Origin of the sequence: Streptomyces sp. NBC_00005 (genome assembly GCF_045160215.1) — a bacterium.
GTDB lineage: Bacteria > Actinomycetota > Actinomycetes > Streptomycetales > Streptomycetaceae > Streptomyces.
On record NZ_CP108316.1, the window covers coordinates 6377671 to 6434431 of the forward strand.

The window sequence follows — 56761 nt, forward strand, 5'->3', positions numbered from 1 at the left end:
CCTGGACGTGAAGGCCGACAGCCTGGAGCACGCCCTCCAGCTCGCGGTCGAGGCCCGCGACGCCCGCCGCCCGCTCTCCATCGGTCTGCTGGGCAACGCCGCCGAGCTGCTCCCGCGCATGCTCGCCGAGGGCGCCCCCATCGACATCGTCACCGACCAGACCTCGGCCCACGACCCGCTGGCGTACCTGCCGCTGGGCGTCGACTTCGACGACATGGCGTCCGCCGCGGACAAGGACCCGGCCGGCTTCACCACGCGGGCCCGTGAGTCCATGGCCAAGCACGTCGAGGCGATGGTCGGCTTCATGGACGCCGGCGCGGAGGTCTTCGACTACGGCAACTCGATCCGTGGCGAGGCCCAACTCGCCGGGTACGAGCGGGCGTTCGCCTTCCCGGGCTTCGTCCCCGCCTACATCCGCCCGCTGTTCTGCGAGGGCAAGGGCCCCTTCCGCTGGGCCGCCCTGTCGGGTGAGGCGTCCGACATCGCCAAGACCGACAAGGCGATCCTGGACCTCTTCCCGGAGAACGAGTCCCTCGCCCGCTGGATCAAGATGGCGGGGGAGCGGGTCCACTTCCAGGGCCTGCCCGCCCGTATCTGCTGGCTCGGCTACGGCGAGCGGGACAAGGCCGGCGAGCGCTTCAACGACATGGTGGCCTCCGGCGAACTGGCGGCCCCGCTCGCCATCGGCCGCGACCACCTCGACTGCGGTTCCGTGGCGTCCCCGTACCGCGAGACCGAGGCCATGCTCGACGGCTCCGACGCGATCGCCGACTGGCCGCTGCTGAACGCCATGGTCAACGTGGCCTCGGGTGCGTCCTGGGTCTCCATCCACCATGGCGGTGGCGTGGGCATGGGGCGGTCGATCCACGCGGGCCAGGTCTCCGTCGCCGACGGCACCAAGCTCGCCGGAGAGAAGATCCGCCGGGTGCTCACCAACGACCCCGGCATGGGCGTCATCCGGCACGTGGACGCGGGCTACGACATCGCGGAGTCGGTTGCCGACGAGCGGGGTGTGCGGGTTCCGATGCGCGAGGGTGGCGACGCGTGACCCTTCCGGGACATGAGCGGGGCGGCAACCGTCCGGTGAGGGCCGAGGCCCCGTCGCCGGGCGCGGGTCCGGCTGTGCCCACCCTCCCCCACTCTCCACTTCGTTCGAGCGGGGGGACCCCCATCGCCATGCAGAACGACTGCCCACAGCCTGGGGCGGCTGCGGCTACCGGCGGGTCACAGGGTGTCTCGGTTGGTGGCTCCTTCCACTCCATGTGGCGCGAGCTGCGGCCCATCGGGCGGCACCCCGACTCCCGTGGGTACCGGCGGTTCGCCTGGACCGGGGCCGACACCGAGTGCCGGGCCTGGTTCAAGGAGCAGGCCGAGGCTCGGGGGCTGGTCCATGAGGTCGACCGGAACGGGAACCAGTGGGCCTGGCTCGGGGATCCGGACGCCCAGGACGCCGTCGTCACGGGGTCGCATCTGGACTCCGTGCCCGACGGGGGTGCCTTCGACGGGCCCCTTGGGGTCGTGTCCTCCTTCGCCGCCCTTGATGAACTGCGCGGCAGGGGAGTGCAGTTCACCAAGCCCCTCGCCATCGTCAACTTCGGCGACGAGGAGGGCGCCCGGTTCGGGCTGGCCTGTGTCGGGTCGCGGCTCACCGCCGGGCAGCTCACCGTCGAGCAGGCGCACCGCCTGACCGACGGGGACGGGATCAGCCTTCCGCGGGCCATGGAGGCTGCCGGGTACGACCCCGACGGCATCGGCGCGGACCCCGAACGGCTGGCCCGCGTCGGCGCCTTCGTCGAGCTGCACGTCGAGCAGGGGCGGGCGCTGGACCTGTCCGGCGACCGCGTCGGCATCGCCAGTGCCATCTGGCCGCACGGCCGCTGGCGGTTCGACTTCCGGGGCGAGGCCAACCACGCCGGCACGACCCGTCTCGTCGACCGGCGCGACCCCATGCTGTCGTACGCCGAGACCGTGCTCGCCGCCCGGCGGGAGGCCGAACTCGCCGGTGCCGTCGCTACCTTCGGCAAGATCGCCGTCGAGCCGAACGGCGTCAACGCGATCCCCTCCCTGGTCCGCGGCTGGCTCGACTCACGGGCGGAGGACCAGGAGCGCCTCGACCGCGTGGTCGGCGGCGTCGAGAAGGCCGCCCGGGAGTATGCGGCGGCCCACGGCATCGACCTCGACGTCGTCCGCGAGTCCTTCACGCCCGTCGTCGAGTTCGACCACGCCCTGCGGGACGAACTGGCCCGCATCCTGGGCAAGGACACGGAGCTGAACGTTCCCGTCCTGGGTACCGGTGCCGGACACGACGCCGGGATCCTCTCCGGGAGCATCCCGACCGCCATGCTGTTCGTGCGCAACCCCACGGGTGTCTCGCACTCCCCGGCGGAGTTCGCCGCCGAGGACGACTGCGTGGCCGGGGTCCTCGCACTCGCCGACGTACTGGAAGGGCTGGCCTGCACGTGACGCACTCCCGCACGCGGACGTACTGGCTCGAGCACGCCTGGCTCGACACCCACGTCGAGCCGGGCGTCGCCGTCGAGGTCGCGGACGGCCGCATCACCGCCGTCCGCACGGACACCGACACCCCGCCCCCCGGCGCCGAGATCCTGCGCGGACTGACGCTCCCGGGCCTGGCCAACGCCCACTCGCACGCCTTCCACCGCGCCCTGCGCGGCACCGTCCAGGTCGGCTCCGGCACCTTCTGGACCTGGCGCGAGGTCATGTACTCGTTCGCCGACAAGCTGACCCCCCAGACGTACCACGCGCTCGCCCGCGCGGTGTACGCCGAGATGGCCCTCGCGGGCGTCACCTCCGTCGGCGAGTTCCACTACGTCCACCACGCACCCGGCGGCACCCCCTACGCCGACCCCAACGCGATGGGCGAGGCCCTCATCGCGGCCGCCGCCGACGCCGGCATCCGCATCACCCTCCTCGACACCGCCTACCTCTCCTCCGCCATCCTGAACAAGCACCTTGGTGAGGCCCCCAACACCCACCAGCTGCGCTTCTCCGACGGGAGCGCGGAGGCCTGGGCCGAACGCTGTTCAGTTCTCAAGGAACGGGATCACGCGCGGATCGGGTCGGCGATCCACTCCGTACGGGCCGTGCCCGCGGGCCAGTTGGCGACCGTGGCGCGGTGGGCCGAGGAGCGGCGGGCCCCGCTGCATGTGCACCTGTCCGAGCAGACCGCCGAGAACGACGCCTGCCAGGCCGCCCACGGGTGCACGCCGACCCGGCTCCTCGCCGACCACGGCGTCCTCGGGCCCCGCACCACCGGCGTCCACAACACGCACCTCACGGACGAGGACATCGCGCTCATCGGCGGCTCAGGCACCGGCACCTGCATGTGCCCGACGACCGAACGCGACCTCGCCGACGGCATCGGACCCGCCGTCGCCCTGCAGAAGGCGGGCTCCCCGCTCTCCCTGGGCTCCGACAGCCACGCCGTCATCGACCTGCTCGAAGAGGCACGCGCGATGGAGCTGAACGAGCGCCTGCGCACCCGCACCCGCGGCCACTGGACCGCCGCCGCCCTGCTGCGCGCCGCATCCGCCGACGGTCACGCGGCCCTCGGCTGGGACGAGGCGGGCACGATCGAACCGGGTGCCCTCGCCGACCTCACGACGATCGCGCTCGACTCGGTCAGGACAGCGGGCCCGCTGCCCAGGCTCGGCGCCGAGACCGCCGTATTCGCCGCGACGGCAGCGGACGTACGGCACACGATCGTGGGTGGGCGGCACGTCGTACGCGACGGGGCGCACGCGCTCGTACCGGATGTGCCGCAGGCCCTCGCCGCGGCCGTCGAAGCCCTGCGTTCATAAAGACCCCGGAACCCGCCGACCCCGCCGCCCCACGCCCCCGCGAGGACACGATGAGCAGCAGCACCGTCATCACCAACATCGCCACGCTGGTCACCAACGACCCCTCCCTCGGATGGGGGTCCCCCCGCTCGAGCAAATTCGAGAGTGGGGGAGGCTCCCCCCTCGGACTGATCCAGGACGCGGCGCTCGTCATCGACGGCGACCGCATCGCGTGGACCGGTGAATCAAGCAAAGCACCCGCCACTGACAACCGGGTCGACGCCGGTGGCCGGGCGGTCATCCCGGGCTTCGTCGACTCGCACTCCCACCTGGTCTTCGCGGGCGACCGGACCCAGGAGTTCAACGCCCGTATGTCCGGGCGGTCGTACACCGCGGGCGGCATCCGCACCACCGTCGCCGCCACCCGCGCCGCGTCCGACGAGGACCTCGAGCGCAACCTCACGCGCTACCTCGCCGAGGCCCTCCGCCAGGGCACCACCACCTTCGAGACCAAGTCCGGCTACGGCCTCACCACCGAAGACGAATCCCGCGCCCTGCGCATCGCCGCCGCGCACACCGACGAGGTCACCTACCTCGGCGCCCACATCGTGTCGCCCGACTACGCCGACGACCCGGCCGGCTACGTCGCCCTCGTCACCGGCGAGATGCTCGACGCCTGTGCGCCGTACGCCCGTTGGATCGACGTCTTCTGCGAGAAGGGCGCCTTCGACGGCGACCAGGCCCGCGCGATCCTCACCGCGGGCAAGGCCAAGGGCCTGCACCCGCGCATCCACGCCAACCAGCTCTCCTACGGCCCCGGCGTCCAGTTGGCGGTCGAGCTCGACGCGGCCAGCGCCGACCACTGCACCCACCTCACCGACGCGGACGTGGAAGCCCTCGCGAACGGCAACACGGTCGCCACCCTGCTGCCCGGCGCCGAGTTCTCCACCCGCGCCGAATGGCCGGACGCCCGCCGCCTCCTCGACGCCGGTGTCACGGTCGCCCTCTCCACCGACTGCAACCCGGGCTCGTCCTTCACCTCGTCCGTCCCCTTCTGTATCGCGCTCGCGGTGCGGGACATGGGGATGACCCCGGACGAGGCGGTGTGGTCGGCGACGGCGGGCGGGGCCCGGGCCCTGCGCCGGGAGGACATCGGCCGCCTCAGCCCCGGCGCGTACGCCGACCTCGTCACCCTCGACGCCCCGAGCCACGTCCACCTGGCCTACCGTCCGGGCGTGCCGCTGGTCACCGGCGTGTGGCGCCGAGGCGTACAAGAGGTCTGAGACGGACGACAGGTCTGAGACGGACGACAGGTCTGAGGCGCACAAGAGGCCTGGTCAGGAAGCCTGAGCAGATTCCAGATTCCAGATTCCTGATCAGGAAGTCCGCTCAGGAGGCACCGGCCCGCCACCGCTGCATCCCACCCCCGCTCAGCGGCCGCAGCGACACCCTGTCGCCGTCGAACGGGGTCAGCGCGGTCTCGATGGCGATCGCCGGGCGGATCACGCCGTCGGTGTCCACGGTGAAGCTCAGGTTCTGGCCGTGGTCGCCGTCGACCGAGCCGCAGTCCCAGATGCCCACGCCCTTGTCCACGTCGCCGCGGCTGTCCAGGCAGAAGTCCGGGTCGGCGGAGGACTGCACCACCCCGCGCGCGGAGTCGACGCGCCAGCGCTGGGTGCGGGACGAGGAGCAGGGCGCCGTCACGACGTCCGTGCCGTTCTCCAGGTCGCCGTCGCGGATGTCCAGGCAGAAGCCCGTGCCGACGTTCACGACCTGGGCATACGTGCCGTTCGGGGCGTGGGTCGGGGCGTGGGAGGGGCTCGGGGACTTCGAGGCCGGCTTGGAGGGGGAGGAACTCTTCGTCGGGGACGGCGACTTGGCGGTCGCCGAGGGGGACGGGCTGGTCGAGACCGTCGCCGTGACCGTCACCTCCGGCGCGGTCGTCGGCGTACCGACCGCGCCCGCCGCCTGCTGGGACGCCGAGGACGGTGAACCGCCGCCCTGCGCCAGCAGGAAGACCAGCAGCGGGGCGAGGGCCACGCCCAGCGCGACCGTGGCGATCAGGAAGCGCCGGGACGGCGGCCAACCCGTGGTGTCCACAAGGGGCTTGGGGCGGCGGGGTGCCTCGCTCGTGACGTAGGCGGTGCCCGCCCACGGAAGCAGGCCCTCGGTGAGCGCCGTGCGCGGGGAGTCGCGCAGGGCCGACAGTTCCTCGTGGGCCGCGGTGCAGTGCGTGCAGTGCGCCATGTGGGAATACAGGTCGGTGCTGTTCCTGGGGCTGTCCGGCCGTACCGACTCCTCGATCAGCCGGCGGAAGTCGCCGCACTGCGGATCGTCCGAGGCGGCGAGGCGGGTGCGCAGACAGGCCTGGCCGAGCTGCTGGAGTGCCGAGTCCGTCCCGTAGGCCACGTCCTCGGGGGTGACGCCGAGGAACTCCGCCGTCGCGGCGACGGGTTGCTGCTCCACGATCCGGTACCAGACGAGGCCCTGCGTACGGGACGGGAGCGTCTGGAACGCGGCCAGCATGGGCGGTACGGGGCCGCCGGGGCCCGCCGTGTTGAGCACCAGCAGCAGCCCGGCGTCGAGGCCGCCGGCCCGCTCGTCCGTGGCCCAGGAGGCGGCCAACCTCCCGGTCAGCAGCAGGAGTTGGAGCCGCCAGGGCACCCCGGGGTCGATACCCCGGGCCGTTTCCCGGGCCGCCAGCGTGAACGCCTGCGCCGCCAGCTGCCCGGCCGCCGCCTCACCCGCGGTGCACAGGCGGGCGTACGCGAGCACCGCCGGGCGGTGGCGTGCGCGCAGCTCCTGCAGGCCCTGGAACGCGCTCGCTGTGTCGGAGCGCAGCAGCTCGGTCAGCCGCGCGTCGGACACGCTCGTACTGTCGGACCCGCCCGCACTGGCACCGCTCCCGGTCTCGACGCCTTTGTCGGTCCCGTCGGCCCGAGCCATGAACCCGCCTCCTTGCACCCAACAAACCCGCCGGCGCCTTCACGTACCGGCGGGTATGGGGGCCCATAGTGGTGGACGGGAACCTCTGGGGAAAGGGTTTCTGTGGGTAACCCTTGAGGAAACCGGGGAAACCTACTCCTCGACAGTCAGCCCCTTGCGCAGTCGCACCAGCGTCCGCGACAGCAGCCGTGACACGTGCATCTGCGAGATCCCCAGCTCGTCGCCTATCTCCGACTGGGTCATGCCGGCGACGAAGCGCAGGGAGAGGATCTTCCGGTCCCGGGACGGGAGTTCGGCGATCAGCGGCTTCAACGACTCGACGTACTCGATGCCTTCGAGCCCGTGGTCCTCGTACCCGATCCGGTCCGCGAGCGCGCCCTCGGCGTCGTCCTCCTCGGGCTGGGCGTCCAGCGAGGAGGCGGTGTACGCGTTCGACGCCGCCATGCCCTCGACGACCTCGTCCTTGGTGAGGTCGAGGCGCTCCGCGAGCTCCGCCACGGTCGGCGCCCGGTCCAGCTTCTGGGCCAGCTCGTCACCGGCCTTGGCCAGGTCGAGCCGGAGCTCCTGCAGCCTGCGCGGTACGCGCACGGACCACGAGGTGTCGCGGAAGAAGCGCTTGATCTCACCGACGATGGTCGGCATCGCGAAGGTGGGGAACTCGACGCCCCGGGCGAGCTCGAACCGGTCGATCGCCTTGATCAGGCCGATCGTGCCGACCTGGATGATGTCCTCCATCGGCTCGCTGCGGGAGCGGAAGCGGGAGGCGGCGAACTTGACCAGGGCGAGGTTGAGTTCGACGAGAGTGTTACGGACGTAGGAGTACTCGTGCGTGCCTTCCTCGAGGGACTCCAGCCGTTCGAAGAGTGTCTTGGACAGCGCACGCGCGTCCACCGGTCCCACTTCGTCGAACGGAGGGATCTCAGGAAGTCCTGCGAGCCCGGCAAGCGCGTCTGGGTCGCTGCTCTCGATGCTCTCGATGGGATCCAGATGTTCCGGAGGGGGTGTCGACGTCGCCTCCTGGGTATGCGATGCGTCGAGCCGGGGTGACATGATGTCCTCCATCGTTCTCGGCATATGGCTGCCGAAGCCATTGGGTGCACTGCGGTGTGCGGCGCCTCCAAAGCCGGCCGTGTCGGTTACGTATCTCTACTAGCCCTACCCGCTTTCCCGCGCCCACCGCAAGTGTGTTCTGTTGGGATATGTCCGTTTACTGGCGGTTGTTCGGGTGTCGGAGAGTGTGAGGAAGGCGTAGTGTTCGAGGGCGTGAGTCAGCAGCCACGACGTCGGGAGAAAGACGGCATGGACCGCGGGACGGTCGGCAGCGCACAGTCTGGCCGGCTACTGGTGGAGGTCAGGGAAGAGGGCTCCAGCGCCGTCGTGACGCCGGTGGGTGAGTTGGATCACCACACCGCCGATCTGTTGCGTGAGCCACTCGACGAATGCCTCGCCAAAGGATTCAACCGGCTGGTCGTGGACTGCTCACGGCTGGAGTTCTGCGACTCCACCGGACTCAATGTGCTGCTCGGCGCGCGCCTCAAGGCGGAGGCCGCGGGGGGCGGGGTGCACCTCGCGGGGATGCAGCCCGTGGTGGCGCGCGTCTTCGAGATCACCGGGGCGGATGCGGTCTTCACCGTCCATGACACGCTCGACGCGGCCCTGGCCGACGAGACCGGCTGAGCCGGCCGCCGAATCGAGCCTGTGTGCAGCCCCAGTCCCCCCTGTGTGACCGGCACTTTCCGGGCGTCCCGGGTTCCGTGCCGAATAAGGGGGTGTTCTGCCGGTTCGGTCGGGCAGGAGACATCCTGAACAAGTCGGCAGCACAGCGACGGATCCACCGTCTGTCTACGTACTGACTCTTGAATCGTGAACTGGTGAATCGGTGAGGTGAAGCGCTGATGAGCACCACCCGGCCTTACTCGCCGGGCGACCGCGGCCCGGAGCCCAGTGGCGCTTCCGGGGCGTCCGAGGGTGACGCGGCCCCGTCGTCGGCCGCGTCCTCGTCGTCCGGGGGCGGTGGCCAGGTCCGCAGGCTGAACTTCGACGGCGAGAGCGGCGTCGTGCCCCTCGCGCGCGACTTCGCTCGCCAGGCGTTGTACGCCTGGGGCTGGCTGCCCGCCGCCACGGCCGACCAGCGGGCCGCCGCCGAGGACGTGCTGCTCGTCGTCTCCGAGCTGGTCACCAACGCCTGTCTGCACGCCGAGGGCCCGGACGAGCTGTGGATCTCCTGCGACAACAAGGTGATCCGCGTCGAGGTCTCCGACCGCGGCACCGGCCAGCCGTCCCCCCGCACCCCGCACCGCGCGGGCCGCCCCGGCGGTCACGGCATGTTCATCGTGCAGCGGCTGTGCCTGGACTGGGGTGTCGTACGGACGCCGGGGCAGACGGGCAAGACCGTGTGGGCGGAGCTCGGCGCACCGGCGTAATTCGCTTTGCCGGCCGGGTGCGGCTGTCTCTCGTCGTCCGCAACGCGCTGACGGAGACAAGTAGCCCCGGGTTTCCGCGAGCCGAGAGAGCCGCCACCTGCTGTGAAGGCGGCCTCGCGGTCCCGGTGCGAATCCACTCCCGAGTGCGGGGAGGAAATGCCCCGCCGGCCGGCCCCCGTCATCGGGCCGGAACGAGACCGTCGTACGGCCCCGCACATGTCGTACGGCGGTGAAGGCGTGGTGGCACCGCGAGCACCCTCTCGCCCACGCCCCGAGGGACCACCCCGGGGCGGTGTGTGCCGCTCCGGACGACCGGACGGAGCGCGCATCATGCTCGACGTCACCCTCATCCGACAGCAGCCCGACCAGGTCCGCCTCTTCCAGTTCACGCGCCCCGAGGACTCGGAGGCCGCCCAGCTCGAACTGCTCGCCCGTGCGGAGGAGTTGGTCGCCGGCCTCGGCCTGCACCACCGGATCACCAAGCTGGCGGCCGAGGACACCAGCCCCGCCCAGGCCAAGACGTACGACGTGGAGGTCTGGCTGCCCAGCCTCGGCGGCTACACCGAGGTCAGCTCGGTGTCGAACGCCCGCGCCTACCAGGCCCGGCGCGGCGGCATCCTCCCCACTCTCGGCTTCGCTCGAGCGGGGGGACCCCCATCGCCCGACGGGCGGCGGCAAGTCGGCGTACGTGCACACCCTCAACGCCTCGGGCCTCGCCACCAGCCGCCTGCTGCCCGCGATCCGGGAGCAGCACCAGCGGGCCGACGGCACGGTGGCCGTGCCGGAGGTGCTGCGGCGGTGGGGCGTGCCCGACGTCCTGCGGCCGAGCTAGCTCGGGTTACCCAGGGTCACCCGGGGGCCACTCCCTCCACTCGAACCCCCTTGCGTGCGCGCCGGATCCCCACAACTCCGGCGCGCACCGTCTCTTCCCTCCTCAAGACCCCGGGCGTACCTTGACGGCCAAATCTGATGTGCCGTCAGGAACCAGAAGCAGCAACTCGATGCAGGAACTCGATGCGGAAACTCGCGTCGGGAACTCGAAGAGGGAGCGGAACCGTGTCGTACCGGAAACGAACCGCCGCGCTCGCGTCCGCCGCGGCCCTGGCCGGCTCGGCGGTGCTGCTCGCCGCCCCCGCAGCCGAGGCCACGGTCGTCGACGTCAACTACCAGTGCAAGACGCCGATCGGGAACAAGAGCGCCGTCTCGCCCATCGACATCAAGGGCGTCAAGAGCGGCAGCGGCTACAAGCTCACCATGTCCTGGCAGAAGGGCGTCTCGTCCAGCCCGGTCGAGCTGGGCAAGGGCGCGATGAAGCCGAGCGCCACCATCAAGCTGGGCGGCGCCGACAGCGGCACCGTGGCCGTCTCCGGGCCCGCCAACCAGGCCGCCATTCCGGCCAACACCCCCATCAAGATCAATGACTTGACGGGCACGTACACGCCGAAGAAGACCGGCAAGGTCACCTTCACGCCGGGCATCCTCACCATCAAGGCGCTCGGCACGACCACCACGTGCACGCCCTCCAACAGTCCCGGGCCCGCGCTGACCCTCGACGTGACGGCCGCGAGCGGCGGCTCCTCCGGCGGGACCAGCCAGAGCGGCAGCGAGTCGGGCTCCTCGCTCCCGCAGACCGGCCCCGCCGACTCCGCGATCGCCCTCGGCACCCTCGGCGGCACGGTGCTGCTCGCCGGAGCGGCGGGCGCGCTGTGGATCACGCGGCGGAACCAGACGGTCCGCCGCTGATGGGCAACTCGTAGCGCTGGAGCCGCCGATGCCGTCCACCGCCCGCGTCCTGTTCGTCTCCGTCCTGCCCTTTCTGGCCTTCCTGCTCCTGACGGCCGCCGCACCGGCCGCGTCGGCCGCCGGCGGCTGGTCGCTCGCGCCCTCCGGCGGGGGACGGACCTCCTTCTACGCCGAGGGCGCGCCCGGGGCGGTCCTGCAGGACACGGTGTCCGTGATCAACCGGAGCGGGCGGGCGGTCACGGTACGGCTGAGCGGCACCGGCGTCCCGGTCGCCTTCGCCGACAGCCGGGTCCGGGTGCCCGCGCGCACCCGCGCCGACGTCCCCTTCACGGTGAGCGCACGCGACGACCGTGCGGGCTCGGTCGTCGCCCGCGACCAGGACGGCCACAGGGCGGCGGTCCCGGTCCGTCTGCGGGTGGGCGGACCGGCACTGTCCGCACTGACCGTCGAGCACGTGGCCGTGCGCGGCGACCGCATCACGTACGACCTGGTCAACCGCGGTACCACGGCCCTCGTACCGAGCCTCGCCGTGCACGCCGACGGCGTCTTCGGCCCGGTCCTCGACCGAGCCTCGCGCACTCTGCCCGTCCGCCTCCCGCCCGGCCACCGCGTCACGCTCACCGAGCCCTGGCCCGACCGCCCCGCCCTGGACTCGGTCGACGTCCGGCTGACCGTGACGGCGGCGGGCGGCGCACACGACTCGGCCGGGGCGTCCGCACGGTTCGTGCCGTGGGGTGCGGTGACGGGGGTCGTGGGTGCGGCGGCAGGGGCCGCGATGCTTCTCGTACGTCGTCGCAGGCGCCGTACGACCGACGGCGAGGTGCTCGAACCCCCGCGTACGGAAGTCGAGTTGACGGGAGCGGTGACGTGAACGGCAAGGTGCGGATCCCGGCGTTGCTGGCGGTGCTCGCGCTGCTTCTGCTGCCGCTGACGACGGGCACGGCGACGGCGGACGGGCCGACCGTGAATCTCTCCAAGTCCCAGGCCGGGACCGGTGGTTCGATCACCGTCAGTGGCAGCGGCTGGCGGTCGCACGCGCTGCTGATGATGCTGATCTGCGGGCAGTCCGTGCCCTCGCGGGGCGTGATCGGCGGCACCAACTCCTGTGCCAACGCGGACGGAAGGGCCGTCACCACCGACGCCAAGGGTGCCTTCAGCAAGAAACTGCCGGTCTCCGAGCCGCCGGTGCCGTGCCCGTGCGTGGTGCACGTGGCGACCGTCGAGGGCGCGAAGGCGCAGGCCGACGCGATCTTCCAGGTGGCCGGGCACGCGGTCGAACCGCTGCCCGCAGAAGCGTCCGGCGGACGGCTCTCGGTCCTCACCGACACCCGGCTCGACGGGTCGAGCGGACTGCTCACCTGGTTCGGGGCGCCGCCCTCGCGCACCCTGGTCTTCACCGTCGGCAACGTAGGCACCGGCGCGATCAAGAACCCGGTCTTCCAGGTCGGCACCTCCCACGGCGTGTTCGCCCCGCAGTGGGAGGACCAGCAGTGGCGCGGCACCATCGGCCCCGGCAAGAAGGCGCAGATCAAGCTCCCCGTCGAGCTCACGGCGGGCGCGCACGGCGACTACACCGTCTCCTTCAAGTACGGCGGGAAGGTCCTCGCCGAGCAGCCCTGGGGCGTGGGCCGCCCGTGGGGCGTGACCCTGTTCTGGATCCTGGTCTGCCTGGTCGTGCCCGCCGCGCTGTTCCGCGCCGGGATGGCCGTCGTGGACCGGGTACGGCCGCGGCGCGCCGGCGGCCTGCGGCACCGCGGGCTGGGCATGCCCGAACTCGCCCTGCACCTGCCGAAGTTCAGCACCCGGGCGGAAGAAGCGCCCGCCTCCACCACGACCCTGCCGTGGTTCACCCCGGACTCCGATCCGGGCACGGCCGATCGGCTCTCCGCACCGCACGACGACAGCCCGACGAGTCCTACGACTCCCACCAGAAAGGGACCCACGTGAGCGAGCGAAGGAGAGTCACACCGGCCGGCGTGCCTCGGGTACGGAGAGCGGGTGCGGCGACCGTCGCGCTGGTGCTCGGCGGGGCGGGCGCCCTGCTGGGCCTGACCGCCGGGACCGCGCAGGCCGCGGAGGTGTCGTTCGCGACGCACTGCGTGCCGCCCGCGGGCATCGATCCCGTCGACGGCACCACGAAGGTCGAGATCACCGCGCCGGCCACGGCGAAGGTGGGCGACACGGTGGACGTCGTATGGAAGTTCGCCCAGGCCGCCTCCAAGAACCCGGACATCATCGACCTGCCGGCCAACTCGGTCCAGCCGTCCGGCACCCTCAAGGCGGCCGGCGCGCAGACCGCCGCCATCGCGATGCAGGGGACCCGGGAGAACCCGGCCATCCCCAAGGGCGCCGACATGGTGCTGTCCGACATGAAGGGCACCCTGAAGCTGACGACGCCGGGCGAGGTGACGCTGACGCCGGACGCGTACACCGTCAACGCCATGTCGACGGACACCAAGTGCACGCCGACGGAGACGGTGCAGAAGGCGGCGACGATCGAGGTGGCGGCGGGGGACGGAAGCTCGTCGAGCACCACTCCCGACCCGACGGACTCGGCCTCGCAGTCGGCGTCACCCTCGGCCTCGGCCTCCGACACGGCGAGCGCGTCGGCTTCCGCCAGTGACGGCACCGGCAGTGACCAGACCGACTTCACCGGCAAGGAGGTCGACATCCCCTACACCTGCCAGTCGCCCATCGGCGAGAAGAAGGCGACCTCGCCCATCCAGATCAACGCCAAGAAGGACGGCGGGAGTTTCGACCTCACCGTGCAGTTCAAGAAGTCGGTGATGGACAGCCCGGCCGACATCCCCAAGGACTCGGTCAAGCCGTCGATGGAGGTCGTCCTGGGCGGTGCGGACAAGGGCACGGTCCATGTGGAGGGACCGACCAACTCCGAGGCCATCAAGTCGGGCGACCCGATCGAGATCCCGGACCTGACCGGCACCTACAAGCCGGGCGCGGACGGCAGTTCGACCCTCTCCCCGGGCGTCCTGACGATCAACGCCCTGGGCACGACGACCACGTGCACGCCGGACAAGTCCGAGGTCTCCCTGACCCTGGACACGACCGAGCAGGCTAGCGGCGCGTCGGGCGGCTCGTCCACGTCCGGCGGTTCCTCGTCCTCGTCGTCGAGCGGCGGCCTGGCGGAGACGGGTTCGGACGACCACGGCGCACTGAAGGCACTGGGCCTGGTCGCCGGCACGGCGGTTCTGCTGGGCGCGGCGGTGTTCACGTTCATGCCGGGACGGCGACGGATGCGTTGACGTACGCACAGGGAAGGGCCGCCGCACCGGCACGGTGCGGCGGCCCTTCCCTGTGCATGACGCTACGTCAGTGAACGTCACCCATCAGCGACTTCACCTTCCGCCGGTACATCCACACCGCGAACCCGGCGAGAGCCGCGAGGGCCGCTTCGCCGAAGACGGCGGGGGTGCCGCCCAGGTCGACGCCGGCGATCGCCGGATTGGACAGCAGGCTGGTGATCGAGTCGCCCGCGGTGACCGCGAGGAACCACACGCCCATCATCTGGCTGGCGTACTTGGCCGGAGCCATCTTCGTCGTCACCGACAGGCCGACCGGCGACAGGCACAGCTCACCCACGGTCTGGATGAAGTAGATGCCCACCAGCCACATCGGGCTGACCGCGGTGCCGTTCGCCGCCATGCCGAGCGGGATGAGGAAGAAGAAGAACGAGACGCCGATCAGGACCAGGCCCATCGAGAACTTCACGATGGTGCTGGGCTCCTTGCCCTGGCGGTTCAGCCACACCCAGACGAAGGCGAAGACCGGGGCCAGCGCCATGATGAACAGCGGGTTCAGCGACTGGTACCAGGAGGTCGGGAAGTCGAAGCCGAGCAGCGAGGTCGCCGCCTTGCCCTCGCCGAACGCCTGGACGGTGGACGCGCCCTGGTCGTAGATCATCCAGAACACGGCGGCCGCGACGAAGAACCAGATGTAGCCGGTCATCCTCGACTGCTCGGCGGTGCTGAGCTCCTTGTCCCGCTTGATGCGCAGCAGCACACCCGCCGGGACGACCAGACCGATGACGGTGAGCGGGATCATCGCCCAGTTCAGGGTGAAGTGGCCGGTGTACCCGACGACGCCGTAGAAGACGGTCGCGGCGATCAGCCAGAGCAGACCCTTGCGCAGCCAGGCCGCGCGCTCCTCGGTCGCCAGCGGCTTGGGGACGACGCTGCTGCGCGGGCTCAGGTTGCGGGTGCCGAGCAGGAACGCGGCCAGACCGATCGCCATGCCGACCGCGGCCATGCCGAAGCCGAGGTGCCAGCTGACCTTCTGACCGACGGTGCCGATGGCCAGCGGGGCGAAGAAGGCACCCGCGTTGATGCCCATGTAGAAGATCGTGAAGCCGCCGTCGCGGCGCGGGTCGTCCGGGCCGTCGTACAGGTGGCCCACCATCGTCGAGATGTTGGCCTTGAGCAGACCGGAACCGGCCGCGACCAGCGCGAGGCCCGCGAAGAACGGGGCCTGACCACCGGGCAGCGCCAGCGTGACGTGGCCGGCCATGATCGTGACGGCCGCGATGGCCACCGTCTTGCGGGGGCCCCAGACGCGGTCGCCGAGCCAGCCGCCGGGCATGGCGAGCAGGTAGACCATCGCCGAGTAGACGGACACGATCACCGTGGTGGTGGCCACATCCATGGCCAGACCGCCGGCCATGCTCCCCTTGCCGGCGTCGGGGCCGCCGGAGAGCAGGTACACGGTGAGCAGGGCCTTCATGCCGTAGTAGGAGAATCGCTCCCACATCTCGGTCATGAAGAGGGTGGCCAGACCGCGAGGGTGGCCGAAGAAGGTCTTCTCGGAACCGGGGGTGCCCGGGCGGACCGAGTCCTTCGTCAGGCTGGACGCCATGGTTGTTCCTTGCTGGGTGGGGGTTGACCGCACACAAAAGAGACCTTCAGCGTCAAGTGGTTGCCAAAGGTCCCCGCAGTGCTACAGGCGTTGAATCACCATACGGCAGCACACGGACGGATATGGAAGGACTTGAGACACGGATCACAGGCCACTATGGAACCGCGAGCGCTCTTTCGAAGGTCCTCACCACAATCGCACCCCACAGACACAGGTTCGCATCCGTACGGCCAAAGGTAAGAATCACGCGTGCCGATCACACCACAGCACATGTCAAGAGCGGACTACCATCACCTCATGACCCGTGTACTGCTCGCCGAGGACGACGCGTCCATCTCGGAGCCGCTGGCCCGCGCTTTGCGCCGGGAAGGTTACGAGGTCGAAGTGCGCGAGGACGGCCCCACCGCGCTCGACGCCGGCATCCAGGGTGGCATCGACCTGGTCGTGCTGGACCTCGGTCTGCCCGGCATGGACGGCCTCGAGGTGGCCCGCCGACTGCGCGCCGAAGGCCACGCCGTGCCGATCCTCATCCTGACCGCGCGTGCCGACGAGGTGGACACCGTCGTCGGTCTCGACGCCGGCGCCGACGACTACGTCACCAAGCCCTTCCGGCTCGCCGAACTCCTCGCCCGTGTCCGGGCCCTGCTGCGGCGCGGTGCCGCGGAGCCGGCGCAGCCGCCCGCCACGCACGGCGTGCGGATCGACGTGGAGTCGCACCGCGCGTGGATGGGCGACGAGGAACTCCAGCTGACCGCCAAGGAGTTCGACCTGCTGCGGGTCCTCGTGCGGGACGCCGGGCGGGTCGTCACCCGCGACCAGCTGATGCGCGAGGTGTGGGACACCACCTGGTGGTCGTCCACCAAGACCCTCGACATGCACATCTCCTGGCTGCGCAAGAAGCTCGGCGACGATGCGGCGAACCCCCGGTACATCGCCACCGTGCGTGGCGTGGGCTTCCGGTTCGAGAAGAGCTAGTCGGCTACGCGCGTTGCCCCGGCCCGGCGTTCTCAGTCGCCCAGAGGCACACTGGCCGTCGTAATACCGCTGCCCGGAGGGCCCCGTGCGTCGTCGTCTCATTCAGTCCACGCTTGCCGTCGTGCTCGTGGTCATCGCTGTCTTCGGTGTGTCCCTCGTCATCGTCGAGACACGGACCATCAGCAACAGCGCCCAGGAGCGGGTCAGCTCCGAGGCGCAGCGGCTGGCCAGCATCGTGGACAGCCGGCTCATCGGCGCCGGGACCGTCAGCGCGGAAGTCCTGAAGGGGCAGGTCACGGGGGAGCGGTACGCCGTGATCCAGATCCCGGGGCAGTCGGCCATCGAGGTCGGGACCAAGCCGGAGGGCGACGTCATCCGCGGGCGGGCCACGGGTGAGGAGGGCGAGCGGGTCGTCGTCGAGGAGCCGCGCTCGACCGTCAGCCGGGAGGTCGGCCGCACGCTGCTGATCATCGCGCTGGTGGCGCTGCTCGCGGTGGTCGCGGCGGTGGCGCTGGCCATCCGCCAGGCCAACCGGCTCGCCTCCCCGCTCACGGACCTCGCCGAGACCGCCGAGCGCCTCGGCTCCGGCGACCCGCGCCCCCGCCACAAGCGCTACGGCGTCCCCGAGCTGGACCGGGTCGCCGATGTGCTGGACTCCTCCGCCGAGCGCATCGGCCGCATGCTCACCGCGGAGCGGCGCCTGGCCGCCGACGCCTCCCACCAGCTGCGCACCCCGCTGACCGCGCTGTCGATGCGGCTGGAGGAGATCACCCTCACCGACGACCCGGACACGGTGAAGGAGGAGGCCAACGTCGCGCTCACGCAGGTCGAGCGCCTGACGGACGTGGTGGAGCGCCTGCTCACGAACTCCCGCGACCCCCGCACCGGCAACGCCGTCACCTTCGACCTCGACGAGGTCATCCAGCAGCAGCTCGCCGAGTGGCGGCCCGCGTACCGCAGTGCGGGCCGGGCGATCGTGAGCTCCGGGAAGCGGCATCTGCAGGCGGTCGCCACGCCGGGCGCGGTCGCGCAGGTGCTGGCGGCGCTGATCGAGAACTCGCTGATGCACGGCGGGGGCACGGTGGCGCTGCGTACGCGTGTGACCGGCAACCAGGCCGTCATCGAGGTGACCGACGAGGGGCCCGGCGTGCCCGCCGACCTCGGGGCGCGGATCTTCGAGCGCGCGATCAGCGGGCGGAACTCGACGGGGATCGGGCTGGCGGTGGCGCGGGACCTGGCGGAGGCGGACGGCGGGCGCCTGGAGATGCTGCAGACCCAGCCGCCGGTGTTCGGTCTGTTCTTGTCGCGCACACCGCTGAAGCGGCCGCTGACGGAGGACGAGGACCAGCCGACCGTCCGCTGAGCGGCCCGAGGGCGGTTCAGCTCACGTGCTGCTTGGGCTTCGGCCGCTCGGCCTCGGCCGCCCCGGCCTTCTCCAGGAACGATTCCGCGCTCTCGGCGGCCTCCGGGGCCGGCAGCGCCTTGAACACCCAGGTGCGGTACGACCAGAAGCGGAACAGCGTCCCGAGCCCGATGCCGACGACCTTGAAGATGTTCCGCTGCAGCGAGCTTTCCCAGCCGAAGCCGTAGATCGCGGCGTACAGGATGCCGTTCTCGATCACCAGGCCGACCGCGCTGAACGCCAGGAACAGCGTCAGCTCCTTGGTCCGGGCGCTCTTGTCGCGGTCCCGGTACGTGAAGTAGCGGAAGCCCAGGTAGTTGACGCCGATGGCGACGACGGTGGCGATCACGTTGGCGCGCACGGCCTGCAGGCTCGTGAGGTGCCAGAGCAGGTTGGAGACGCCGAAGTTCACCACGGTGCCGAGGGCGCCCACCGCACCGAATTTGGCGACCTCGTGTGTGAGCCTTCGCAGCCCGGCGGAACCATGTCCCATGGCCGTGCAGGCCCCCATTCGGTCGGTTTCGTCAACTCAGCCATGCTAACCACCCCCTCCCCTCAAACGCTGTGGATCGGTTCACAGGTCGGATACAGGTCGGGAAGAGGACCGGAAAAGCCCGGAAAGGTGGGGGTAAGAGACTTTGGAAACGGCCGGAAATCGGTCGCCGCGGCGCGGCCGATACCCTAGGGGCGTGACGTTCCCGGTAGTCGGCATGGTCGGCGGGGGTCAGCTCGCTCGTATGACGCACGAAGCAGGCATCCCGCTCGGCATCAGGTTCAAGCTCCTCAGTGACACCCCTCTGGATTCCGCGGCGCAGGTCGTCAGCGATGTCGTCATCGGCGACTATCGCGACCTCGACACGCTGCGTGAGTTCGCGAGGGGCTGCGATGTGATCACCTTCGATCACGAACACGTACCCACCGAGCATCTACGGGCTCTGGAGGCGGACGGCATTCCCGTGCGCCCGGGCCCCGACGCGCTCGTGCACGCCCAGGACAAGGGTGTGATGCGCGCGAAGCTCGACGCGATCGGCGTCCCGTGCCCACGGCACCGGATCGTGAGCGATCCGGCCGATGTGGCCGCGTTCGCGGCCGAGGGCGACGGCTTCCCGGTCGTGCTCAAGACCGTCCGCGGCGGCTACGACGGCAAGGGTGTGTGGGTCGTCGACTCGGTCGAGGAGGCGGAGGACCCCTTCCGCGCCGGCGTCCCCGTCCTGGCGGAGGAGAAGGTCGACTACGTCCGCGAGCTCGCCGCCAACGTCGTCCGCTCCCCGCACGGCCAGGCCGTCGCGTACCCGGTGGTGGAGTCCCAGCAGGTGAACGGCGTCTGCGACACGGTGATAGCCCCGGCCCCCGGCCTGGACGAGACCCTCGCCCTGCGGGCCGAGCAGCTGGCCCTGAACATCGCCAAGGAACTGGACGTCGTCGGCCACCTCGCCGTCGAGCTGTTCCAGACCCGCGACGGCCGCATCCTCGTCAACGAACTCGCCATGCGCCCGCACAACTCGGGCCACTGGACGCAGGACGGCGCGATCACGTCCCAGTTCGCCAACCACGTCCGCGCGGTCCTCGACCTGCCCCTCGGCGACCCGCGCCCGCGCGCCAAGTGGACGGTCATGGTCAACGTCCTCGGCGGCGACTACCCGGACATGTACTCCGCGTACCTGCACTGCATGGCCCGCGACCCCCAGCTGAAGATCCACATGTACGGCAAGGACGTGAAGCCCGGCCGCAAGGTGGGCCACGTCAACACCTACGGCGACGACCTGGACGACGTCCTCGAGCGCGCACGTCACGCAGCCGGCTACCTGAGAGGCACGATCACCGAATGACCACCGCTGCCGGCCCCGTCGTGGGCATCGTCATGGGTTCCGACTCCGACTGGCCCGTCATGGAGGCCGCCGCGCAGGCACTCGACGAGTTCGAGATCGACTACGAGGTCGACGTCGTCTCCGCGCACCGCATGCCGCGCGAGATGATCGCGTACGGCGAGCAGGCCGCCGAGCGCGGTCTGAAGGTGATCATCGCGGGCGCCGGCGGCGCCGCTCACCTCCCGGGCATGCTCGCCTCCGTGACCCCGCTGCCGGTGATCGGCGTCCCGGTCCCGCTGAAGTACCTCGACGGCATGGACTCCCTCCTGTCGATCGTGCAGATGCCGGCCGGCGTGCCCGTCGCGACCGTCTCCGTCGCCGGCGCCCGCAACGCCGGTCTCCTCGCGGCCCGCATCCTGGCCACGCACGACGAGGAACTCCTCGGCCGCATGCGGGAGTTCCAGCAGGAACTGAACGACCAGGCCACCGAGAAGGGCAAACGCCTGCGCACCAAGGTCGAGGTCGCGGGCAGCTTCGGCTTCGGGAATTGAATGCTCCTCCCCGTCTTCGAGGGGGATTCCTGGCTCACGCTGCTCGGTCGCTCAGCGAGCGGTCGAGTCTTACGCGATCAGCACCAGCCGGGTCCAGACCTGCCCGGACAAGCATCACGCGGGCGGAGTTCTTGTCCCTGGGGGACATGGCTCCACACGCGGTGCACGTGTAGGTACGTTCCGAAAGAGGAAGTGCGTGCTTGGTTCTCGCTCCGCACTGCGCGCAGTCCATTGTGGTGTGCGCCGGGTGCACGAGACGGACATCCCGCGCGTGCTTCGGCATCCCGGCGCGACGGTGTCCGGGCAGCCCTTGCACGATGTCCTTCACAGCCTTGGTGCGGGACTTGCCGAAGTCGCGAATGATCTGCTGCTGCGGAACCGAACACCCCATCCGCAGCCATGCGTTGTTCGCCCTGGCCTCGGTGAGCATGCGGTCGAGGCGGGCCGGGCCGCACGTCTCGCCGTCCCGGTGGGCTTTCACGGAACGGGCGACACACTCGTTCCAGACCCAGCGGCAGCGGACCCACTCAGCCTCCAACACGGCAGCGGTGACCGACGACACGCGCAGCCGGTAGGTGTAGCGGGCGTGTCCACCCAGTGGAGCCGCCTTCAGTTCAGCCACGCCCTCACCCCCTCAACGGCCGTCCGCGCGCAACGTCGCTGCACTTCCAACTCTCGGACGGAACCGTACGTACGACGGCCGCACGTCCGTGCCCCGATCTCGCGATCAACGCCCCAACGGGTGGATGTGGGCACATGTATTCGCATCATTCCGTGTCCGTTCCTTCCCGGCGTGGCTGTCGGGACCTTCGTAAGAAACAGGTGATGCCCATGACCGCACTGGAGGAAGCCCGCGAGCTCCTGCGCGAGTTCCCGGTCGTCGACGGGCACAACGACCTGCCCTGGGCGCTGCGCAAGGTCGGTTACGACCTCGACGCCCGCGACATCGCCGTACACCAGAACGCCCATCTGCACACCGACATCCCGCGCCTGCGCGAGGGCGGTGTCGGCGCGCAGTACTGGTCGGTGTACGTCCGCTCGGACCTGCCGGACGCGGTGCCCGCGACGCTGGAACAGATCGACTGCGTATGGCAGTTGCTGGCGCGCTATCCGCAGGATCTGGCGCCCGCGCTGACGGCCGCCGACATGGAGTCCGCGCGCGGCGAGGGCCGTATCGCCTCCCTCATGGGGGCGGAGGGCGGGCACTCCATCGCCTGCTCCCTCGGCACGCTACGGGGGCTGTACGGGCTGGGTGTCCGCTACATGACGCTCACCCACAACGACAACATCCCGTGGGCGGACTCGGCGACCGACGAGCCGAACGTCGGCGGCCTGTCGGCCTTCGGCCGCGAGGTCGTCCGGGAGATGAACCGCCTCGGCATGCTCGTCGACCTCTCGCACGTGGCGGCGACGACGATGCGGGACGCGCTGGACGCGACCTCCGCGCCGGTGATCTTCTCCCACTCCTCGTCGCTGGCCGTCTGCGACCACCCTCGCAACATCCCGGACGACGTCCTGGAGCGGCTGTCCGGCAACGGCGGCGTCGCGATGGTGACGTTCGTGCCGAAGTTCGTGCTCCAGGCGGCCGTGGACTGGACGGCGGCGGCCGACGAGAACCTGCGCACCCACGGTTTCCACCACCTGGAGACCAGCCCGGAGGCGATGAAGCTCCACCGTGCCTTCGAGGAGCGCACCCCGCGCCCGGTCGCCACGGTCTCGACGGTGGCGGACCACCTGGACCACATGCGCGAGGTCGCCGGCGTCGACCACCTCGGCATCGGCGGCGACTACGACGGCACGGCCTTCACGCCGGACGGACTGAACGACGTCTCGGGCTACCCGAACCTGATCGCCGAGCTGCTGGACCGCGGCTGGTCCAAGCCCGACCTGGCCAAGCTGACCTGGCAGAACTCGGTCCGGGTGCTGGGCGCGGCCGAGGACGTGGCCCGCGACCTTCAGGCGACCCGCCCGGCGTCGAACGCGACGATCGAGTCGCTGGACGGGGACGGCTGAGCGGCGGTTTCGCCGAGGGCGGGGTAGTCGGTGTAGCCGTCGGCCCCGCCCACGTACATCAGGTACCGGTCGCGGACCGGGTTGAGCGGAGCGCCCAGCCGCAGCCGTGTCACCAGGTCCGGGTTGGCGAGGAACGGCCGGCCGAGCGCGACCAGGTCGGCCCCGGCGGCCGGCATGTCCCGGGCGGCCCGGGTGACGGCCCCGGTGCCTGCATGCGGGACGCCGACGGCGGGCCGTCCGCCGTGGCCACGCCGCGGCTGGTCGCCGACCTCGCCGCGGAGCGCGAGCGCATCGACCGTACGATCGCCGACCTCGTGCGCTCCCGGGACACCCTCGACGAGGTGATCGAGGTGATCGAGGCGGCGAGGGGTCGCTGAACCGGCGGGCCCCCGAACGCCCCACCCACCAGGAAGCCCCCTCGGCTCCGTGCGACGGTGGCCGTACCCCCATCGGGACGATCGCGACGTACGGAGCCCGCCATGGCAGACCTCCAGGACGAACTGCACACCACCAGTGAGCTCGACGGCCTGCCGGACCCCTTCGAGGCCAGGTCGTACACGCCCGTCTCCGATCCGGACACCGCCCCCGTGGAGCGCGCCCGCGCCATCCTCGCCGCCCACCCCGTGGCCGACGGCTACAGCGGACTGCCGTGGGCGCTCAGGCACCTGCCCTGGTACGACCTGGAGATGGGCGAGAGCTCCGTCGACACGGACGTGCCGCGGCTGCGCGAGGGGCACGTGGGCGCGCTGTTCTGGTCGCTGCACCTGCCGGAGGGCATCGTCGGGGACCGGGTCGTCGGCGCGACCCTGGAGCAGTTGGACCTCGTGAACATCGTCGTACGGGCCCATCCCGAGGGCCTGCGGCTCGTGTGCACCGCGGGGCAGGCCACCGACGCCCGCAACTGCGGCCGTATCTCCGTCCTGCTCGGCCCCGCGGGGGCGGCCGCCCTCGGCGACTGCCTGGGCATCCTGCGCGCCCTGTACACCCTCGGCCTGCGCGTTCTGACCCTGTCCGGTGTGTCCTGGGCGAGCGAGGCCGGGCTCACCCGGTTCGGCGAGGAGGTGGTGCGCGAGATGAACCGGCTCGGTGTCCTCGCCGACCTGTCCGGCGCCTCCGCGGACACCGTCCGCCGCGCCCTCGCGGTCTCCAGGTCGCCGGTCCTGTTCACCCGCTCCGCCGCCCGCGCCCTGCGCCCCCACCCGGCCAACCTCCCCGACGAGTTGCTCGCCGAGGTGGGTGCCGCCAAGGGCCTGTGCATGGTGCCGCTGACGCCGGAACAGACGGGCCCGTCCGTCCGGGACGTCGCCGACCACCTCGACCATGTGCGCGAGGTGGCGGGGCCCGAGTGTGTCGGCCTGTCCGGGACGTACGACGCCGGCACCGCCCACCCCCAGGACCTCGGCGACGCCTCCTGCTATCCGCACCTCATCGCCGAACTGCTCGGCCGCGGCTGGTCCGAGCCCGACATCGCCCTGCTGACCTGGGGCAACGTCCAGCGCGTCCTGCGCAGCGCCGACTTCACGGCCCGCGCGGCCCAGCAGCGCCGGGAGCCGTCCACGGCGAAGATCGCGGAACTGGACGGCTGACCCCGGGCCGGTCCCCGGCCGGTCGACGGTTGACCTGCGACCGTCTGCGACCGGCCTACGGGTGCTCGATCCGGCAGAGGCAGAACGGGTGCCCGGCCGGATCGGCGTACACCTGGAAGTCCTTCTTCTCCCGGTCCTCCAGATCCAGCGGCCGCGCGCCCAGCGCCAGCACCTTCTCGTGCGCCACGTCGATCTCCTCCCACGTCGACCCGGCGTCGAAGTCGATGTGGAACTGCTGCCCGTTGCGGTCCGCGCGCGGCCACTCGGGCGGCGTGAAGCCTTCCACCCGCTGGAAGCCGAGCCGGGGTCCGCCGGGGACCTGGAGTACGACCCACTCCTCGTCCTCCGGGTGCGGGGTACCGCCGCAGACCTGCGCGTAGAACTCGGCGAGCGCGAGCGGATCCGGGCAGTCGATCACGACGTTGCGGAAACGGGCCACAGTCACGATGGGTCCTCCTGGTCAGCAGGCGCAGAGACAGAACGGGTGCCCCGCCGGGTCCGCGTAGACACGCCAGCCGCGGGAGTGGTCCTCAGCATCCAGCGGCTTCGCGCCCAGCGCCAGTACGCCCGCCTCGGCCGCGTCCAGGTCGTCGACGGTCAGGTCCAGGTGGAACTGCTGCGAGTGGTCGGGCGCGGGCCACTCCGGGGCCACGAAGCCGGGGGAGGCCTGGAAGGCCAGCGTCTGGCCGCCGGGGGTCTTCAGGTCCACCCAGTCGCCCTCTCCCTCGACGGTGCCGCCCAGCAGTTCGGCGTAGAAACCGGCCAGCGCGCGCGGGTCGGGACAGTCCAGGACTACGGCACCCAGCTTGGCGAGAGCCATGACTCCTCCTCGAAGGCGGTGTTACCCGGAGACGGAGTTACCTATAGAGACCTGCAACAGGTAACGGTTACTGCATGCTCTCGCATTGGAGGTAACGTCGCAAGCATGAGTGAGAGATCGGCCGCACCGGGCGGCCTGGTCCTGGTCGAGTCCCTGGTGAACACGCTGGACCTCGAGTCGGGAGCCGACGCCCTCGACACCGCGGACGGCCGCGCGCCCTTCGGTCTCACGGAGGCGGAGGTGCCGGGGGCGCGCGAACTGCGTGAGTCACTGCGCGCGGTGCTGCTCGCCCACGCGGGCCACCCGCCGCACGCCCAAGTCACCCCTCTCGACGACCTGTTGGCCTCGGCGCCCCTGCGCGTGACCGTCGACGCGGAGGACGGCTCGGCCGCCCTCGCGCCCGCCGACGTACGCCCCCTGCACTCCCGTGTGGCAGCCGCCGTCGCCGAGGCCCTGGTGGCGGGTACCTGGCTGCGCCTGAAGGCCTGCGAGGCCGTCACCTGCCACTGGGCGTACTACGACCGCAGCCCGGCCGGCCGCGGCCGCTGGTGCTCGATGCAGGTGTGCGGGGCGCGCGCGAAGATGCGCCGGTACCGGGCGAAGTAGTTCACCGGCCGCGCCGCGGGCCGGTGGTGCAGAATGCAACAAGACGCCGGTTCGGCCGACTGAGCCTCGGCCGAACCGGCGTCGCCTTTCCATCAGGCCATGGGGCGCCCCATCGCCCGGTACGTCCACCCGGCCTTGCGCCACAGCTCCGGGTCGAGGGCGTTGCGTCCGTCCAGGATCACCCGGTCCGCCGCGACCGAGCCGAGCTCCGCCGGGTCCAGCTCGCGGAACTCCCGCCACTCCGTCAGGTGCAGTACGACGTGGGCGCCCCGTACCGCCTCCATCGCGGTGTCCGCGTAGCCGAGCGTCGGGAAGACCCGGCGGGCGTTGTCCATGCCCTTGGGGTCGTAGACGGTGACCTGGCCGCCCTGGAGGTGGATCTGCCCGGCGACGTTCAGGGCGGGGGAGTCCCGGACGTCGTCCGAGTCGGGCTTGAAGGTCGCGCCGAGCACCGCGACCCGCTTGCCCAGGAAGGGCCCGCCGCCGAGCACCTGCCGCGCCAGCTCCACCATCTGCCCGCGCTGGCGCATGTTGATCGAGTCGATCTCGCGCAGGAAGGTCAGCGCCTGGTCGGCCCCGAGCTCACCGGCGCGCGCCATGAACGCCCGGATGTCCTTGGGCAGACAGCCGCCGCCGAAGCCGATGCCCGCCCGCAGGAACTTCTTGCCGATCCGGTCGTCGTACCCGATCGCCTCGGCCAGCTTGGCGACGTCGCCGTTCGCGGCCTCGCAGACCTCGGCCATGGCGTTGATGAAGGAGATCTTGGTGGCGAGGAAGGAGTTGGCGGACGTCTTCACCAACTCGGCCGTCGGGAAGTCCGTCACGACGAACGGCGTCCCCTCGGAGATCGGCGTCGCGTACACCTCGCGCAGCAGCTTCTCCGCCCGCTCGCTGCGCACACCCACCACCAGCCGGTCCGGGTGCAGGGTGTCCTGCACCGCGAAGCCCTCCCGCAGGAACTCCGGGTTCCAGGCCAGCTCGGCGTCCTCGCCCGCCGGCGCGTGCTCGGCGAGGTAGGTGGCGAGCCGGTCGGCGGACCCGACGGGCACGGTGGACTTGCCGACGACGAGGGCGGGGCCGGCCAGGTGCGGGGCGAGGGAGGCGACGGCGGCGTCGACGTACGACATGTCGGCGGCGTACTCGCCGTGCCGCTGCGGAGTGTTCACGCACACGAAGTGCACGTCGCCGAAGGCGCCGACCTCCGCCCAGTCCTGCGTGAAGCGCAGCCGCCCGCTCGATCCGTCGAGCCCCGCGACGTGCTTGCGCAGCAGCTCCTCGAGACCCGGCTCGTACATCGGGGCCTCGGCCCGCTCGAGCTTCTCGATCTTCTCCCGGACGATGTCGAGGGCGAGCACCTCGAAGCCCAGCTCGGCCATGGCCGCGGCGTGGGTGGCGCCGAGGTAGCCGGTGCCGATCACGGTGATCTTGAGGCTCATGGATGCTCCAGAGAGGTACGGCTTTCGCTGCGGTGCCCGAGCATATCCGGGGCCTGCCGCGGCCTTTCAGCGGGCACTTTCCCGCTGTCGCCAAGCTCACGTATCCCTCCCGTGGGACGGCCCCTAAAATTTGAGTTACTTAACGGTAATTAGCACCAGCACCACAGTGCGTCAGAAGCGTCCTTGGAGCGTGAGAGACCTTGGCCGGATCGGCTGACTTCGACCTGTACCGCCCGTCCGAGGAGCACGACATGCTCCGCGATGCGATCCGTTCACTGGCCGAGGCGAAGATCGCGCCGTACGCCGCCGTGGTGGACGAGGAGGCCCGCTTCCCGCAGGAGGCACTGGACGCCCTGGTCGCGGGCGACCTGCACGCGGTCCACGTCCCCGAGGAGTACGGCGGCGCGGGCGCGGACGCGCTGGCGACGGTGATCGTGATCGAGGAGGTGGCGCGCGTCTGCGTGTCCTCGTCCCTCATTCCCGCCGTGAACAAGCTCGGCTCGCTGCCCGTCATCCTCTCCGGCTCCGAGGAGCTGAAGAAGAAGTACATGACGCCGCTCGCCAAGGGCGACGGGATGTTCTCGTACTGCCTCTCCGAGCCGGACGCGGGCTCGGACGCGGCCGGCATGAAGACGAAGGCGGTCCGCGACGGCGACTCCTACGTCCTCAACGGCGTGAAGCGCTGGATCACCAACGCGGGTGTCTCGGACTACTACACCGTGATGGCGGTCACCGACCCCACCAAGCGTTCCAAGGGCATCTCGGCCTTCGTGGTCGAGAAGTCGGACGAGGGTGTCTCCTTCGGTGCCCCGGAGAAGAAGCTCGGCATCAAGGGGTCCCCGACCCGCGAGGTGTATCTGGACAACGTCCGGATCCCCGCCGACCGCATGATCGGCGAGGAGGGCACCGGTTTCGCCACGGCGATGAAGACCCTCGACCACACCCGCATCACCATCGCCGCCCAAGCCCTCGGTGTCGCGCAGGGCGCCCTCGACTACGCCAAGGGCTACGTCCAGGAGCGCAAGCAGTTCGGCAAGCCGATCGCCGACTTCCAGGGCATCCAGTTCATGCTCGCCGACATGGCCATGAAGATCGAGGCCGCCCGCGCCCTGACGTACCAGGCCGCGGCGAAGTCGGAGCGCGGCGACAAGGACCTGACCTTCCAGGGCGCGGCGGCGAAGTGCTTCGCCTCGGACGTGGCGATGGAGGTCACCACGGACGCGGTGCAGCTGCTGGGCGGGTACGGCTACACCCGCGACTACCCGGTGGAGCGCATGATGCGCGACGCGAAGATCACGCAGATCTACGAGGGCACGAACCAGGTCCAGCGCATCGTCATGGCGCGCAACCTGCCGTAGCCGTCCGGTCGGCCGGTCGCCTTCTCGTACCGATCGGCCCAGCGACACCGAAGCCCCCGGAGGGATTCCGGGGGCTTTTGTCGCTTTGGTGGCGTGGCATTCGTAGTGCATTGTTGCGGTCCGCCCGATGGCGCCGGGTTCCGGGCGGGCGTAGGACAGAAGGGCACGGGGCCCGCCCCGGGTCCCTCTCCCTCCCTGGAGGAGCCATGACCCAGCCCGGAACCATGCCTGCCATGACCAAGGAGATGCAGGACTGCGTCGAGGCCTGCATGTCGTGCCACAACATCTGCGAGGAGACCATGAGCTCCTGCATGCAGATGGGCGGCCAGGCCCAGATGCAGATCATGCGCGCGCTCATCGACTGCTCCGAGATGACCCGCATGTGCGCGGACATGATGATGCGCCGCTCGCCCATGTCGGCCGAGATGTGCGCGATGTGCGCCAAGGCCTGCGACATGTGCGCGGAGGCGTGTATGTCCATGCCGGACGACCGCCAGATGATGCGATGTGCTGAGGCGTGTCGCCGCTGCGCCGAGACGTGCCGCGCGATGGCGGGCGCCACGATGTGAGCGTCGCCTGACCGGTCTCAGGGGCACCCTCGAGGGTGCCCCTGATCCGTGTGGGGCAGGCTGCCCCCATGACGATCGACGCCACGCAGAACTTCGATGCGGCCGAGCGGGAGATGTGGGACGGGGCGGCGGAGGCGTACGCCGGGAGTTTCGCGCGGCTGTGTGCCCACCCCGTGGAGGGGCTGCTGGATGCTGCCGGGGTCCGGCAGGGGACCCACGTCCTCGACGTCGGGACCGGGACGGGGGCGGCTGCCCTGGCGGCGCTGGGGCGTGGGGCGCGGGCGGTGGCCGTGGACGCCGATGCCGGCATGGTCGGCACGGCGCGGCGGCGCGGGGTCGATGCGCGGGTCGGCGTGCTGCCCGAACTCCCCTTCCCGGACGGCGAGTTCGATGCCCTCGTCGGGAACTTCGTGCTCAACCACGTCGGTCGGCCGCGGGCCGCGCTCGCCGAGGCACGACGGGTGCTGCGGCCCGCCGGGCGGGTCGCCGTGACCGTGTGGGGCGGCGGGCGGAACGTCGGGATGGAGTTGCTGGGGCGGGCCTGCGAGGCCGCGGGAGCCGTGGCACCGGCGTATCTTCCGCGGCTCGATCCCGACGAGGACTTCGAGCGCACGGCGGACGGGGTCGCGGGGCTGCTCGCGGGCGCCGGGTTCGGGGAGGTGCGGTGCGTCGAGGTGGGCTGGGCGCACCGGGCCGGCGTCGAGGAGTGGTGGAGCGGGGCCGCCGCCGGAATCGGGAGCATGGGGCGCCTCGTCACCTCGCAGGCCCCGGAGACCGTCGTACGGATCAGGCGGGAGTACGAGCGTCTCGCTGCCGAATTCACGAACGGCGAGGGGCGGTTGGTGCTGCCCTGCACCGCGTTGCTCGGTTCCGCAGCCGTCAGGTGAACATGGGCTCCAGCGCCCGCTCCAGGTCCGCCGCCCCGTGGAAGTGCACGCCCTGCATGCCCAGTGCGGTCGCCGCCGCGACGTTCTGTTCGTTGTCGTCCACGAACAGGCAGCGTTCGGGGCGTACGCCGGCCAGGCTCGCCGCGAGGCGGTAGATGCGGGGGTCCGGCTTGGCGAGGCCGACGCGGGCGCTGTTGACGACGTCGTCCGCGAGGTCGGCCAGGCCGAGGGCGGTGAGGTCGTCCTCGAGGCGGAGGGTCGCGTTGCTGACGAGGACCAGGGGGAGCCGGGTGCGGGCCCGGCGGAGCAGGGAGACCACCGTCCGGTCGGCCGAGAACGGCGATTCCAGCAGGGCGGAGCCCAGCTCCCACGCCGTCGACTCCTCGGGGACCATTCCGGCCAGACCGTCGGCGATGGACTGCGCCCACTCCTGCAGATCGACCCGGCCCAGCACCACCGGGTCGACGACCTCCGGCGCGAAGGCCACCTTCGTCGTGGTGCCCTCCGCCAGCCCGGCCGCACGCTCCAGGGCGTGCAGACCGGACGGGTCGAAGGTGCGGATCACGTTGTCCACGTCGCAGAGCACCGCGTCGAACGGTGCTCCGCCAGGTCTGTCACTCACCGGAGACCGTGATCTTCTGGTCGTTGTTCAGCTCGTTCACCAGGGTCTTGACCTTCGCCTTGTCCCAGACGAGGTTGCCGCCCGTGGACCCGGAGATCGGCATGTTCATCGACGTGCCGTCACCGCCGCTGACGCCCTTCATCGCCCAGAACATGGACGCCAGGTCCCACAGGCTCATGTCCTTGTCGACGGTCAGGGAGTCCAGGCCCGCGCCCATCGTCGGGTACAGCTTGAACGGGTTCAGGATGGTCGACGGGGTCGCCACCTGGTGCGCCAGCGCCGACAGGAACTTCTGCTGGTTCTTGGTGCGCTGCAGGTCCTGCGCCGCGAAGGCGTGGCGGGTGCGGACGAAGGCCAGCGCCTCCTCGCCGTTCAGCGTCTGCTTGCCCGACTTGAAGTCCGCGCCCGAGTCCTTGTCCTTGAAGCCCTTGTCGATGTCGATCGTCACACCGCCGACCGCGTCCACGATGTTCGCGAAGCCGGCGAAGCCGATCTCCACGTAGTGGTCGATGTGCAGGCCCATGTTGGCCTCGACCGTGCGGACCAGCAGCGTGGGGCCGTCCTCCGCGTACGCGGCGTTCAGCTTCGTCTGCCGGCCCGTGCCCTGGTAGGTCTTGCCGGACGTCGACCCCTTGTACGTCGGGATCGTCACGTTCGAGTCGCGCGGCAGCGAGATCAGCGTGTCGCCGCTGTCGCCGACGTGCAGGATCATCATCGAGTCGGTCCGCTTGCCCTCCGCGGAACCCGTGTGCAGGTTCTTCTTCTGCTCGTCGGACAGCCCGGCACGGCTGTCGGAGCCGACGATCAGGTAGTTCGTGCCGTCGCCCGCCTCGGGCCGGTCGAGGACCGTGGACAGGTCGACGTCGCGGTGCAGCTTGGAGTCGGCCCAGAAGTACGTGGCGACCGACGTCACGACCAGCACCGTCACCAGCGTGATCGCCGTCCACTTGATACGACGGCGCCAGTTCGGCCGCGGCCGCAGATCGCCCGGCTCACCGCCGCCGCCCGGACCGCCGCCGCCCGGCGAGCCGTAGACCTGGCCGGTGTTGTAGCCACTGTCGTAGTCGTCGCCGCCGTACCCCTGGCCGTCGGCGTACGTCGGCTGCTGGGGCACCCCGCCGCCGTACGGCGGGGCGGGGCGGCCGGAGCCTCCGTACGCGCCCGAGTTGGGCCGGCGGACCTGCCGCATCGCGCGTGCGCCCTCGGGGCGTGCGCTCGCGCTGCCGCGTCCGTACTGGTTGCGGTTGTCGTCGGACCATGCCTCGGGCCAATCGTTCATGGGCCCCAGTGTGCAGGGAGCGGCCGTGTCCTTTACAAGGGTCGTCGGAAAATCAGGGCACTGCTGTTGCGAACCCAACACAAAGTCCGCAGATGTCACCTCGGCATAAGGTGGAGGCCATGACAGATCAGGCCCCGGCCGCGGAACCGGATACTGCGGATATCCCGGGCAGGCCCACCTCGGCGTCCCGGACCACGCTCAGCCACATCATGACCCACAACGACACGAACCTTCTGGGTACGGTGCACGGCGGCGTGATCATGAAGCTGGTGGACGACGCGGCGGGCGCGGTGGCCGGCCGGCACAGCGGCGGGCCCGCGGTCACCGCCTCCATGGACGAGATGGCGTTCCTGGAGCCGGTCCGCGTCGGCGACCTCGTCCATGTGAAGGCCCAGGTCAACTGGACCGGCCGCACCTCCATGGAGGTCGGCGTCCGGGTCCTGGCCGAGCGTTGGAACGAGTCCACCCCGCCCACCCAGGTCGGCTCCGCCTACCTGGTCTTCGCCGCCGTGGACGCCGACGGCAAGCCGCGCCGGGTGCCGCAGGTGCTCCCCGAGACGGAGAAGGACCGGCGTCGCTACCAGGAGGCCCAGATCCGCCGCACCCACCGGCTGGCGAGGCGGCGGGCGATCATGGAGCTGCGGGAGAAGCGTGCCGCCGAGGGTCTCGACGACTAGGGCCCTTCTGATGGATGTCCGCGGCGTCGCGACGCCCGGCACGCACGCTCACCGCACGGCGCGAAGGGCCAGGTGGCTCCGCCACATGACCCTCCACGCCGCACGCCGATCGCACACACCGAACGCCGCTCCTACTTCCACGGAGATCCATCAGAAGGGCCCTAACCGGCCCGCCAGGGGCGTCACGAGCACGCCACCTGATCTCCCGTCACCACCCCGGCCTCCCCCAGATACGCGTCCTCGGCCCGCACCTTCCGCACGTCCTTGAAGTCGGCCCCCGCGATCACCTTCAACGTCGCCCCGAGCCCCTTCACCGGCCGCAGTTCGCTGCCCGGCAGCGCGGCGGCCAGTGACTTGGCCGACCGGTCCCACCCGGGGTCGTAGGCGACGACCGTCCGCTTCAGGGTCCGGTCGGCCGCGTTCGACGGCATCCGGGTCGTCCGGAAACCCGCCCCCGCCAGCGCCGCGTCCGCGCGCTTGCCGAGCCCCTCGGTGGGCGTGCCGTTCTCGACCTGGACGCGGATCTGCTGCGGGGCCACGTCGACCGCGACCGCCGCGGGCTGCGACGAGTGCACGGCCAGGGGCTGGTCGTCGCGCAGGGACCGGAAGAGGCGGTCGGCCTTGGCGGTGTCCCATTTCAGCGTCTCGCCGATGCCCTTGACGACGTATCCCATCCGGCCGATGGGCACGGTCATGAACTCGGAGGACGAGGGGGAGAAGTTGCGCATGGCCCGGCCGAGGTCGAGCAGCTCGTCCGTGCCGAAGCCCTTGTCCGCGCGCACCGACCCCAGTACCGCCCGCGTCACGTCCCGGAACTTCATCGGGTTCAGCAGGATCCCGGAGGACGTGGCCCGCTCGACGAGCGCCGCCAGGAAGCGCTGCTGGCGCTTCATGCGGTTGAGGTCGGAGGCCCCGTCGACGTGCCGGGCGCGGACGTACTGCAGCGCCTGTCCGCCCGTCAGGGTGTGCGTTCCGGCGGAGAGGTCGAGTCCGGTGTACGAGTCCTTCAGGGGGGTGGCCGTGCAGATCTCCACCCCGCCGAGCACGTCCACCGTCTTCATGAAGCTGGTGAAGTCGACCTCCAGATAGTGGTCGATCTTCAGGTGAGTCATGTCCTCGACCGTCTGGACGGTGAGGTTCGGACCGCCTTCCGCGTACGCCGCGTTGAGCTTGATGGGGTGGCCCGCGACCTGCTTGCCGGTCTTCTCGTCGCTGCGCGCGGGCGTCATGGCGTACGAGTCGCGCGGCAGGCTCACCACACTCGCCCGCTCCCGGTCCTCCGAGATGTGCACGATCATGATCGTGTCGGTGCAGTGGCAGGGGGCGCCGCCCAGGTGGTAGCGGTGCCGCTCCTGGGCGCTGATCTGGTCGCGGCCGTCCGTGCCGACGAGCAGGACGTTCATCCCGTGGCCGGCCTGCGGGCGGTTCTTCATGTCCTTGAACGGGTCGACCCGGGCGATGCCCGCGTCGAGGCTGGTGACCACCGCGTGCCCGATCCCGGCGGAGGCGAGGACGACGACGGAGAGGGTCGTCGCCGCGCGCATCGCCCAGCGCGGCTTCTTCCGCCGTACCGGTGGTCGCGGCCCGCGGGGGTGCGGGGTGCGGGCGGGCTGGGGGCGGCGCTGCGGACGGGCGGGCGCGGCGGACCGAGGCTGCGTGGGCAAGGGGGGACACCTCCGGGCGTCGGCCGAACGTGGGATCGTGAGCACCGTAGGCCCATACGATCTGTGGCCCGGGCCACCGCCCCGGCGGGGCGCAGAGCTGTCCCCCATTCGCGGTAACGTAACGGGCGATGAACGCCAACCCCGACGCGCCGCTCCCCGCCGTTTCTGTGATCATGCCCGTCCTCGACGAGGAGCGGCATCTGCGCGGAGCCGTCCAAGCGATCCTCGCGCAGCAGTACGCCGGCGAGATGGAGGTCGTGATCGCCCTCGGTCCGTCCACGGACCGTACGGACGAGATCGCCGCCGAGCTCGTACGCGACGACCCGCGCGTCCACACCGTCCCGAACCCGACCGGTCGCACGCCGGCCGCCCTCAACGCCGCGATCAAGGCCTCCCGCCATCCGATCGTCGTCCGCGTCGACGGGCACGGCATCCTCTCGCCGAACTACATCGCGACCGCCGTACGGCTCCTGGCGGAGACCGGCGCGCAGAACGTCGGCGGCATCATGCACGCCGAGGGTGAGAACGACTGGGAGCACGCGGTCGCCGCCGCCATGACCTCGAAGATCGGGGTCGGCAACGCCGCCTTCCACACGGGCGGCGAGGCCCAGCAGGCCGAGACCGTCTACCTCGGTGTCTTCCGGCGCGAGGCGCTGGAGCAGCAGGGCGGGTACAACGAGGAGTTCATCCGCGCCCAGGACTGGGAGCTGAACTTCCGGATCCGCGAGGCCGGCGGGCTCATCTGGTTCTCGCCGGAGCTGAAGGTGTCGTACCGGCCGCGGCCGAGCGTGAAGGCGCTCGCCAAGCAGTACAAGGACTACGGCCGCTGGCGGCACGTCGTCGCCCGCTACCACGAGGGCTCCATCAACCTGCGCTACCTCGCGCCGCCGGCGGCTGTCCTCGCGATCGCGGCGGGCCTCGTGGTCGGTGCGGCCCTGACGCCCTGGGGTCTCGTGATTCCCGGCGGCTACCTCGCGGCGATAGCCCTCGGGTCCGTCCCGGCGGGCAAGGGGCTGCCGCTGAAGGCGCGGCTGCAGATCCCGGTGGCCCTGGCGACCATGCACATGTCGTGGGGCTGGGGATTCCTGACCAGCCCCAGGGCGCTGGCGAAGAAGGTCATCGCCTCCCGGCGCCCCGCGGTGCTCACCTCCAACTGAGCACCGGGGGCCGTCCGTCGAGAGCCTGGCTACCAGGTGTAGTTCGGGTTGACGTGCATGCACTGCTTCTTGTCCGAGCCGTTGATGACCTGCGCGGACGCGGGCGTCGTGTCGTCGTCCTCGGTGGTCGTGTACTTCGTGCCGGAGCGCCAGTCGGCGCCGACGACGAGGGTGACCCCGGAGACGTCGGTCGACTTCTTCACCGAACTCAGCGGAATCCCCAGTGACTTGGCGATGCGCTGGGCGTCGCCCTGCAGGTCGGCGCTCGGATAGCGGATCACCGTCTCGTCCTCGCTGAGGATCGTCGAGGAGTCCGCCACCGCCTCGGTGAACCCCTTGCCGACGAGCAACCGGGCGATCGCGCCCGCCCGTCCGGTGACCGCGAGCCGGGTGCTCGACCTCGTGCCGTTCTGCACCTGTACGGCGATCCTGTTGTCCGCGGCGGCAGGGTCCGAGGACGTCGTGGTCTTGGCGGACCTCTTCTTGTCCTTGCCGTCCAGGGCGATGTCCTCGCGCACCAGCCGGAACAGCTTCGCCGCGTCACCGGGCCTGGGCACGACCCGGCCGCTGTTCGTCGTGGAGTACTGCCAGGGCATCGTCGTCATGGTGATGCGCTTGGTGGGGACCTTCTTGAGCTCCTTGCTCAGGTCGTACAGCTTCGCCACGTTCCCCAGGCCGTCGTCGACGGTCAGGGCATTGGTGGCCGTCTCGGCGAGCTTGCGCAGTTCGTTGGGGTTGCTGAGCGTGGCGCTCTCGCGCAGCTGGCGCACCATGGCGTTCATGTACTGGTGCTGGGCCTTGGCCCGGGCTATGTCCGTGTTGTCCTCGAAGCCGTACCGCGTGCGCAGCCACTGCAGGGCCTGGACGCCCTTGACGTACGTGGTGCCCTTCTTCAGCTTCAGGCCCGAGCCGTGCCCGTCGGAGGACTTGGAGTGGATGTTGGCGTCCACACAGACCGGTACGCCGCCGATGGCGTCCGCCATGGACACCACGCCCGCGAAGTCGATCATCATGAAGTGGTCGATGTGGATGTCGGTCAGCTTCTCCCAGGTCGCCACCGTGCAGCCGGGCCCGCCGCGGCCCAGGGAGTCGTTGGTGATCTCCGAGGTGAGCGCCGAGTAGGACTTGCCGGTGTCGGGGTCCGTGCACTGGGGAATGTCGACCAGGGTGTCGCGGGGCATGCTCACGACCGACATGTTGGTGCGGTCCGCCGAGAGGTGCAGCAGCATCTGGACGTCGGCGCGCGGGGCGGTGTTGTACGTGTCCTTGGCACCGCCGAGCTTCTGGTTCTCCTTGGAGTTCCGCGCGTCGGAGCCGATCAGCAGGATGTTCAGCGGCGTCTGCCCGGCCTCGTTGGCCTTCGACTCGGCCGCCCGGTCCTTCTTGTCGCCGATGTTGAGGTCGTCCTTCTTGATGTTGGCGTTGAGGTGCTGGTAGTAGAGATATCCGGCACCCGCCGTGCCGAGTATCACCACCGCCAGAACCATCGCCGACCAGCGCAGGACGCGCCGTCTGCGACGTTTCCGGTCGCCGTCCGGGACGTGCCCCGGCCGCGCACCACCGCCGTGCCGGCGTTGCTCGGGCACTCTGTCCTGGCCCTGCGGTGTGAGGGACATCGTCTCCTCGACCGCGGGAACCTCTCCGCGCACACTGCTCCGCGCCAACTCCGTGCCCTCCCACCCCTGCGCCCTGCAACGGGTCCGCCCCGCGTCAGGTCAGACTCATGACGGACCCGTTGGGTTACCTGCCGGCGCGGCACTTTTTCCGCCGCGGACTGTCGAACCTCTCGGTCACCCGTCCCCCCGGGCGGAGTGAGCGAGAGGGCGCCGCCCTCCAAGCCCCCCTTGGACGTGAGCGCGCCTCATCATTGTGCAGCCAGTTAGGAGTTTGCTGTGGGCCTCCGGCGAGGCTGTGAGCGCCGCCTTTGGCTACCAGCGGTAGGGCGCGTAGACGTCCATGCACTTGCTCTTGTCCGAGCCGTTGATGGCGTCGGTGTTGCCCGGCAGGTTGCCGGCCGTCGGCGTGGACTGCTTCGGATACGTCGTGCCCGTGCGCCAGTCGGCGCCGACGACGAGCGTGACCCCGGAGACGTCGGTCGACTTCTTCACCGAACTCAGCGGAATCCCCAGCGACTTGGCGATGTGCTGGGCGTCGCCCTCCAGCTCGGCGCTCGGGTAGCGCACGACCGTCTCGTCCTCGGAGAGCCCCGCCGTGGTGTCCTTGGACGCCTTCGCGAACCCCTTCTCCACGAGCGTCTGGGCGACCGTGCCCGCGCGTCCGCGGACCGGGGCGAGGGTGGCGGAGCCGGTGGCGTTCTGCACGATGACACCGATCTGGCCGTCCGGCGCCGAAGGGGCCTTCGTGGCCTCCTGCTTGGCCTTCTTCTTGCTGCCCGACGCCTTGCCCTTGTCGTCGAAGGGCACGTCGTCGCGGAGCATCTGCCAGACCTTCTTGGCGTTGGTGCCGTCGGGTACGACGTGTTCGGCGTTCTGCGGGTCCGCGACGTTCGGCATCGTCAGCGAGGTGATGCGGTCCGTCGGCACCGACTTGAGCTGCATGCCCAGGTCGTACAGCTTCTTGACGGTGCCGATCTCCTCGGAGACCTTCAGGGACTTGGTGGCCGCCTCGGCGAGGTCCGTCAGCCGTCCGGTGTCGGTGAAGACGTTCTGCTTCTTCAGCGTGCGGATCATCGAGTTCAGGTACATGTGCTGGGCCCTGGCCCGCATCAGGTCACTGCCCCAGGCGTGCCGGGTGCGCAGCCACTGCAGCGCCGTCCTGCCCTCCACCTTGTGCGTGCCCGCCGTCATCTTCAGGCCGGAGCCGCCGGGCACCGCGGCCGTCGGGTGGTCCCACACGTTCTGGTTCACGCAGACCTCGACGCCGCCGATGGCGTCGGCCATCCGCACCACACCCGCGAAGTCGATGGTCATCCAGTGGTCGATGTAGACCCCGGTGAGGTTCTGCCAGGTGGCCAGCGTGCAGCCGGCGCCGCCGCGGGCCAGCGACGTGTTGATGATGTCGGTGGTCGCCGGGTACGTCTTGTCGGTGTCGGGGTCCGTGCACTTGGGGATGGGCACCCGGGTGTCGCGCGGGATGCTCACCATCGCGGCGCTCTTGCGGTCCGCGGACACGTGGATGAGCATCTGCACGTCGCCCAGCGGCGGGTTGGAGCGGTCGTTCTTGCCGCCGCCGAGCTTCACGTTCGCGTCGGAGCTACGGCTGTCGGAGCCTATGAGCAGGATGTTCATCGGCGTCTGACCGTCGGCGTTCGCCTTCGACTTCTGGGCCTTGGAATCGCCGCTGCTGCGCTGGCCCTTCTGGATGTTGCCGTTGAGGTGCTGGTAGTACAGGTATCCGGCGCCGGCCGTGCCGAGTATCAGTACCGCGAGCGTGGTCGCGGACCATCTGAGGACCCGGTGCTTGCGCCGCGGCCCCCGTCTGCGGTGCCCACCGCTGCCCTCGCCTCCCGTCCGGTCCCGGCCGGAGCCGTCCCCGTCCCGGGTCGTTCCATGGCCGTCAGAAGCGCGCCGGACGCCTGGTCGCGTCCCCTCCCCACGCACACTGCTCTGCGTCATTCCCCGTCCTCCCCACCCCTGCACCGACAAACGGGCCTGCCTTGCGTCCTGTTAGACGCACGACAGGCCCGTCAGGTCACTTGGCGCACTCAACCTTGTCCGCAGTGGACTTGTCGACGTCCGGTGCCTTGGTCGCCGCGGTGAGGGGGTCCCCCGCCTCCTCGAAGTCCTTGCCGAGGGTCAGGGTCATCGTCGGCAGGCCCTGGGAGTTGGTCACGCTCTTGCCGGGCTTCAACGCCGAGCCGGACAGGCCCATGATGGCGGCCAGCCGGCGCGCCTGGTCGGCCTGGTCGGGGGCGTACTCGAGCGTCGTCTTGCTGAGTGCCGCGTCCGCGTTGCCGGCGTTCTCGGACTTCAGCACGCCCGCCTTGTTCTGCAGGTACTCGAGCTCCGCCTGCGCACTGCCGGCGTCGGCGCCCCCGTTCAGGATCCGCACCCGCACCTCGGAGGCGGCCGACTTGGTGCCCTTGAGACGGGCGGCCACGGCGGCGGCCTCCTTCTTCTTCTGCTGCTTGACCGCGGTGAAGGAGACGTCGTTCTTGATGGCGTCGAAGACCTGCGGGGCCGTCGTGTCGTTGAGGACGACCGTCGCCTTCACCTTCTCGGCCGGGTTGTCGACGACCGGCACGGTGGTGAACGTCAGGTTCTTGGGGTTGAGCTTGCCCAGCTCCAGGCCGAGGTCCTTCAGCTTGCCGATGCTGTCGAGCTTGTCGTCGACGGTCAGCGCCTTGGTGCCGGCCTCGGCCACCTTCACCATCTTCGCCGGGTTGGTGAGCGTGTCGTTCGACTTCAGCTTGCGCATGAGCGCGCTGAGGAAGTTCTGCTGCAGCGTGATCCGGCTCAGGTCGCCGCCGAAGCCGACCGCGTGCCGGGTGCGTACGAAGGCGAGCGCGGTCTCGCCCTGGATGTGCTGCATGCCCTTCTTCAGGTTGAGGTGCGAGTCGGGGTCGTTGATGTCCTTGCCGAGACAGACGTCGACGCCGCCGACCGCGGTGGTGAGCGTCTTGACCGCGTTGAAGTCGGCGACCATGAAGTTGTCGGGCTTGACCCCGGTCAGCTCGGTGACCGTGCGCGCGACACAGCTGGGCGTGCGGTTGTCCTGGCCCAGGCTGGTGTTGAAGCGGACGTTGCTGGTGCCCGCGATGACCTTCTCGGTGCCGTCGGCCTGCTGGGTCGGGCAGTCCGGGACGTCGACGATCAGGTCACGCGGGATGCTCAACGCGGTCGCGTTCGAGCGGTCCTTGGAGAGGTGCAGCAGGATCGTGGTGTCGGCGTGGCCGACGCTGCCGGAGTCGCCGTAGTTCTCGTTGCCCTTGCCGGTGCGCTTGTCGGTGCCGATCAGCAGGATGTTGATCGCCTTGTCCTTGCTGAAGCCACCGGTGCTCGCGCCGTCGGAGGACGAGGACGTGATGTTGTCGTTGAGGTGCTTGATGTAGAGGTACGCACCGCCGGCCCCGGCGACCAGCACGAACGCCATGGCGCCGCCGGTCCACAGCAAGGCCTTCTTCGCCTTCGACTTCTTCTTCCCCGGCCGGTGGCCGCGCCGTCCGGGCAGCGGCTCCTCGGGCACACCGCGGCGCCGCCGCTGCGGCGGTACCGCGCGGCCAGGGGCCTGCGGCGTCGCCGTACGGCTACGCGTCGCGCCGCCCGCCCCACGGGGGGCGGATCTACGCGGACCGGGAACCGTCGACTGCGGTGTGGAAGGAGTCAGTCGCAGTTCGTATTCGCCGGTGTTCGGGTTGAGTACCCACTGGTCTGCGGGGTCGATGTTGTCCGCCCGCCCACGGCTTTGCGCGTCCACGGTTGTCTGAATCCTCCGTTTGGGCCACGCGGCACCTTCCCCCTCAAAGGCGCTCGGGTCTGTCACTCAACTCGGTGCACGACCCCGGGAAGGACCTCGCGGCCGGATGCACCGGATCGCTCACACTATCCGCCCAGTTCAGCGTCGAGCGACGTCGGTGACAAATTCCACGTTCCTACAACTGGGCAATCCGCCCATTTCCTTGGGATTTCTTGAGACGGCTGTTCGTCGCCTTGGTGCTCGCCTTACTCGCAGCCGTCCTCGGCGGCGGTGTTCCCGCTGAACGTCGGTGCGGGCGAAACGGGCATCGAGGGCTTGTCGGGCTGCTTTCCGCTCAACTTCCCGTCGTCGTACGCGTACTCGCCGTAGTCGTACGACTGCTCGTATGAATCCCCGCCCGGACCCCCGTACGAGTTCTCCTCGGCCCCCGGGGCCGAATTGCCACTCTTTGCGGAGGGATCCCGCGGAACTCCCTGCGCGACCGCCAACGGTGCGTCCCTGCGCAGCTGTTCGAACAGCTTCTCCGCCTCGGGTTCCACGAGTTGGTCGCGATTGGCGTTGTAGACGTACGACTCCCGCGGAACCGTGAGGAATTGCACCTGTTCGGTGGGGATGTGGCGCAGCCCGCGCACGAGTTCGTACAGACCGCGCAAACTCGCCAGATCCGGATCGGTGGTGAGGGACGACGTGGCGGCGTCCAGCACGGGATAGAGCTTCACCGGATTCAGCAGTACGTCATTGCTCTGCACCTTGTTGACGAGCGCTCCGAGGAATCGCTGCTGGCGGTCCATCCGGTCGGTGTCACTGCCGTTGCCCAGGGACTTGCGGGCGCGGACGTAGCCGAGGGCCTGCTCGCCGTCGAGCGTGACCCGTCCCGCGGGCAGCTTCAGCTTGGCGGCCTTGTCGTCGATCGGCTTCTTCAGGCACACCTGGACGCCGTCGACCGCGTCGACCATCTCCTTGAAGCCGTGGAAGTCGACGACGATGTGGTGGTCGATGCGGACGTCGGTGAGCTTCTCGACGGTCCGGATCGTGCAGGCCGAACCGCCCATCTGGAAGGCGTAGTTGAACATCGCGAAGGTCGGCTCGGAGCGGGTCCCGTCGGAGCGCAGACAGGAGGGCACGTCCACCATGAGGTCGCGGGGGAGGGAGATCGCGGTGGCGGTGCGCCGGCCCGCGGCGAGGTGCAACAGGATCGTCGTGTCGGACCGCTCGGTCCCCGAGTCCCGCCCGTAGCGGGAGTTGCCGTCCCCGGAGCGCGAGTCCGAACCGATCAGCAGGATGTTCTGCGCGCCCTTGACGAGCGAGGTGGGCCGCTCCTTCTCGTACCGGGCGAGCTCCGCGGCGGCCGCGTCGTCGGCCCTGATGTTCCCGTTCAGCTTCGCGTACAGCGCCCACCCGCCCCCGGCGGCCCCGACGACCAGCACCCCCACGGCCAGCCCTCCGTACCGCAGCCACCGCCGGCGCCGGCGCCGACGGGGCGTGCCTACGGTGTCGGTCACGTGCGGCTCCACCCCTCATGGCGTACGAACGTGCTGTTCCTACGACCATGACCTGGAGGGGCGGGCGGAGGCCGCCGTTACTGGCCCGTCCGGGTGACGGCACCCGGCGAACGGCACCTCACGTCAGCGGCGCGTGGCCGTGACCCGCTCGCTGTCCACCCGCTCGGCCAGAGCCTCCTCGCCCAGCTGCGAAAGATGCCGGCACAGCACCACGGACCCCCCGGACGCGAGCGCCCCGTACAGCCCGGCGTTCAGTCCGTCCCACGTGTCGTACGCCAGCCCCGACAGAATCCGCGACCCCGGCCCCGTCAGCCCCAGCCCCGTCGCCTCCGCCCGAGCCCGCTCGACGACCTCCGCCCCGCTGAACTCCCGCCCGGCCACGATCAGCGCGGGCTCCTCGGGATCCACCGGCGCGAACGGCGCGAACCGGTCCCCCTGGCTCGGCACCTCCACGGCGTAGTCGGCGAAGCCGTCCGGCGGCTGCGGGAACCGCCCGCCCAGCGGCCGCAGCGCGAGGGCGACCCGCTCTCCCTTGCACGCCCGCGCGGCGGACAGCGTGTCCGGACCGCTCACCACGACGTCGGCCGCCGCCGGGTCCCCGTCGACGTCCGCGATCACGCCCACCGACGCGCACGCCAGCAGCCACACCGCCGTCTGCCAGTGCGCGGGCAGCAGCAGCGCGACCCGGTCGCCGGGGCCCGCGGCGAGGTCGCCCTGGAGGAGGTTGGCGGTCTTGGCCACCCAATTGGCGAAGGTGGCCACGGACAGTTCGACGCGCTCGCCCGTGGCGTCGTCGTAGAAGGTCACCAGGGGGCGTCCGGGGTCCGCGGCGAGCGCGGAACGCAGCAGGTCGGCAGGGGTGCGGTCGGTGGCGTTCACCCGCGCAAGGGTACGCGGACGGCCGGTCGCGCACCGCCCGGTGGGGCCACCGGTTCGGAGGAGCGGCAGCCGACGGTCCGTCAATTCCCGGATGGACAGATATGTATGACTATGTCCAAGATCGGGAGCATGCGTGGATTCCTTGCTTCCTCGATCGCCTCTTCGGTCGGCGTCGCCTGCGCGACCGCCCTCGTCCTTCCGCTGACCCTGCCCGCGACCGCGGCGACGGCGAGACCCGCGCCCGCCGGAGCACGATCCGCGCCGGCGGCCGGCCGGCCCGATCTCCCCGGCAGCACCCAGTCGCTGCCCCTCGCCCCCCTCACCCGCAACCGCGCCATCGGCTTCGGCGCCGTCGCGGAACAGGGGCTGACCCGCCAGGACGTACGGCACTTCTCGATGGTCGGCGTCATCTGGGACAACCCGGACACCAAACTGCACGGCCACGTCCAGGTCCGCACCCGCGCGACCGGCAACGGCACCTGGTCCGGCTGGCAGAGCCTCGAGACGCACAACGACGACGCGGCCGACCCCGACACCGCCGAGCGCACCTCGGGCCGCGTCCGCGGCTCCACCGCACCGCTGTGGGTGGGCGACTCGGACGGCGTGGAGGTCCGGGTCCGGGCCGAGGGCGGATCCGGTACCGAAGCCGCCGCCCCGAGCACCCGCGCGGTCGCGGCCGCCTCCGCCCTCCCCTCGGGCCTGCGCCTGGAACTCGTGGACCCCGGCGACGAGGCCCCGGCCGAGGACGCGCCGCCGGTCGCGTTGCACGGCATGCCGGCCGAAGCGCCCCCCGCCGGCGCCCTGGCCGCCGAGTCGGCCGAGTCCCTGGCCGCGTCCACCGCCAACGCGGACCTCGCCCCGCTCGGCGCCACCGAGATCCCCGCGCTGAGCCGCGCCGCGACCGAGCGGGAGCTGCAGACGCTGCGTGGCAGCGAACTGACGAAGGCTCAGCGGGCGAAGCCCTACATCGGCCCACGTCCCCGCATCATCACCCGCCGCGGCTGGGGCGCGAACGAGAAGCTGCGCGAGAAGGGGTTCGTCTACACGAAGAAGGTCAAGGCGGCGTTCGTGCACCACACGGCGTCCGGCAACGGGTACAAGTGCTCGCAGGCCGCCTCCGTCATCCGCGGTATCTACCGCTACCACGTCAAGAGCATGGGCTGGCGCGACATCGGCTACAACTTCCTCGTCGACAAGTGCGGAAACATCTACGAGGGGCGTGCCGGGGGAGTGGCGAAGGCCGTCTTCGGCGCCCACACCCTCGGTTTCAACACCAACAGCATGGGGATCGCCGTCCTCGGCACCTTCGGTTCCAGCAAGCCGCCCGCGGCCGCGCTGAAGGCCATCTCGCGGATCACGGCCTGGAAACTCGGTCTTTACGGTGCCAATCCGCGCGGAAAGACATATCTGAAGTCGGGCGGTGGCAATCTCTACCGAAAGGGAAAGAACGTACGACTGAATGTGATCTCCGGCCACCGTGACGGCTTCGCCACGGACTGCCCGGGCACGCAGCTCTACCGCAAGCTCGGCACGGCCCGCTCCACGGCGGCGCGTTACCAGGGACGCTAGGGCTCGCCCACAAGGGAGTTGGGCAAGGAGGCGCAGCTACGCCAGGGGGCCTGCACCGGGTGGAACCGCGGAACGCCGCACGGCCGTCGAAGGCGCCGCACAACGGTCTGCATAAACTGGCCGGCCGAAAGACAGTTCGGCCGGTCCCGGCAGGAAGCAGAGACGACAGGTGACAGAAGCGATCCTCCTGGTCGGCGGCAAGGGCACCCGGCTGCGTCCGCTCACGGTCCACACGCCGAAGCCCATGGTCCGGGCGGCCGGCGTCCCGTTCCTCACGCACCAGCTGGCGAGAGCGAGAGCGGCGGGCGTGGACCACATCGTGCTGGCCACGTCCTACCTCGCCGAGGTCTTCGAGCCCCACTTCGGCGACGGCTCGTCCCTGGGCCTCCACCTCGAGTACGTGACGGAGGAGGAGCCCCTCGGCACGGGCGGCGCCATCCGCAACGGCGCGTCCCGTCTGCACTCGGGCCCCGACGAGCCGGTCCTGGTCTTCAACGGCGACATCCTGACGGGCCTGAACATCAGGGCCCTCGTCGACACCCACGAGACGACGGGCGCCGACGTCTCCCTCCACCTCACCAAGGTCACCGACCCACGCGCCTACGGCCTGGTCCCCACGGACGACACGGGCCGCGTCCTCGCCTTCCTGGAGAAGCCGCAGACCCCCGAGGAGATCGTCACCGACCAGATCAACGCGGGGGCGTACGTCTTCCGCCGCTCGGTCATCGACGCGATCCCCGCGGGCCGCCCGGTCTCGGTGGAACGGGAGACGTTCCCCGGTCTGCTGTCGGCCGGAGCCCACCTGCAGGGCATGGTCGACTCCACGTACTGGCTGGACCTCGGCACTCCGGCGGCCTTCGTCCGCGGCTCCGCCGACCTGGTCCTGGGCCGGGCTCCGTCCCCCGCGGTCCCCGGCCGCTGCGGCGACCGCCTGATCCTGCCGACGGCGAGGGTCGCCCCCGACGCCAAGCTGACGGGCGGCACGGTGGTGGGCGAGGGCGCGTTCGTGGCGGAGGGCGCGCGGGTCTTCGGCTCGACGATCCTGCCGGGCGCCGTCATCGAACCCGGCGCCGTCATCACCGACTCCCTCATCGGCACCCGCGCGCGCGTGGGCGAGCGCTCCGTCCTGACCGGCACGGTCATCGGCGACGGCGCCGTCATCGGCGCCGACAACGAACTGCTGGACGGCATGCGGGTGTGGTGCGACGCACGGATCCCGGCGGGGTCGGTGCGGTTCTCCTCGGACCAGTAGCCAGGCACCAGGGGGCGCCGGGCCCGTGTCTCACACGCGCGGCGCCCCCGTCACCGACATCACCAGCGAGTACAGCGAGGTGGTGGCCGTGATGAACAGGCGGTTGTTCTTGGGTCCGCCGAAGGCGATGTTGGAGACCGGCTCGGGCACGCGGAGCCGGCCGATGAGGGTGCCGTCGGGGTCGTAGCAGTGGACCCCGTCGCCCAGGGCGGCGGCCCACAGGCGGCCCTCGTCGTCGAAGCGGATGTTGTCGTAGTGGACGCCGTCCGCGGCCGCGGCGAAGACCTTCCCGCCGGACAGCGTGCCGTCGTCGCCGACGTCGAAGACGCGGATCCGGGCGGCCCGCGAGTCGGAGACGTACAACTGCCGCTCGTCGGGGGAGAGGATGACGCCGTTGGGGCCCTCGAACCCCTCCGCGGCAAGCCGCACCTCCCCGCTCGCCGGATCGATCCGGTACACGTTGCACGCGCCGATCTCGGACTTCGCGCGATGGCCCTCGTAGTCGCTGAGGATGCCGAAGTCCGGGTCGGAGAACCAGATCGTGCCGTCGGAGCGTACGACCGAGTCGTTCGGGCTGTTGAGGCGCTTGCCGGCGTAGCGCTCGGCGAGGACGGTGACCGAGCCGTCGGGTTCGGTGCGGGTGACGCGGCGGTTGCCCTGCTCGCAGCTGACCAGCCGGCCCTGCCGGTCGAGGGTGTTGCCGTTGACGTGACCGGCCGGGGTGCGGAAGACGCCGACCGCTCCGGTGGCCTCGTCCCAGCGCAGGATGCGGTCGTTCGGGATGTCGCTCCAGATCAGCTGGCGCCAGGCGGGCAGATACAGCGGGCCCTCGGCCCAGCGGCAGCCGTCGTGGAGCACCTCCAGCCTGCTGTCGCCGTTCGTGCAGCCTCCGGTGCGGAAGCGGTCGTCCAGGATCTCGTACGGGTCGTCGACGATGTGACCGGACATGGTTTCCTCTCGGAGACGTTGATCAGGACGAGACTCAACGTAACGCCGTCCGGCCCCGCGCCGCGCTGTCCGAGAGGGAGCGATCAGGGCCGGTACGAAGGAGCGATCAGGGCCGGTACGAAGGAGCGATCAGGACCAGTACGAAAGAGCAGTCAGGGCCGGTACGAAAGAGCGGTCAGAGCAGCCCGATGTCGGTCTTCGGCATCTTCGGCGCCCGCCTCGGCGGCACCCGTCCGCTCAGCAGGATCAACCGCGCCGCCCGATGCCGCTGCCCCGCATAGGGCTCCAGCAGCTCCAGCATGACGGCGTCGTCCGCGTGCCGGTCCCCGGCGAGCGCCCACCCGACGATGCCGGGCAGATGCAGATCCCCGACGGTCACGGCGTCCGGCGCCCCATGACTGCGCTGCACGGTCTCCGCCGACGTCCACGGACCGATCCCCGGTACGACCTCCAACCGGGCCTGCGCGGCCGCCGGTTCCATGCCGACCGCCTCCTCCAGCCGCGCGGCGACCCGTACGGCCCGCAGGATCGTCGACGCCCGCTTGTTGTCGACCCCGGCCCGGTGCCACTCCCACGACGGGATCAACGCCCACGTCCGAGGTTGCGGCATCACCCACAGACGCCCGCCCGCCGCGGGCCCCGGCGCCGGCTCCCCGTACTTGCGCACCAGCAGCCGCCACGCCCGATAGGCCTCGGCGGTCGTGACCTTCTGCTCCAGGACCGACGGGATCAGCGACTCCAGCACCAGTCCGGTCCGCGTCAGCCTCAGCCCCGGCCGCCGGTGCCGCGCGAGCGCCACCAACCGGTGCCGAGGCGCGAACGCGTCCGGATCGTCCGCGGCCCCGAGCAGCTCAGGCAACTGCTCCAGCAGCCACTCGGCCCCAGGTCCCCACGCCTCCCCGCGCACCTCGCTCCCGCACACGGCGACCCGCAGCGTCCCCGGCCCGGCAGGGGTGAGGCAGGCCCGCCACACGGACCCGTCGGGCATCGCCCGGAACGTCGGATCCCCCGGCCCCCGCCGAAGCGGCCCCAGCACCAGGCCGAGGTTCAGCGACCCCTCCGGCTTCACGGTCCGCACCCGCCCCTGTGCCGCGGCCTGCCGCGGCACACCCGCGGGCACGACGACATCCCCACCGCGCACGGTCGTACGAGTGGGCCGGGGAGCGAATCGTCCTGCCACAGGTGAGTTCCTTGGGAGCCGGGGATGCCCCACGAGAGTAGGCGGTACATACGACTGCCGGTGCGCACAACGCCCTCTGGGGGGCGCGGGGCGCTATCGATATGCGGCTCCGCCGCGGGGGCGCGATCAGCCCCCACAGGCCCGCACTCGCCCAAAGACCCCGACCACCCACAAACCGAAGGCGCCCCCACCGAGCGTCACCGAACTTCGAAGAACGCCCCCGCATCCCGCTCGGGCCGAGGCCGCGGCTCCTCCGCCGGATGCCCGACAGCCACCGCCCCCATCGGATCCCAGTCCTCCGGCAACGCCAGCACATCCCGGACGACATCCCGGCAGAACATCGTCGACGACACCCACGCGGACCCCAGCCGCTCCCCGGCCAGCGCGACCAGGAAGTTCTGCACACCGGCGCCCGCGGCGACCACGAACATCTCCCGCTCGGCCCCGTCCCGCCGCGCGTCCCCGTACGTGTGCGACCCGTCCATGACGAGACACGGCACCACCAGATACGGCGCGTTCCGCAGGACATCCCCCCGCCGCACCCGCTTGGCGATGGACTCCTCGCTCTTCCCGTCCCGCCGCAGATCGGCGATCCAGGCGTCGCGCATGGCGTCCAGCAGCCCGGTCCGCGCGGCCTGGGACTCCAGCAGCACGAACCGCCACGGCGTCGTGTGATGCGGCGCCGGCGCCGTCACGGCCGCGGCGACGGCCCGCCGTACGGCACCGGGGTCGACCGGTTCGTCGGTGAAGGCCCGCACCGTGCGGCGCTGGGTCACCGCCGTCCGGATCGCCTCGGAGGTCCCCAGCCGGAACATGTCGTCGCGCCCGCCGCGCACCATGGCCCGCGCCCCCTCGCCGTCGTCCTCGGCCACCACGTGCGCCAGCCCGCGCACGACGGCGACGGGCAGCCCGGCGGCCTTGCCCTTGATCAGATCGCCGGCGGCCGCCAACTCGTCCGCCGTCGCCACGACCGTCGCGCTGAGTGGATTGCCGTACGCGTCCGTGCCGCCGCGCAGATCGTCCAGTACGTGCACCCCGGCGGCGCCGATCGCGACGTCCGTCAGCCCCGAGCGCCACGGTCGCCCGAAGGTGTCCGTGAGGACGACGCCGACGTGGACGCCGAGGGCGTCCCGCAGACCGTCCCGGATCGCCCGGGCGGACGCGTCCGGATCCTCGGGCAGCAACAGCACGGTGCCGGCAGGGGTGTTGGAGGCGTCGACCCCGGCCGCGGCCATCACGAGCCCCTGCCGGTTCTCGACGATCCGCAACGCCCCGCGCCGGGCCACGACCCGCACGGTCTCGGCATCGATGGCGGCCTCCCGGTCGCTCGCCTCGACGACCCGTCCCTCGGCCTTGGACACGATCTTCGAGGTGACGAGCACGACGTCCCCGTCGGACAGCCCGGGCTCGGCGGCGGCGATCAACTTGGCGACGTCGTCACCCGGCGCGACCTCGGGAAGCCCGGCCACGGCCCAGACCCGATACCCCGACGCGTCCCCGGCGACCTCGGACATGTCCTCGCTCAAGGCACCCGCACCTCCTCCGCCAGCGCCAGCGCCTCACGCGCCATCTCGGTGGTCGCGTCGAGGTCGGTCATCATCAGCGGTACGGCCCGGCACCGGATCCCGGCGCTCTCGACCCGCTCCACCACGCCCGCGTCCACGGTGTCGACGAGCCAGCCGTCGAGCAGTCCCGAGCCGTAGTGCTCGGCCACCGCCGCGGCCGTCGACTCCACACCGACCGCCGCGAGCACCTTGTCGGCCATCCCGCGCACGGGCGCGTCCCCGACGATGGGGGAGAGGCCGACGACCGGCACGCCGGCCTCGGCGATCGCCTCACGGATGCCGGGCACGGCGAGGATCGTGCCGACGGAGACGACCGGGTTCGACGGCGGGAACAGCACCACGTCCGCCTCCGCGATCGCCTCCACCACACCCGGCGCCGGCTTCGACTGCTCGGCCCCGACGGGCACGACCGCCTCGGCCGGCACGGAGGCCCGCAGCCGCACCCAGTACTCCTGGAAGTGCACCGCCTTGCGCTCGCCGTCGACCTCGACGGCCACGTGCGTCTCGACCCGGTCGTCCGTCATGGGGATCAGCCGCACGCCCGGCTTCCACCGGTCGCACAGCGCCTGAGTCACCGCGCTGAGCGGATACCCGGCGCCGATCATCTGCGTCCGCACGATGTGCGTGGCGAAGTCCCGGTCGCCGAGCCCGAACCACTCGGGCCCCACGCCGTACGCCGCGAGCTCCTCCTTGAGGTGGAAGGTCTCGTCGGCCCGACCCCAGCCCTGCTCCTCGTTGATGCCGCCGCCGAGCGTGTACATCACCGTGTCGAGGTCCGGGCAGACCTTCAGTCCGAAGAGGTGGATGTCGTCCCCGGTGTTGCCGATGACGGTGATGTCCGCGTCCGGCACGGCCCGCTTCAGACCGCGCAGGAACCGGGCACCACCGATGCCGCCTGCCAGAACCACAATGCGCATGGGCCAAGTCTTGCAGGCGGGTAGGACAACGCGTCAGGCGGTCACGACGTCGACCTCGTCGTGCGTGGCGGGGGCGGCCGTGCACGCCGTGTGCATCGGCATCTCCGTCAGACCGGGGTAGTAGACGTGCAGGCTGACCGCCGGCTCCAGCGCGTCGTTGACCACCTCGTGCACATACCCCGGAGCGAACACGCGCTGCGTGCCCGCCCCCAACGCGCGCGTACCCCGGTCGGTCCGCTCGGTCAGCGTGCCCTCCAGGACGGTCAGCACACCGGAGGAGCGGCCGTGGTCGTGCAGTCCGCTGCCCTGGCCGGGCACCCAGGACAGCAGCCACACCTCGTAGCCCGGCCCCGTGCGCAGCCGGTGGTACCAGCGCGTGGTCGTGTCGTACTCGACGAGGTGCTCCCACTGCGAGCGGTCGCCGGCGATGGAGCGGGCCAGGCCCACGAACTCGGCGACGGTGGCCGGGTGCTCGCGCGGGGGCTGCAGCAGGTGCGGGACTTCGAGGATGTCGCCGGCGATCTGGAGGTCGTTGTCGCTGTTCATGAGGTGCGGTGCTTCCTCGGCGAAGAGTGGGGGGCCAGTGCTATGTCACATGCCATCCGCCCGGGTCGCGAGCGGGAGGGATGCCCTGGTGGGGCGTCAGGAAACGGGACAGCGGCCGAGTCGGGATGGACTCAGAGGCAGCCGGAGCGCGCTTGGCTCAACAGCTGGAACAGCAACAACAGCTACAGCGAGCGCGGGCAGCACCGTGGGAACCGGCCGTGCCGGTCGAGGTGAGTGCCAAGTTCGCGAGCATGCCCACAAGGACACCGGCTCACACCTTCAGTGTCAACTCGGCGCCCGGCATGTGGGACATGGTTCACCTCATCCGGTTCATGTCCGAGGGGAAAGGTTTGTGCAGTCGTCGCCCGGGACACATGGCGCACAACCGGGCGCGTAAACCTCGTTGCGATCCCGTGATCCGACTGTGATCCGGTTCGCTCCGAGGTGGCGTGGAACGAGATCGGATCTCCGGGCGTCCTTCCCCGTACAGGCTCTGCTCGGGGGCGGAAGCCCTTCCGGGCCTCATCTGCATGTCAAGGTTTATGCCGATTTGAACACTTTCCGCATGGCCTTGGTTCCGCAGAGTGAATAAGGGGCCCAATAGCAGATCTCGGCTTGACTCGCCCGGAGCAGCACACTTGTAATTTCACTCGTGTCGTTCAGCCGGAATCGGTAACGGCTACATCACGGGGACGCGAAAGACAGACGAGGGGCGCACATGACCGAGCTGGTGCAGCAACTGCTGGTCGACGACGCGGACGAGGAACTCGGCTGGCAGGAGCGCGCGCTGTGCGCCCAGACCGACCCCGAGTCCTTCTTCCCCGAGAAGGGCGGCTCCACCCGTGAGGCCAAGAAGGTCTGCCTGGCCTGTGAAGTCCGCTCCGAGTGCCTCGAGTACGCCCTCGCCAACGACGAGCGTTTCGGCATCTGGGGCGGTCTGTCCGAACGAGAGCGACGCCGCCTGAAGAAGGCCGCCGTCTGACCGGACGGATCGACACCCTCAGGTAACCGAACGGCCCGTCGCAGGTGGGTTATCCACAGGCGGCGGGCCGCTGTGATGCCCAGCCGATAGTGTGGCTGCTCGTCCGAGACGCCTCGCCGCCCCCAGGGGGCACAGACGTCCACCGCAGTCCATCGAACCGGGGCCCGTACCTCGATGTCCGTGCACAGCCACACGGCAGCCCACCAAGGCGTCGCTGCCACACCAGAGTTTCCGCGTCACGTGGTGACGGCGGTCGTCGTCTCCCACGACGGCGCCCGCTGGCTGCCCGACGCGCTCGCCGGGCTGCTCGGCCAGGAGCGCCCCGTTCAGTACGCCATGGCCGCCGACACCGGCAGTGCGGACGCCTCCGCCCAACTGGTCACCGACGCCCTCGGCGCCGACCGCGTGCTGCACCTCGCCCGGCGCACCGGCTTCGGCCAGGCCGTCGAGGAAGCGGCCCGTACCGCCCCCGTCCTGACCCCGGACGAGCTGCCGTACCTGAAGCGGCCGAGCGGCTGGGACCCGGTCACGCGCACGTGGCGCGACGACGCGTACGACATGCCCGAACTCCCGCACGGGGAGCCGGTCCAGTGGCTGTGGCTGCTGCACGACGACTGCGCCCCCGAACCCGAAGCCCTGGCCCAGCTGCTGCGCGTCGTGGAGAACGAGCTCGAACTGGGCCGCGACGACGTGGCCGTCGTGGGCCCCAAGCTCCGCGGCTGGTACGACCGCCGCCAGCTCCTGGAAGTCGGCGTCACCATCGCCAACTCCGGCCGCCGGTGGACCGGCCTGGACCGCCGCGAACAGGACCAGGGCCAGCACGACCACGTCCGGACCGTGCTGTCCGTGTCCACCGCCGGCATGCTGATCCGGCGCGACGTCTTCGAGCAGCTGGGCGGCTTCGACCGCCGGCTGCCCCTGATGCGTGACGACGTCGACCTGTGCTGGCGCGCCCACGCCGCCGGCCACCGCGTCCTCGTCGCCCCCGAGGCGGTCGTACGACACGCCGAGGCCGCCTCCCGCGAGCGCCGCACCGTCGACTGCGGGGGCCGCACCGTCGCCTCCCCGCACAAGGTCGACAAGGCCGGCGCCGCCTACACCCTGCTGGTCAACGCGCGCACGGCAGTGCTGCCCTGGGTGCTGGTGCGCCTCGTGCTCGGCACGCTCCTGAGGACCGTCGCCTACCTCGTCGGAAAGGTCCCCGGACAGGCCGTCGACGAGATCCGCGGCCTGCTGGGCACGCTGCTGCGCCCCGAGCGGATCATCGCCGGACGGCGCAGGCGCGAGCGTTCACAGATCGACAAGGGCGAGCTGCGCGCCCTGTTCCCGCCGCCCGGCGCGACCGTGCGGGCCACCGTCGAGCAGGCCGCGGGCAACCTCGTCGGCCGCTCCGACCCGGAAGTGACCTCCGGCGCCGGACGGCACGGCGGCGCGGTCGAGTCCGGACCCGGCGGTGACGACGCCGACTTCCTGGAGATCGAGCAGTTCGCCCGCCTCAAGAGGATCGGCCGCAAGCCCGGCCCGATGCTCTTCCTGGTGCTGCTGTTCGTCTCGCTGGTCGCCTGCCGCGCACTGCTCGGCAGTGGCGCGCTCGCGGGCGGCGCCCTGCTGCCCGCCCCGGCCGACTCGAGCGAGCTGTGGTCGCGCTACCTCGACTCCTGGCACGCCGTGGGCGCCGGCGGCACCACGTCCGCGCCGCCGTACCTCGCCATCGTGGCGATGCTGGCCTCCGCGCTGTTCGGCTCGACAGGGCTCGCGGTCACGGTCCTGCTCGTCTGCTCGGTGCCGCTGGCCGGCGTCACCGCGTACTTCGTCTCCCGACCGCTCGTCGAATCGCGCCTCCTGCGCGCGTGGGCGGCCGTCGTCTACGCCTTCCTGCCTGCCGCCACGGGCGCGCTCGCGGGCGGCCGCATCGGCACCGCCGTGCTGGCCGTCCTGCTGCCGCTCATCGCGCGCGCGGGCATCGCGGCCAGTGGCCTCGCGAACGCGTCGGGCGAGCGCGGCAGTTGGCGCGCCACCTGGGCGTACGCGCTGCTGCTGACGATCACCACGGCGTTCACGCCGATCGTGTGGCCGATCGCCCTGGTCCTCGGCATCGCGCTCCTGGCCGTGCGCCGCGGCGACATCACCGCCCACGGTCTGCGCTTCCTGGCCCAGTTCGGCACGCCCCTGCTGGTCCTCGCGCCCTGGTCGCTTTCGCTGCTCCCGTTCGGCTTCTTCAAAGAGGCCGGGCTGGGGTACGGGTCCTCGGCGGCCTCCGCCCTCGACCTGCTCGGCGGGAGCCCCGGTGGCCCGGGCACGGTCAGCGGGCTGATGCTCATCGGCATCGTCCTGGCCGCGCTGGCCGCCCTGATGCGCTCGGAGCGCCAGTTCGGAATCTGGACGGCCTGGGCGGTCGCCCTGGTGGGCCTCGTCTTCGCGGTCCTGTCCAACGGTTCGACCTGGGCCGGCCCGGCGACCCTCGTCTACGGCCTCGCCCTCCTGGCCGCCGCGGTCCTCGGCGCCGACGGCGCACGCGCGCGGGTGGCCGAGCAGAGCTTCGGCTGGCGCCAGCCGGTGGCCGTGCTGATCGCCTTCGCCTCGGTCGCGGGCCCGCTGGTCATCGCCTTCGGCTGGATGATCCGCGGCGCCGACGGACCGGTCGAGCGGCGGAACCCCGTGCAGGTGCCCGCGTTCGTCGCCGAGGAGAGCGGCACCCGCGACCAGGCACGCACGCTCGTGCTCGACAGCGACTCCACGGCCCGCGTCGGATACACCCTGGTCCGCGGCTCCGGCGCCCGCCTCGGTGACGCCGAGATCGCCGCGGCCGACGGCGAGAACAGCCGCCTGGACAAGGTCGTCGCCAACCTCGTCGCCGGCTCCGGCGCCGACCAGGCCGACCAGCTCGGCAAGTTCGCCGTCCGCTACGTCCTCGTCCACAAGGGTGCGCCCCGCGAGGTCACGCGCGTCCTGGACGCCACTCCCGGCCTCTCGCGCCTGAGCCAGCAGGGCGGCAGCGCCCTGTGGCGGGTCGACCAGGAGGTCGCGCGCGCCACCGTCGTCTCGGCCTCCGGCTCCGGTACGGCGCTGCCCGTCGCCGCCGGGCCCGTCGAGATCCACACCACGGTCCCGGCCGGTGTGGACGGCCGCGTCCTGCGCCTCGCCGACACCACCGCCGAGGGCTGGACGGCCACCCTCGACGGCAGGCCGCTCACCCGCACCACGGTCGACGGCTGGGCCCAGGGCTTCCAACTCCCCTCCTCCGGCGGCACGTTGGACGTCACCTACGACGACCCGATCACCCACACCGCGTGGTTGTGGGCGCAGGGCTTCCTCGCCGTCGTCCTCGTCGTCCTGGCCCTGCCGGGCCGGCGCCGCGACGTCGACGACGACCTCCCCGAGGAGCCGGCCGTCCCCGCCCAGGCCGTGGCCGGAGAGGGCCGCCGCGCCCGCCGCCTGCGCGCCCAGGCGGAGGCCGAGGCCGAAGAGGCGGGCCAGAGCGAGGAGTTCCCGTCTCCTCCTGCGCAGGAGCCACCGGTCGCGGTCCCGCAGCAGGCGCCGTACGGCGAGTGGGACGCGGCGGGTTACCAGGGCGCCGAATACGGCGGCTACGGCGGCGAGCAGTACCAGGGCGCCCAGCAGTACCCGGCGGGCACGTACGACCAGACGTACCAGGCGGACCCGTACCAGGGCGGCCAGTACGACCCGTACGCGTACGGCGGCCCGACCCAGGGGACGTACGACCAGACCGCGTACGACCCGTCGTACCAGCAGGGTTACGACCCGACGTACGACCCGGCGCAGCCGCAGCCGCAGCCGCAGCCGCAGCCGCAGCCGCCCGCCCCTGAGCGCCCCGACGGGAGTCAGCAGTGAACCGCACCACCCTGTCCCTGATCGCCGGCACGGCCGCGCTCGCCGCCATCACGGGGATCGCCTCGCTCACCGCGCCGGGCGCCTCCGGCGCGGACACCGCCAAGGCGGCCGCCGAACTCCCCGTGGAGCGCACCAGCCTGTTGTGCCCGGCGCCCAGCACCTCCGACCTCGCCGATACGTCGTACACCTCGTACACGCCGGTCACGAAGGGCACGGGAAGCGACGGCAAGGCCGAACTCCAGTCAGCCGCAGAGCAGTCGGCCGACGGGACGGGCGGCGATGGGACGGGCGACAAGGGCAAGAAGGACAAGAAGAGCGGCACGAAGGACGACAAGAAGAAGGCCGACAAGCCGGTCCTCACGCCCCAGGAGCCCGGCAAGCCCGTCACGGGCGACACCTCCGGTTCCGACGCGCCCGCGCTCGTGGGGACCGCCGAGGGCAGGTTCGCGCCCGGCTGGACGGTGCAGGAGACCACCGAGGTCGCCGCGGGCACCGGCCGTGGCCTCCAGGGCGTCAACTGCACCGCGCCGGACACGGAGTTCTGGTTCCCGGGTGCCAGCACGGACGCCGCCCGCACCGACTACGTCCACCTCACCAACCCCGACGACTCCGCCGCCGTCGTCGACATCGAGCTCTACGGCAAGGACGGGTCCATCGAGTCCACGGTGGGCGAGGGCATCACGGTCGCACCGCACTCCAGCGACCCGGTCCTGCTGTCCACGCTCACCGACGAGAAGCAGACCAACCTCACGGTGCACGTGAACGTCCGCAGCGGACGTGTGGGCGCCGCTGTGCAGGCCCTCGACGACAAGCTGGGCGGCGACTGGCTGGCCGCCTCCACGGACCCGGCGGGCAGCCTCGTCATGCCCGGCATCCCCAAGGACGCCACGTCCGTGCGCCTGATCGCCTTCACGCCCGGCGACGCGGACGCCGACCTGAAGGTGCGGCTCGACTCCCCGTCGGGGCGGATCACGCCCGCGGGGAACGAGACGCTGCACGTGA

General features: G+C 71.0%; 49 protein-coding genes and 2 pseudogenes (2 of these 51 running past the window's edge). 29 read left to right on the forward strand and 22 right to left on the reverse strand.

The genetic code is table 11. The annotated features are described in order from the left end of the window. From hutU to hutI, 4 genes are all read left to right on the forward strand, one after another. Positions 1-1048 carry the 3' portion of a urocanate hydratase gene (gene hutU / locus OG303_RS29375; RefSeq protein WP_405872088.1) on the forward strand. The gene continues 617 nt to the left of window position 1, outside the view, so the window shows 1048 of its 1665 coding nt (coding positions 618-1665); the start codon falls outside the window, past its left edge; the stop codon is at positions 1046-1048. Positions 1049-1260: 212 nt separating this feature from the next. Further along, positions 1261-2463 carry an allantoate amidohydrolase gene (locus tag OG303_RS29380; RefSeq protein ID WP_405872090.1) on the forward strand — a complete coding sequence of 401 codons (1203 nt, stop codon included), beginning with the start codon at positions 1261-1263 and terminating at the stop codon, positions 2461-2463. Next, positions 2460-3821, forward strand: a complete 1362-nt coding sequence (locus OG303_RS29385) for a formimidoylglutamate deiminase (protein ID WP_405872092.1) — start codon at positions 2460-2462, stop codon at positions 3819-3821. Before OG303_RS29380 ends, OG303_RS29385 begins: the two co-directional genes overlap by 4 nt. Positions 3822-3871: 50 nt before the next feature. Next, on the forward strand, positions 3872-5083 hold the full coding sequence (hutI, locus tag OG303_RS29390) for an imidazolonepropionase (protein WP_405872093.1): 1212 nt from the start codon (positions 3872-3874) through the stop codon (positions 5081-5083). Positions 5084-5189: 106 nt separating this feature from the next. On the opposite strand, the gene OG303_RS29395 is transcribed toward hutI, so the two are convergent. Next, entirely contained in the window at positions 5190-6746 is a 1557-nt protein-coding gene (locus OG303_RS29395) for a ricin-type beta-trefoil lectin domain protein (RefSeq protein ID WP_405872094.1), read from the reverse strand. Positions 6747-6878: 132 nt separating this feature from the next. Next, positions 6879-7796 carry an RNA polymerase sigma factor SigF gene (locus OG303_RS29400; RefSeq protein ID WP_405872095.1) on the reverse strand — a complete coding sequence of 306 codons (918 nt, stop codon included), beginning with the start codon at positions 7794-7796 and terminating at the stop codon, positions 6879-6881. 249 nt (positions 7797-8045) lie between these two features. On the opposite strand from OG303_RS29400, the gene OG303_RS29405 reads away from it, so the two are divergent. The 7 genes from OG303_RS29405 to OG303_RS29435 all read left to right on the forward strand — a co-directional run bounded on the left by OG303_RS29405 (position 8046) and on the right by OG303_RS29435 (position 14175). Then, on the forward strand, positions 8046-8423 hold the full coding sequence (locus OG303_RS29405; protein ID WP_405877544.1) for an STAS domain-containing protein: 378 nt from the start codon (positions 8046-8048) through the stop codon (positions 8421-8423). A gap of 218 nt (positions 8424-8641) precedes the next feature. After that, positions 8642-9169 carry an ATP-binding protein gene (locus tag OG303_RS29410; RefSeq protein ID WP_405872096.1) on the forward strand — a complete coding sequence of 176 codons (528 nt, stop codon included), beginning with the start codon at positions 8642-8644 and terminating at the stop codon, positions 9167-9169. A gap of 330 nt (positions 9170-9499) precedes the next feature. Further along, a complete protein-coding gene (locus OG303_RS29415) occupies positions 9500-10126 on the forward strand; it encodes a hypothetical protein (RefSeq protein ID WP_405872097.1) in 627 nt (208 codons plus the stop codon). Positions 10127-10225: 99 nt separating this feature from the next. After that, on the forward strand, positions 10226-10912 hold the full coding sequence (locus tag OG303_RS29420) for an LPXTG cell wall anchor domain-containing protein (RefSeq protein WP_405872098.1): 687 nt from the start codon (positions 10226-10228) through the stop codon (positions 10910-10912). Positions 10913-10940: 28 nt separating this feature from the next. After that, positions 10941-11783, forward strand: a complete 843-nt coding sequence (locus tag OG303_RS29425) for a hypothetical protein (RefSeq protein ID WP_405872100.1) — start codon at positions 10941-10943, stop codon at positions 11781-11783. Next, the gene (locus OG303_RS29430; protein ID WP_405872101.1) at positions 11780-12859 is read left to right on the forward strand and encodes a hypothetical protein; all 1080 of its coding nucleotides are present in this window, start codon (positions 11780-11782) and stop codon (positions 12857-12859) included. Before OG303_RS29425 ends, OG303_RS29430 begins: the two co-directional genes overlap by 4 nt. A 29-nt stretch (positions 12860-12888) precedes the next feature. Continuing rightward, positions 12889-14175, forward strand: coding sequence for a hypothetical protein (locus OG303_RS29435; protein WP_405872102.1), 1287 nt, complete (start codon positions 12889-12891; stop codon positions 14173-14175). A gap of 67 nt (positions 14176-14242) precedes the next feature. Here OG303_RS29435 and OG303_RS29440 read toward each other — a convergent pair whose 3' ends face one another. Further along, entirely contained in the window at positions 14243-15781 is a 1539-nt protein-coding gene (locus tag OG303_RS29440) for a peptide MFS transporter (protein WP_405872104.1), read from the reverse strand. Positions 15782-16078: 297 nt separating this feature from the next. Here OG303_RS29440 and OG303_RS29445 point away from each other — a divergent pair, with 297 nt between their 5' ends. Next, on the forward strand, positions 16079-16756 hold the full coding sequence (locus OG303_RS29445) for a response regulator transcription factor (RefSeq protein WP_124003719.1): 678 nt from the start codon (positions 16079-16081) through the stop codon (positions 16754-16756). Between the two features lie 85 nt (positions 16757-16841). Next, a complete protein-coding gene (locus OG303_RS29450; protein WP_405872106.1) occupies positions 16842-18119 on the forward strand; it encodes an ATP-binding protein in 1278 nt (425 codons plus the stop codon). Positions 18120-18135: 16 nt separating this feature from the next. Here OG303_RS29450 and OG303_RS29455 read toward each other — a convergent pair whose 3' ends face one another. After that, positions 18136-18651: a GtrA family protein gene (locus OG303_RS29455; protein WP_405872107.1), complete on the reverse strand. Its 516-nt coding sequence runs from the start codon at positions 18649-18651 to the stop codon at positions 18136-18138. Between the two features lie 196 nt (positions 18652-18847). Here OG303_RS29455 and OG303_RS29460 point away from each other — a divergent pair, with 196 nt between their 5' ends. Continuing rightward, positions 18848-19987, forward strand: coding sequence for a 5-(carboxyamino)imidazole ribonucleotide synthase (locus OG303_RS29460; protein WP_405872108.1), 1140 nt, complete (start codon positions 18848-18850; stop codon positions 19985-19987). Beyond that, the gene (purE, locus tag OG303_RS29465) at positions 19984-20517 is read left to right on the forward strand and encodes a 5-(carboxyamino)imidazole ribonucleotide mutase (RefSeq protein WP_405872110.1); all 534 of its coding nucleotides are present in this window, start codon (positions 19984-19986) and stop codon (positions 20515-20517) included. The genes OG303_RS29460 and purE overlap by 4 nt, the downstream gene beginning before the upstream one ends. Positions 20518-20551: 34 nt before the next feature. Here purE and OG303_RS29470 read toward each other — a convergent pair whose 3' ends face one another. Next, positions 20552-21139, reverse strand: a complete 588-nt coding sequence (locus tag OG303_RS29470) for a zinc ribbon domain-containing protein (protein WP_405872111.1) — start codon at positions 21137-21139, stop codon at positions 20552-20554. A gap of 209 nt (positions 21140-21348) precedes the next feature. On the opposite strand from OG303_RS29470, the gene OG303_RS29475 reads away from it, so the two are divergent. Further along, positions 21349-22530: a dipeptidase gene (locus OG303_RS29475; protein ID WP_405872112.1), complete on the forward strand. Its 1182-nt coding sequence runs from the start codon at positions 21349-21351 to the stop codon at positions 22528-22530. Here the strand turns inward: OG303_RS29475 and OG303_RS29480 are convergent. Beyond that, positions 22473-22703 (reverse strand): annotated as a pseudogene (locus OG303_RS29480) (alkene reductase); the annotation flags it as partial. The gene OG303_RS29475 and the pseudogene OG303_RS29480 overlap by 58 nt on opposite strands. Positions 22704-22739: 36 nt before the next feature. Between OG303_RS29480 and OG303_RS29485 the strand changes: the two are divergent. Together OG303_RS29485 and OG303_RS29490 are read left to right on the forward strand one after the other, a co-directional pair. Next, positions 22740-22907, forward strand: a pseudogene (locus tag OG303_RS29485) (MerR family transcriptional regulator); the annotation flags it as partial. 102 nt (positions 22908-23009) lie between these two features. Beyond that, positions 23010-24116: a dipeptidase gene (locus tag OG303_RS29490; RefSeq protein WP_405872114.1), complete on the forward strand. Its 1107-nt coding sequence runs from the start codon at positions 23010-23012 to the stop codon at positions 24114-24116. Between the two features lie 55 nt (positions 24117-24171). Here the strand turns inward: OG303_RS29490 and OG303_RS29495 are convergent, their stop codons facing one another. Next, a complete protein-coding gene (locus tag OG303_RS29495) occupies positions 24172-24564 on the reverse strand; it encodes a VOC family protein (RefSeq protein ID WP_405877546.1) in 393 nt (130 codons plus the stop codon). A gap of 12 nt (positions 24565-24576) precedes the next feature. Further along, positions 24577-24936 carry a VOC family protein gene (locus OG303_RS29500; RefSeq protein WP_405872115.1) on the reverse strand — a complete coding sequence of 120 codons (360 nt, stop codon included), beginning with the start codon at positions 24934-24936 and terminating at the stop codon, positions 24577-24579. 105 nt (positions 24937-25041) lie between these two features. Between OG303_RS29500 and OG303_RS29505 the strand changes: the two genes are divergently transcribed. Further along, positions 25042-25542: a CGNR zinc finger domain-containing protein gene (locus tag OG303_RS29505; protein ID WP_405872117.1), complete on the forward strand. Its 501-nt coding sequence runs from the start codon at positions 25042-25044 to the stop codon at positions 25540-25542. 92 nt (positions 25543-25634) lie between these two features. On the opposite strand, the gene OG303_RS29510 is transcribed toward OG303_RS29505, so the two are convergent. Continuing rightward, positions 25635-26978, reverse strand: a complete 1344-nt coding sequence (locus OG303_RS29510; RefSeq protein ID WP_405872118.1) for a UDP-glucose dehydrogenase family protein — start codon at positions 26976-26978, stop codon at positions 25635-25637. 200 nt (positions 26979-27178) lie between these two features. Here OG303_RS29510 and OG303_RS29515 point away from each other — a divergent pair, with 200 nt between their 5' ends. The 3 genes from OG303_RS29515 (at position 27179) to OG303_RS29525 (ending at position 29792) form a co-directional block, all read left to right on the forward strand. After that, positions 27179-28336: an acyl-CoA dehydrogenase gene (locus tag OG303_RS29515; protein ID WP_405872119.1), complete on the forward strand. Its 1158-nt coding sequence runs from the start codon at positions 27179-27181 to the stop codon at positions 28334-28336. A 206-nt stretch (positions 28337-28542) separates the two neighbouring features. After that, complete coding sequence (locus OG303_RS29520) at positions 28543-28905, forward strand: four-helix bundle copper-binding protein (protein ID WP_405872120.1); 363 nt, start codon at positions 28543-28545, stop codon at positions 28903-28905. Positions 28906-28973: 68 nt separating this feature from the next. Then, positions 28974-29792: a class I SAM-dependent methyltransferase gene (locus OG303_RS29525; protein ID WP_405872121.1), complete on the forward strand. Its 819-nt coding sequence runs from the start codon at positions 28974-28976 to the stop codon at positions 29790-29792. On the opposite strand, the gene OG303_RS29530 is transcribed toward OG303_RS29525, so the two are convergent. Further along, positions 29785-30414 (reverse strand): HAD family hydrolase, encoded by a 630-nt coding sequence (locus OG303_RS29530; RefSeq protein WP_405872122.1) that lies wholly within the window; start codon positions 30412-30414, stop codon positions 29785-29787. The genes OG303_RS29525 and OG303_RS29530 overlap by 8 nt on opposite strands. After that, positions 30407-31693, reverse strand: a complete 1287-nt coding sequence (locus OG303_RS29535; RefSeq protein ID WP_405872123.1) for an LCP family protein — start codon at positions 31691-31693, stop codon at positions 30407-30409. The genes OG303_RS29530 and OG303_RS29535 overlap by 8 nt, the downstream gene beginning before the upstream one ends. A 119-nt stretch (positions 31694-31812) precedes the next feature. On the opposite strand from OG303_RS29535, the gene OG303_RS29540 reads away from it, so the two are divergent. Next, positions 31813-32370, forward strand: a complete 558-nt coding sequence (locus OG303_RS29540; RefSeq protein ID WP_405872124.1) for an acyl-CoA thioesterase — start codon at positions 31813-31815, stop codon at positions 32368-32370. Positions 32371-32552: 182 nt separating this feature from the next. Here the strand turns inward: OG303_RS29540 and OG303_RS29545 are convergent, their stop codons facing one another. Next, positions 32553-33914, reverse strand: coding sequence for an LCP family protein (locus tag OG303_RS29545; protein ID WP_405877548.1), 1362 nt, complete (start codon positions 33912-33914; stop codon positions 32553-32555). 248 nt (positions 33915-34162) lie between these two features. Here OG303_RS29545 and OG303_RS29550 point away from each other — a divergent pair, with 248 nt between their 5' ends. After that, entirely contained in the window at positions 34163-35191 is a 1029-nt protein-coding gene (locus OG303_RS29550) for a glycosyltransferase family 2 protein (RefSeq protein ID WP_405872125.1), read from the forward strand. A 29-nt stretch (positions 35192-35220) separates the two neighbouring features. On the opposite strand, the gene OG303_RS29555 is transcribed toward OG303_RS29550, so the two are convergent. From OG303_RS29555 to OG303_RS29575, 5 genes are all read right to left on the reverse strand, one after another. Continuing rightward, complete coding sequence (locus OG303_RS29555) at positions 35221-36807, reverse strand: LCP family protein (protein WP_405872126.1); 1587 nt, start codon at positions 36805-36807, stop codon at positions 35221-35223. A gap of 312 nt (positions 36808-37119) precedes the next feature. Beyond that, positions 37120-38766 (reverse strand): LCP family protein, encoded by a 1647-nt coding sequence (locus OG303_RS29560; RefSeq protein ID WP_405872127.1) that lies wholly within the window; start codon positions 38764-38766, stop codon positions 37120-37122. A 76-nt stretch (positions 38767-38842) separates the two neighbouring features. Beyond that, entirely contained in the window at positions 38843-40567 is a 1725-nt protein-coding gene (locus OG303_RS29565; protein ID WP_405872128.1) for an LCP family protein, read from the reverse strand. A 245-nt stretch (positions 40568-40812) separates the two neighbouring features. Continuing rightward, a complete protein-coding gene (locus OG303_RS29570; protein WP_405872130.1) occupies positions 40813-42069 on the reverse strand; it encodes an LCP family protein in 1257 nt (418 codons plus the stop codon). Between the two features lie 123 nt (positions 42070-42192). After that, complete coding sequence (locus OG303_RS29575; protein ID WP_405872131.1) at positions 42193-42948, reverse strand: TIGR03089 family protein; 756 nt, start codon at positions 42946-42948, stop codon at positions 42193-42195. 129 nt (positions 42949-43077) lie between these two features. Here OG303_RS29575 and OG303_RS29580 point away from each other — a divergent pair, with 129 nt between their 5' ends. Beyond that, a complete protein-coding gene (locus OG303_RS29580; RefSeq protein WP_405872132.1) occupies positions 43078-44517 on the forward strand; it encodes a peptidoglycan recognition protein in 1440 nt (479 codons plus the stop codon). A gap of 169 nt (positions 44518-44686) precedes the next feature. Continuing rightward, positions 44687-45769 carry a sugar phosphate nucleotidyltransferase gene (locus OG303_RS29585; protein WP_405872133.1) on the forward strand — a complete coding sequence of 361 codons (1083 nt, stop codon included), beginning with the start codon at positions 44687-44689 and terminating at the stop codon, positions 45767-45769. Between the two features lie 30 nt (positions 45770-45799). On the opposite strand, the gene OG303_RS29590 is transcribed toward OG303_RS29585, so the two are convergent. The 5 genes from OG303_RS29590 to OG303_RS29610 all read right to left on the reverse strand — a co-directional run bounded on the left by OG303_RS29590 (position 45800) and on the right by OG303_RS29610 (position 50925). After that, positions 45800-46717: an SMP-30/gluconolactonase/LRE family protein gene (locus tag OG303_RS29590; protein WP_405872134.1), complete on the reverse strand. Its 918-nt coding sequence runs from the start codon at positions 46715-46717 to the stop codon at positions 45800-45802. Positions 46718-46892: 175 nt separating this feature from the next. Continuing rightward, positions 46893-47897, reverse strand: a complete 1005-nt coding sequence (locus tag OG303_RS29595; protein WP_405872135.1) for a DNA-3-methyladenine glycosylase family protein — start codon at positions 47895-47897, stop codon at positions 46893-46895. A gap of 197 nt (positions 47898-48094) precedes the next feature. Beyond that, a complete protein-coding gene (locus OG303_RS29600; protein ID WP_405877550.1) occupies positions 48095-49411 on the reverse strand; it encodes a coenzyme F420-0:L-glutamate ligase in 1317 nt (438 codons plus the stop codon). An 8-nt stretch (positions 49412-49419) separates the two neighbouring features. Further along, positions 49420-50379 carry a 2-phospho-L-lactate transferase gene (cofD, locus tag OG303_RS29605; protein ID WP_405872136.1) on the reverse strand — a complete coding sequence of 320 codons (960 nt, stop codon included), beginning with the start codon at positions 50377-50379 and terminating at the stop codon, positions 49420-49422. A gap of 33 nt (positions 50380-50412) precedes the next feature. Next, complete coding sequence (locus tag OG303_RS29610) at positions 50413-50925, reverse strand: cysteine dioxygenase (protein WP_405872137.1); 513 nt, start codon at positions 50923-50925, stop codon at positions 50413-50415. Positions 50926-51643: 718 nt separating this feature from the next. Here OG303_RS29610 and OG303_RS29615 point away from each other — a divergent pair. The 3 genes from OG303_RS29615 to OG303_RS29625 all read left to right on the forward strand — a co-directional run. After that, positions 51644-51907, forward strand: a complete 264-nt coding sequence (locus OG303_RS29615) for a WhiB family transcriptional regulator (RefSeq protein ID WP_003975777.1) — start codon at positions 51644-51646, stop codon at positions 51905-51907. A 174-nt stretch (positions 51908-52081) separates the two neighbouring features. Next, positions 52082-55759 (forward strand): glycosyltransferase, encoded by a 3678-nt coding sequence (locus OG303_RS29620; protein WP_405872138.1) that lies wholly within the window; start codon positions 52082-52084, stop codon positions 55757-55759. Next, a protein-coding gene (locus OG303_RS29625) for a DUF5719 family protein (protein WP_405872140.1) crosses the window boundary here: on the forward strand, positions 55756-56761 show its 5' portion. The gene runs 536 nt beyond the window's last position; only the first 1006 of its 1542 coding nucleotides appear in the window; its start codon is at positions 55756-55758; the stop codon falls past the right edge of the window. Before OG303_RS29620 ends, OG303_RS29625 begins: the two co-directional genes overlap by 4 nt.

Bases quoted from the DNA above. Each gene is read 5' to 3' on its own strand.
- OG303_RS29520 (WP_405872120.1), top strand. From the start codon at position 28,543: ATGACCCAGCCCGGAACCATGCCTGCCATGACCAAGGAGATGCAGGAC.
- OG303_RS29620 (WP_405872138.1), top strand. From the start codon at position 52,082: ATGTCCGTGCACAGCCACACGGCAGCCCACCAAGGCGTCGCTGCCACA.
- OG303_RS29395 (WP_405872094.1), bottom strand. From the start codon at position 6,746: ATGGCTCGGGCCGACGGGACCGACAAAGGCGTCGAGACCGGGAGCGGT.
- OG303_RS29545 (WP_405877548.1), bottom strand. From the start codon at position 33,914: ATGCGCGCGGCGACGACCCTCTCCGTCGTCGTCCTCGCCTCCGCCGGG.
- OG303_RS29550 (WP_405872125.1), top strand. From the start codon at position 34,163: ATGAACGCCAACCCCGACGCGCCGCTCCCCGCCGTTTCTGTGATCATG.
- cofD (WP_405872136.1), bottom strand. From the start codon at position 50,379: ATGCGCATTGTGGTTCTGGCAGGCGGCATCGGTGGTGCCCGGTTCCTG.
- OG303_RS29415 (WP_405872097.1), top strand. From the start codon at position 9,500: ATGCTCGACGTCACCCTCATCCGACAGCAGCCCGACCAGGTCCGCCTC.
- OG303_RS29540 (WP_405872124.1), top strand. From the start codon at position 31,813: ATGACAGATCAGGCCCCGGCCGCGGAACCGGATACTGCGGATATCCCG.
- OG303_RS29440 (WP_405872104.1), bottom strand. From the start codon at position 15,781: ATGGCGTCCAGCCTGACGAAGGACTCGGTCCGCCCGGGCACCCCCGGT.
- OG303_RS29380 (WP_405872090.1), top strand. From the start codon at position 1,261: ATGTGGCGCGAGCTGCGGCCCATCGGGCGGCACCCCGACTCCCGTGGG.
- OG303_RS29490 (WP_405872114.1), top strand. From the start codon at position 23,010: ATGGCAGACCTCCAGGACGAACTGCACACCACCAGTGAGCTCGACGGC.
- OG303_RS29400 (WP_405872095.1), bottom strand. From the start codon at position 7,796: ATGTCACCCCGGCTCGACGCATCGCATACCCAGGAGGCGACGTCGACA.
- OG303_RS29615 (WP_003975777.1), top strand. From the start codon at position 51,644: ATGACCGAGCTGGTGCAGCAACTGCTGGTCGACGACGCGGACGAGGAA.
- OG303_RS29425 (WP_405872100.1), top strand. From the start codon at position 10,941: ATGCCGTCCACCGCCCGCGTCCTGTTCGTCTCCGTCCTGCCCTTTCTG.
- OG303_RS29600 (WP_405877550.1), bottom strand. From the start codon at position 49,411: ATGTCCGAGGTCGCCGGGGACGCGTCGGGGTATCGGGTCTGGGCCGTG.
- OG303_RS29475 (WP_405872112.1), top strand. From the start codon at position 21,349: ATGACCGCACTGGAGGAAGCCCGCGAGCTCCTGCGCGAGTTCCCGGTC.
- OG303_RS29525 (WP_405872121.1), top strand. From the start codon at position 28,974: ATGACGATCGACGCCACGCAGAACTTCGATGCGGCCGAGCGGGAGATG.
- hutI (WP_405872093.1), top strand. From the start codon at position 3,872: ATGAGCAGCAGCACCGTCATCACCAACATCGCCACGCTGGTCACCAAC.
- OG303_RS29555 (WP_405872126.1), bottom strand. From the start codon at position 36,807: ATGTCCCTCACACCGCAGGGCCAGGACAGAGTGCCCGAGCAACGCCGG.
- OG303_RS29445 (WP_124003719.1), top strand. From the start codon at position 16,079: ATGACCCGTGTACTGCTCGCCGAGGACGACGCGTCCATCTCGGAGCCG.
- OG303_RS29610 (WP_405872137.1), bottom strand. From the start codon at position 50,925: ATGAACAGCGACAACGACCTCCAGATCGCCGGCGACATCCTCGAAGTC.
- OG303_RS29535 (WP_405872123.1), bottom strand. From the start codon at position 31,693: ATGAACGATTGGCCCGAGGCATGGTCCGACGACAACCGCAACCAGTAC.
- purE (WP_405872110.1), top strand. From the start codon at position 19,984: ATGACCACCGCTGCCGGCCCCGTCGTGGGCATCGTCATGGGTTCCGAC.
- OG303_RS29505 (WP_405872117.1), top strand. From the start codon at position 25,042: ATGAGTGAGAGATCGGCCGCACCGGGCGGCCTGGTCCTGGTCGAGTCC.
- OG303_RS29590 (WP_405872134.1), bottom strand. From the start codon at position 46,717: ATGTCCGGTCACATCGTCGACGACCCGTACGAGATCCTGGACGACCGC.
- OG303_RS29580 (WP_405872132.1), top strand. From the start codon at position 43,078: ATGCGTGGATTCCTTGCTTCCTCGATCGCCTCTTCGGTCGGCGTCGCC.
- OG303_RS29455 (WP_405872107.1), bottom strand. From the start codon at position 18,651: ATGGGACATGGTTCCGCCGGGCTGCGAAGGCTCACACACGAGGTCGCC.
- OG303_RS29405 (WP_405877544.1), top strand. From the start codon at position 8,046: ATGGACCGCGGGACGGTCGGCAGCGCACAGTCTGGCCGGCTACTGGTG.
- OG303_RS29500 (WP_405872115.1), bottom strand. From the start codon at position 24,936: ATGGCTCTCGCCAAGCTGGGTGCCGTAGTCCTGGACTGTCCCGACCCG.
- OG303_RS29410 (WP_405872096.1), top strand. From the start codon at position 8,642: ATGAGCACCACCCGGCCTTACTCGCCGGGCGACCGCGGCCCGGAGCCC.
- OG303_RS29560 (WP_405872127.1), bottom strand. From the start codon at position 38,766: ATGACGCAGAGCAGTGTGCGTGGGGAGGGGACGCGACCAGGCGTCCGG.
- OG303_RS29510 (WP_405872118.1), bottom strand. From the start codon at position 26,978: ATGAGCCTCAAGATCACCGTGATCGGCACCGGCTACCTCGGCGCCACC.